This window comes from Streptomyces lucensis JCM 4490 (assembly GCF_014650035.1).
Classification (GTDB): Bacteria; Actinomycetota; Actinomycetes; order Streptomycetales; family Streptomycetaceae; genus Streptomyces; species Streptomyces lucensis.
In genome coordinates this window covers 114246-169812 of the sequence record NZ_BMUE01000009.1, presented here as the reverse complement: position 1 = coordinate 169812, position 55567 = coordinate 114246, and the positions used below count along the sequence as shown (strand labels likewise).

54 protein-coding genes, 1 tRNA gene and 3 pseudogenes (2 of these 58 only partly in view) are annotated in these 55567 nt (G+C 70.7%); 28 read left to right on the top strand and 30 right to left on the bottom strand.

Features of this window, described 5'->3' with window-relative positions; translation table 11 throughout:
* Nucleotides 1-107, top strand: the 3' portion of a protein-coding gene (locus IE177_RS21625; RefSeq protein WP_190017014.1) for an aldo/keto reductase. The gene continues 751 nt to the left of window position 1, outside the view; the window shows 107 of its 858 coding nt (coding positions 752-858); its start codon lies off the left edge, out of view; the stop codon is at nt 105-107.
* Here IE177_RS21625 and IE177_RS21620 read toward each other — a convergent pair.
* Nucleotides 95-952, bottom strand: coding sequence for a hypothetical protein (locus tag IE177_RS21620; protein ID WP_190017013.1), 858 nt, complete (start codon nt 950-952; stop codon nt 95-97). The two genes, IE177_RS21625 and IE177_RS21620, sit on opposite strands and share 13 nt — an antisense overlap.
* Nucleotides 953-1049: 97 nt before the next feature.
* Here IE177_RS21620 and IE177_RS21615 point away from each other — a divergent pair, with 97 nt between their 5' ends.
* Nucleotides 1050-1847, top strand: a complete 798-nt coding sequence (locus tag IE177_RS21615) for a class I SAM-dependent methyltransferase (protein ID WP_190017012.1) — start codon at nt 1050-1052, stop codon at nt 1845-1847.
* A 93-nt stretch (nt 1848-1940) separates the two neighbouring features.
* A pseudogene (locus IE177_RS21610) lies at nt 1941-2893 on the top strand (FAD-dependent oxidoreductase).
* Between the two features lie 48 nt (nt 2894-2941).
* Here IE177_RS21610 and IE177_RS21605 read toward each other — a convergent pair.
* Nucleotides 2942-3602 (bottom strand): annotated as a pseudogene (locus IE177_RS21605) (nucleotidyltransferase domain-containing protein).
* Nucleotides 3603-3794: 192 nt separating this feature from the next.
* Between IE177_RS21605 and IE177_RS21600 the strand changes: the two are divergent.
* Nucleotides 3795-4148 (top strand): SPDY domain-containing protein, encoded by a 354-nt coding sequence (locus IE177_RS21600; protein WP_190017011.1) that lies wholly within the window; start codon nt 3795-3797, stop codon nt 4146-4148.
* A gap of 159 nt (nt 4149-4307) precedes the next feature.
* Nucleotides 4308-5129: an SPDY domain-containing protein gene (locus tag IE177_RS21595; protein ID WP_190017010.1), complete on the top strand. Its 822-nt coding sequence runs from the start codon at nt 4308-4310 to the stop codon at nt 5127-5129.
* 255 nt (nt 5130-5384) lie between these two features.
* On the opposite strand, the gene IE177_RS21590 is transcribed toward IE177_RS21595, so the two are convergent.
* The 6 genes from IE177_RS21590 to IE177_RS21565 form a co-directional block, all read right to left on the bottom strand.
* The gene (locus tag IE177_RS21590) at nt 5385-5780 is read right to left on the bottom strand and encodes a hypothetical protein (protein ID WP_190017009.1); all 396 of its coding nucleotides are present in this window, start codon (nt 5778-5780) and stop codon (nt 5385-5387) included.
* Between the two features lie 93 nt (nt 5781-5873).
* On the bottom strand, nt 5874-7610 hold the full coding sequence (locus tag IE177_RS21585) for a relaxase/mobilization nuclease domain-containing protein (protein WP_190017008.1): 1737 nt from the start codon (nt 7608-7610) through the stop codon (nt 5874-5876).
* On the bottom strand, nt 7607-7960 hold the full coding sequence (locus IE177_RS21580) for a plasmid mobilization protein (RefSeq protein WP_229816198.1): 354 nt from the start codon (nt 7958-7960) through the stop codon (nt 7607-7609). The genes IE177_RS21585 and IE177_RS21580 overlap by 4 nt, the downstream gene beginning before the upstream one ends.
* A gap of 357 nt (nt 7961-8317) precedes the next feature.
* Complete coding sequence (locus IE177_RS21575; protein WP_190017006.1) at nt 8318-9640, bottom strand: hypothetical protein; 1323 nt, start codon at nt 9638-9640, stop codon at nt 8318-8320.
* Between the two features lie 196 nt (nt 9641-9836).
* Nucleotides 9837-10538: an ATP-binding protein gene (locus IE177_RS21570; RefSeq protein WP_190017119.1), complete on the bottom strand. Its 702-nt coding sequence runs from the start codon at nt 10536-10538 to the stop codon at nt 9837-9839.
* Nucleotides 10535-11467, bottom strand: coding sequence for a hypothetical protein (locus IE177_RS21565; RefSeq protein ID WP_190017005.1), 933 nt, complete (start codon nt 11465-11467; stop codon nt 10535-10537). Before IE177_RS21565 ends, IE177_RS21570 begins: the two co-directional genes overlap by 4 nt.
* A 510-nt stretch (nt 11468-11977) precedes the next feature.
* Between IE177_RS21565 and IE177_RS21560 the strand changes: the two genes are divergently transcribed.
* The 3 genes and pseudogenes from IE177_RS21560 to IE177_RS21550 all read left to right on the top strand — a co-directional run bounded on the left by IE177_RS21560 (nt 11978) and on the right by IE177_RS21550 (nt 14288).
* Nucleotides 11978-12235 (top strand): helix-turn-helix domain-containing protein, encoded by a 258-nt coding sequence (locus IE177_RS21560; protein ID WP_190017004.1) that lies wholly within the window; start codon nt 11978-11980, stop codon nt 12233-12235.
* A gap of 44 nt (nt 12236-12279) precedes the next feature.
* The gene (locus IE177_RS21555; RefSeq protein ID WP_190017003.1) at nt 12280-12660 is read left to right on the top strand and encodes a helix-turn-helix domain-containing protein; all 381 of its coding nucleotides are present in this window, start codon (nt 12280-12282) and stop codon (nt 12658-12660) included.
* A 51-nt stretch (nt 12661-12711) separates the two neighbouring features.
* A pseudogene (locus IE177_RS21550) lies at nt 12712-14288 on the top strand (LacI family DNA-binding transcriptional regulator).
* Nucleotides 14289-14311: 23 nt separating this feature from the next.
* Here IE177_RS21550 and IE177_RS21545 read toward each other — a convergent pair.
* From IE177_RS21545 to IE177_RS21525, 5 genes are read right to left on the bottom strand one after another with little or no spacing between them, the layout of a single operon-like run.
* Nucleotides 14312-15235 carry an S-4TM family putative pore-forming effector gene (locus IE177_RS21545; protein WP_190017002.1) on the bottom strand — a complete coding sequence of 308 codons (924 nt, stop codon included), beginning with the start codon at nt 15233-15235 and terminating at the stop codon, nt 14312-14314.
* The gene (locus IE177_RS21540) at nt 15232-16116 is read right to left on the bottom strand and encodes a CBASS oligonucleotide cyclase (protein WP_190017001.1); all 885 of its coding nucleotides are present in this window, start codon (nt 16114-16116) and stop codon (nt 15232-15234) included. The genes IE177_RS21545 and IE177_RS21540 overlap by 4 nt, the downstream gene beginning before the upstream one ends.
* Nucleotides 16113-16634 carry an HORMA domain containing protein gene (locus IE177_RS21535; protein ID WP_190017000.1) on the bottom strand — a complete coding sequence of 174 codons (522 nt, stop codon included), beginning with the start codon at nt 16632-16634 and terminating at the stop codon, nt 16113-16115. Before IE177_RS21535 ends, IE177_RS21540 begins: the two co-directional genes overlap by 4 nt.
* Nucleotides 16631-17098, bottom strand: coding sequence for a CBASS system Cap8 protein (locus tag IE177_RS21530; RefSeq protein ID WP_190016999.1), 468 nt, complete (start codon nt 17096-17098; stop codon nt 16631-16633). The genes IE177_RS21535 and IE177_RS21530 overlap by 4 nt, the downstream gene beginning before the upstream one ends.
* The gene (locus IE177_RS21525; protein WP_229816197.1) at nt 17095-17949 is read right to left on the bottom strand and encodes an AAA family ATPase; all 855 of its coding nucleotides are present in this window, start codon (nt 17947-17949) and stop codon (nt 17095-17097) included. Before IE177_RS21525 ends, IE177_RS21530 begins: the two co-directional genes overlap by 4 nt.
* Before the next feature lie 301 nt (nt 17950-18250).
* Between IE177_RS21525 and IE177_RS21520 the strand changes: the two genes are divergently transcribed.
* Together IE177_RS21520 and IE177_RS21515 are read left to right on the top strand one after the other, a co-directional pair.
* Nucleotides 18251-18733: a helix-turn-helix domain-containing protein gene (locus tag IE177_RS21520; RefSeq protein ID WP_190016997.1), complete on the top strand. Its 483-nt coding sequence runs from the start codon at nt 18251-18253 to the stop codon at nt 18731-18733.
* 1 nt (nt 18734) lies between these two features.
* Nucleotides 18735-19301, top strand: coding sequence for an ImmA/IrrE family metallo-endopeptidase (locus tag IE177_RS21515; protein ID WP_190016996.1), 567 nt, complete (start codon nt 18735-18737; stop codon nt 19299-19301).
* A 163-nt stretch (nt 19302-19464) separates the two neighbouring features.
* Here IE177_RS21515 and IE177_RS21510 read toward each other — a convergent pair whose 3' ends face one another.
* The 4 genes from IE177_RS21510 to IE177_RS21495 form a co-directional block, all read right to left on the bottom strand.
* Entirely contained in the window at nt 19465-19968 is a 504-nt protein-coding gene (locus IE177_RS21510; RefSeq protein WP_190016995.1) for a hypothetical protein, read from the bottom strand.
* A gap of 233 nt (nt 19969-20201) precedes the next feature.
* A tRNA-Pro gene (locus IE177_RS21505) sits at nt 20202-20275 on the bottom strand.
* Complete coding sequence (locus tag IE177_RS35115; RefSeq protein WP_229816196.1) at nt 20266-20469, bottom strand: hypothetical protein; 204 nt, start codon at nt 20467-20469, stop codon at nt 20266-20268. Before IE177_RS35115 ends, IE177_RS21505 begins: the two co-directional genes overlap by 10 nt.
* 45 nt (nt 20470-20514) lie before the next feature.
* The gene (locus IE177_RS21495) at nt 20515-21441 is read right to left on the bottom strand and encodes a metallophosphoesterase (protein ID WP_190016994.1); all 927 of its coding nucleotides are present in this window, start codon (nt 21439-21441) and stop codon (nt 20515-20517) included.
* A gap of 92 nt (nt 21442-21533) precedes the next feature.
* On the opposite strand from IE177_RS21495, the gene IE177_RS21490 reads away from it, so the two are divergent.
* Nucleotides 21534-22007, top strand: coding sequence for a GatB/YqeY domain-containing protein (locus tag IE177_RS21490; RefSeq protein ID WP_190016993.1), 474 nt, complete (start codon nt 21534-21536; stop codon nt 22005-22007).
* A 156-nt stretch (nt 22008-22163) separates the two neighbouring features.
* On the opposite strand, the gene IE177_RS21485 is transcribed toward IE177_RS21490, so the two are convergent.
* Complete coding sequence (locus IE177_RS21485; protein WP_190016992.1) at nt 22164-24491, bottom strand: transglycosylase domain-containing protein; 2328 nt, start codon at nt 24489-24491, stop codon at nt 22164-22166.
* Nucleotides 24492-25026: 535 nt separating this feature from the next.
* Between IE177_RS21485 and wblA the strand changes: the two genes are divergently transcribed.
* Entirely contained in the window at nt 25027-25365 is a 339-nt protein-coding gene (wblA, locus tag IE177_RS21480; protein ID WP_018547931.1) for a transcriptional regulator WblA, read from the top strand.
* 116 nt (nt 25366-25481) lie between these two features.
* Here the strand turns inward: wblA and bagB are convergent, their stop codons facing one another.
* Together bagB and bagA are read right to left on the bottom strand one after the other, a co-directional pair.
* On the bottom strand, nt 25482-26906 hold the full coding sequence (gene bagB, locus IE177_RS21475) for an ATPase BagB (protein WP_190016991.1): 1425 nt from the start codon (nt 26904-26906) through the stop codon (nt 25482-25484).
* Nucleotides 26903-27880, bottom strand: a complete 978-nt coding sequence (bagA, locus tag IE177_RS21470; protein ID WP_190016990.1) for an ATPase BagA — start codon at nt 27878-27880, stop codon at nt 26903-26905. Before bagA ends, bagB begins: the two co-directional genes overlap by 4 nt.
* A 142-nt stretch (nt 27881-28022) precedes the next feature.
* Between bagA and sp36 the strand changes: the two genes are divergently transcribed.
* The 4 genes from sp36 (at nt 28023) to IE177_RS21450 (ending at nt 30575) form a co-directional block, all read left to right on the top strand.
* Nucleotides 28023-28184, top strand: a complete 162-nt coding sequence (gene sp36, locus IE177_RS21465) for a Sp36 family protein (RefSeq protein ID WP_190016989.1) — start codon at nt 28023-28025, stop codon at nt 28182-28184.
* Nucleotides 28181-28645, top strand: coding sequence for a RidA family protein (locus IE177_RS21460; RefSeq protein ID WP_190016988.1), 465 nt, complete (start codon nt 28181-28183; stop codon nt 28643-28645). Before sp36 ends, IE177_RS21460 begins: the two co-directional genes overlap by 4 nt.
* Before the next feature lie 71 nt (nt 28646-28716).
* Nucleotides 28717-29748, top strand: a complete 1032-nt coding sequence (locus IE177_RS21455; RefSeq protein ID WP_229816195.1) for an NUDIX hydrolase — start codon at nt 28717-28719, stop codon at nt 29746-29748.
* On the top strand, nt 29745-30575 hold the full coding sequence (locus IE177_RS21450; protein WP_190016987.1) for an MBL fold metallo-hydrolase: 831 nt from the start codon (nt 29745-29747) through the stop codon (nt 30573-30575). The genes IE177_RS21455 and IE177_RS21450 overlap by 4 nt, the downstream gene beginning before the upstream one ends.
* Nucleotides 30576-30817: 242 nt before the next feature.
* Here IE177_RS21450 and IE177_RS21445 read toward each other — a convergent pair whose 3' ends face one another.
* Complete coding sequence (locus tag IE177_RS21445; protein WP_023547771.1) at nt 30818-31492, bottom strand: Crp/Fnr family transcriptional regulator; 675 nt, start codon at nt 31490-31492, stop codon at nt 30818-30820.
* A 275-nt stretch (nt 31493-31767) separates the two neighbouring features.
* Between IE177_RS21445 and nth the strand changes: the two genes are divergently transcribed.
* The 3 genes from nth (at nt 31768) to IE177_RS21430 (ending at nt 34985) form a co-directional block, all read left to right on the top strand.
* A complete protein-coding gene (gene nth / locus IE177_RS21440) occupies nt 31768-32919 on the top strand; it encodes an endonuclease III (RefSeq protein ID WP_190016986.1) in 1152 nt (383 codons plus the stop codon).
* A 54-nt stretch (nt 32920-32973) separates the two neighbouring features.
* A complete protein-coding gene (locus IE177_RS21435; protein ID WP_190016985.1) occupies nt 32974-33669 on the top strand; it encodes an NUDIX hydrolase in 696 nt (231 codons plus the stop codon).
* Nucleotides 33670-33785: 116 nt separating this feature from the next.
* The gene (locus IE177_RS21430) at nt 33786-34985 is read left to right on the top strand and encodes a MarP family serine protease (RefSeq protein WP_190016984.1); all 1200 of its coding nucleotides are present in this window, start codon (nt 33786-33788) and stop codon (nt 34983-34985) included.
* An 88-nt stretch (nt 34986-35073) separates the two neighbouring features.
* Here the strand turns inward: IE177_RS21430 and IE177_RS35110 are convergent, their stop codons facing one another.
* The 6 genes from IE177_RS35110 to IE177_RS21405 all read right to left on the bottom strand — a co-directional run bounded on the left by IE177_RS35110 (nt 35074) and on the right by IE177_RS21405 (nt 43013).
* On the bottom strand, nt 35074-35253 hold the full coding sequence (locus IE177_RS35110) for a hypothetical protein (protein WP_078611785.1): 180 nt from the start codon (nt 35251-35253) through the stop codon (nt 35074-35076).
* Nucleotides 35254-35393: 140 nt separating this feature from the next.
* Entirely contained in the window at nt 35394-36326 is a 933-nt protein-coding gene (locus IE177_RS21425) for an alpha/beta fold hydrolase (protein ID WP_190016983.1), read from the bottom strand.
* Nucleotides 36323-36811 (bottom strand): phage holin family protein, encoded by a 489-nt coding sequence (locus IE177_RS21420; protein WP_190016982.1) that lies wholly within the window; start codon nt 36809-36811, stop codon nt 36323-36325. The genes IE177_RS21425 and IE177_RS21420 overlap by 4 nt, the downstream gene beginning before the upstream one ends.
* A gap of 55 nt (nt 36812-36866) precedes the next feature.
* Nucleotides 36867-38261 carry a Na+/H+ antiporter NhaA gene (nhaA, locus tag IE177_RS21415; protein ID WP_229816211.1) on the bottom strand — a complete coding sequence of 465 codons (1395 nt, stop codon included), beginning with the start codon at nt 38259-38261 and terminating at the stop codon, nt 36867-36869.
* A 254-nt stretch (nt 38262-38515) separates the two neighbouring features.
* On the bottom strand, nt 38516-40471 hold the full coding sequence (gene acs, locus IE177_RS21410) for an acetate--CoA ligase (protein WP_190016980.1): 1956 nt from the start codon (nt 40469-40471) through the stop codon (nt 38516-38518).
* A 127-nt stretch (nt 40472-40598) separates the two neighbouring features.
* Nucleotides 40599-43013, bottom strand: a complete 2415-nt coding sequence (locus IE177_RS21405) for a bifunctional SulP family inorganic anion transporter/carbonic anhydrase (protein WP_190016979.1) — start codon at nt 43011-43013, stop codon at nt 40599-40601.
* A 338-nt stretch (nt 43014-43351) separates the two neighbouring features.
* On the opposite strand from IE177_RS21405, the gene IE177_RS21400 reads away from it, so the two are divergent.
* Nucleotides 43352-44617: a polysaccharide deacetylase family protein gene (locus IE177_RS21400; RefSeq protein WP_190016978.1), complete on the top strand. Its 1266-nt coding sequence runs from the start codon at nt 43352-43354 to the stop codon at nt 44615-44617.
* A gap of 3 nt (nt 44618-44620) precedes the next feature.
* Here the strand turns inward: IE177_RS21400 and IE177_RS21395 are convergent, their stop codons facing one another.
* Nucleotides 44621-45601, bottom strand: coding sequence for an ATP-binding protein (locus IE177_RS21395; protein WP_190016977.1), 981 nt, complete (start codon nt 45599-45601; stop codon nt 44621-44623).
* A 101-nt stretch (nt 45602-45702) separates the two neighbouring features.
* Here IE177_RS21395 and IE177_RS21390 point away from each other — a divergent pair, with 101 nt between their 5' ends.
* A complete protein-coding gene (locus IE177_RS21390; protein ID WP_190016976.1) occupies nt 45703-46527 on the top strand; it encodes a Fic family protein in 825 nt (274 codons plus the stop codon).
* A 334-nt stretch (nt 46528-46861) separates the two neighbouring features.
* Here the strand turns inward: IE177_RS21390 and IE177_RS21385 are convergent, their stop codons facing one another.
* On the bottom strand, nt 46862-47692 hold the full coding sequence (locus IE177_RS21385) for an HAD-IB family hydrolase (RefSeq protein WP_190016975.1): 831 nt from the start codon (nt 47690-47692) through the stop codon (nt 46862-46864).
* Between the two features lie 601 nt (nt 47693-48293).
* On the opposite strand from IE177_RS21385, the gene ssd reads away from it, so the two are divergent.
* The 7 genes from ssd (at nt 48294) to IE177_RS21350 (ending at nt 53787) form a co-directional block, all read left to right on the top strand.
* Nucleotides 48294-49400, top strand: a complete 1107-nt coding sequence (gene ssd / locus IE177_RS21380) for a septum site-determining protein Ssd (RefSeq protein ID WP_190016974.1) — start codon at nt 48294-48296, stop codon at nt 49398-49400.
* Nucleotides 49397-50620, top strand: a complete 1224-nt coding sequence (locus IE177_RS21375; protein ID WP_190016973.1) for a TadA family conjugal transfer-associated ATPase — start codon at nt 49397-49399, stop codon at nt 50618-50620. Before ssd ends, IE177_RS21375 begins: the two co-directional genes overlap by 4 nt.
* A gap of 8 nt (nt 50621-50628) precedes the next feature.
* The gene (locus IE177_RS21370) at nt 50629-51510 is read left to right on the top strand and encodes a type II secretion system F family protein (protein WP_190016972.1); all 882 of its coding nucleotides are present in this window, start codon (nt 50629-50631) and stop codon (nt 51508-51510) included.
* The gene (locus tag IE177_RS21365; protein WP_190016971.1) at nt 51507-52283 is read left to right on the top strand and encodes a type II secretion system F family protein; all 777 of its coding nucleotides are present in this window, start codon (nt 51507-51509) and stop codon (nt 52281-52283) included. Before IE177_RS21370 ends, IE177_RS21365 begins: the two co-directional genes overlap by 4 nt.
* Nucleotides 52284-52359: 76 nt before the next feature.
* On the top strand, nt 52360-52581 hold the full coding sequence (locus tag IE177_RS21360; protein WP_190016970.1) for a DUF4244 domain-containing protein: 222 nt from the start codon (nt 52360-52362) through the stop codon (nt 52579-52581).
* Nucleotides 52582-52603: 22 nt separating this feature from the next.
* Entirely contained in the window at nt 52604-52954 is a 351-nt protein-coding gene (locus IE177_RS21355) for a TadE family type IV pilus minor pilin (protein WP_190016969.1), read from the top strand.
* Nucleotides 52955-53373: 419 nt separating this feature from the next.
* Nucleotides 53374-53787, top strand: a complete 414-nt coding sequence (locus IE177_RS21350; RefSeq protein WP_190017118.1) for an Rv3654c family TadE-like protein — start codon at nt 53374-53376, stop codon at nt 53785-53787.
* Nucleotides 53788-53822: 35 nt separating this feature from the next.
* Here IE177_RS21350 and sftH read toward each other — a convergent pair whose 3' ends face one another.
* Nucleotides 53823-55567, bottom strand: partial view of a DEAD/DEAH box helicase gene (sftH, locus tag IE177_RS21345; RefSeq protein ID WP_229816194.1) — the 3' portion only. 772 nt of this gene lie beyond the right edge of the window; the window shows 1745 of its 2517 coding nt (coding positions 773-2517); the start codon falls outside the window, past its right edge; its stop codon occupies nt 53823-53825.

Below are 55567 nucleotides of genomic sequence, written 5' to 3'. Positions count from 1 at the left end.
CCCACTTGGGGGAACTCGTCGGAGCTCTGGCAGGCCAGGTGGAGGAGCGGACCGTCCAGGAGTATCGGAAGCTCCTCCGCGACCGCTCGCCTCATCACTCTGCTTGAAGTTCCTCGATGACTTGCTCGGCCGTGCGCTGTGCAGGCTCCAACCGAGGATCCTCAGGGTGCGCGTATGGCCCAAGGATCTTCGAGCAGACGAACAGCGTCATCAGCTTGCCGTCCCGGCTCTCGAAGTCCCGCCGACGCTCCTGCCGTACACGATCGGCCAGAGACGGGACGGCAAGCGAGCTCGCCCACAGTGAGGCTGAGTCCAGTCCCTGTGGGGCGTTCCCCCAGTCCTCCCAGTCGAAGAGGCTGAACACCGGCGCCGTGACGTTGGCCCAGTTCAGGTCGGCGTGGGCGGGGACCCAACGCTGGACGGTCGTATCGAAATCGCCGGGAAAGACAGCCCGAATGGCCTCGGTGACTGACGTCTGGTTGATGGTCTCGGTGTCGGGTGTGGCGACTCGCCTTGTCTGGTGCGCTGCGAGCGCGTCCAGAGAGGCGTTCAACCTGTCCCACCACTCGTCCGAAAGTTCCGGGGCCTCACTCAGAATGGCGTTTCCGACTGGAGCGGCGGGCAGAAGGTCAGTTTCGTCGGCCCGCCACATCACCTGTTCGTTCGTGTCCCGCCAGACCATGCATCCCCGCCATGCCGGCTGGGCGACGCCGTCCAAGCGGGCGGCGCACTCCGCGCCGTTCCATCCTTGATCGCTGATCTTGTCAAGCAGGCGTCGCTCGATGCGGACCCAGGTCTCGCGGTCGGTCCGTGCTCCCACAGACCGACGCTTGCGTACCACCGTTTCCGGTAGGAAACGCACCTGCAGAGACTGGGCCACGCGATCCAAAACCTCGTCAACTGGCCGCACGCGTAGGTCAACAGTCTGACTCGTGGAGACCGAGAGCGTCATACAGGCGACCGTAGCAGCGGGGCAGCGCGAGGTAGTCAAACACGAGAAACCAACCGCTACGTTCGGTTACACCCAGTACCTCAGGGGAGGAGATCACATGAGCCTGTTCGCTGGAACCGCCAGCTACTACCGTCAGTTCCGCCCTGGTATCCCGGAAGACGTCGCCGAGACCCTGGACCAGGCTGCTCCGCACCGGTCCCGCGGCCAGCGTCGCCTGCTGGACATCGGCACCGGCACCGGACTGGTGGCTGAGGCGCTGCTCGGCCACTTCGACGACATCATCGCCATCGACAGCGACGCCGACATGCTGGCTACGGCCGAGTCGGCGCTGCGTCCGAAGCTGCCCGAAGGGACGCGCCTGCCGCTCGTCGAGAGCACCGCCGAGGATTTCGTGCCGCCTGCCGGCTGGAAGGCCGACCTGGTCACGATCTGCCGCGCGTTCCACTGGCTCGACCAGACCGCCGTCCTGGCCCCACTGGACGACCAGGTTGCACCCGACGGTGTCGTGGCCATCCTCGGGGACAGCAGCTTCTGGACCGCGACCAACCCCTGGAAGGAGGCAGTGCGGGATGTCATCAAGACGTTCCTCGGCGAGGAACGGCGTGCCGGTTCCGGCACCTTTCAGCACCACAGCCGCCCGTACAGCGAGATCATGGAGGAGTCGCCCTTCGGCCGGGTCGAGGAGGCGCGGATTCCCGTGCACCGCACCTGGACCGCTGAGAGCATCCTCGGCTACCTCTACTCCACCTCTTTCGCCGCACCCCACCTTTTCGGCGATCGACTGCCGCAATTTGAGATCGCGGTCAAGGAGCGGCTCGCGGACTTCAGCGAGGGCGACACCTTTCCGGAGGAGAACGAGTTTCTGATCCGCTTCGGGCGGCGGAGCGGGAGGTGAGTGCGACGGCACGAGAGGTGTTTTGGGACAGGGGCAATCACGGACTTGCGCAACATGCCCTGTCGAAGTTACCCGGTGCATAGGGTCGGCCTCGTGACCGCAGGGAAGCACGTTGTCGTTGTCGGGGCTGGGTTGGCTGGGCTCACCACGGCCGTCGTTCTCGCCGAGGCCGGGGCTTCGGTGCACGTGATCGCCGAACAGGTGCCTGGTGTCACGTCGCTGGCGGCCGGGGCGATGTGGGGGCCTTACCTGGTCGAGCCGAAGGACAAGGTCGAACAGTGGGGACAACGGTCCCTCAAGATCTTCCGGGAGCTGGCCCAGGACCCGGCGACGGGCGTCCGGCTCACCAGTGGCATCGAGGCATCCCGCACGGCCGAAGCCGCGCCGGAGTGGGCCACCACTTTGCCGGGTTTCCGACCGTGCGAGCGGGCCGAACTTCCGGCCGGGTTCACGGCGGGTTACCGGTTCACCGTGCCACTGATCGACATGCCCACCCACCTCGACTACCTCCTGCGCCGGCTCCGCGATGCCGGGGTGTGGTCGAGCAGCGACGGCTGACCTCGCTCTCGGACGCCGGTCCCGCTTCGGCGATCATCAACTGCGCGGGCCTTGGCGCAAGCAACCTGGTTCCGGACCCTGACCTCCGGCCCATCCGCGGCCAGCACGTCGTCGCTACCAACCCGGGGCTGACCGAGTTCTTCTCCGAGGACACCGGCCTCTCCCCGGACCTCCTGTGCTTCTACCCCCACGGCGACACCGTCGTCCTGGGCGGCACAGCGATCGACGGCGAGGGCGATCTGGCCTCCGACGACAAGGGGGCTGTCGGCATCCTCGCCCGCTGCGCCGAGGTCGAGCCCCGACTCGCCCAGACCCGTGTGCTGGAGCACCGGATCGGCGCTCGACCGACCCGCGCCACGGTCCGTGTGGAGGAAGAGGTGCGGGAGGACGGCACCGTGGTCGTGCACAACTACGGGCACGGCGGTGCTGGCGTCACGCTGTCGTGGGGGTGCGCCGAGGAGACTCGGGCGTTGCTCTCCGTCAAGTGATCTGCATCTGGAGGAACAGCCGTTGCGACGTCCGCAGCGTGGGATCGTTCAGGGATCTCCAGCACGTTCGTAGCCGACCCACAATCGGCCGCCGGCCTGCCCGAGCACCTCGTCCACGACGGCCACGAGGTGCTCGACCCTCCCGCTCAGCACCTCCTGCAGGCCGTGGTGGAGGCGTGTGCTGAGCCCTGGCGCGGTCGTCTCAAGACGGCGTGCCAGCCACTTCCCACCGCCACTCCACGACCCGCCAACGGCCAGCGCCAGCTCACCGGTGCGTCGGACCAGTTCGGTCGCGATGAACAGGCACTCGCTCTGGTCGTTGCTTCCTGCGAGGTCGTCCAGGAGGTCCGTGATCGCGTAGCGGCGGTCGTCGATCTCTTCCGTCGACACCGGGGGTAGTCCTGCGGCGGTCAGTTTCCGGGCCTGTGCGGCGAGGCGCGCTCCGAAGCAGCGGTGACCGGCGCTTCCGTAGTTCCCGTTCGACGTAGGCGTGCCATGTCGCCTCGGTGTGCACGAACATCTCCACCGGCCACTCGGCGTAATGGAGGCTGGTCCGGTACGGGGCTGGGGCTCCGTGGAGCAGGACGACGATGTCGAGGTCCGACGTGGCCGTTCGGCGGCCCGTCACGATGCTGCCGCCCAGGAACGCGGCGCGTGCTTCGGGGTGCCGTTCGTCTACGACGGCGCGTGCGGCCTCGATCGCGTCCATGCGGCAACTATCAGCACTGGCCCCACCGCGCGCACGCCGTTTTTCGCAGTTGGACAGCGAGGTCTCGCGCTCTGCGTATCAGTTCGCCGGGGGCAGACAGCAAAGATCCACGAATGACTGGCCAGCGCCGCAAGGGCATGTGAACCTAGACGACCTTCTTGTAAAAAGACCAGGTCAAAGAGGTGATTGCCCGTGACTGCGGCGCCCCAGGGGCCCGGATTCTCCACCACCGTCGAGGCCCTGCGGCTGCGTGAGTGGCTGCTCGGCCCGGCTCAGGCCACGCTCGTGATGGATCAGTTCTCCGCCGACGACTTCCACCTCGTCGTGGACGACCGCGCGGACGTACACGTCAACTCGAAGGACGGGCGCTTCTACCTTGGATGGTTCCCGCTCGGGCGCCCTGGCACCGACGGCGAGGGGTGGAAAATCGCCGTAACCGGAACGGCCAAGGTGCGCGGCTACCAGATTTCCTTCGACACCGAGACGCCGGCGGAAGTCGTCGCCGCCGCAGTGACTCGTGTACTGGAGACTTCCCAGCAGCTGTGACAGTAGAGGCCCGACTCGGACGGCCCGCCGCCTACCTGGCGCAGGGGAGACGTGGGGACACGGGATTGGTCCAACCCGTCACCCAGAACGCCGCACAGCCAGCCTGGCACGCCCATCCAGCTTCGCGTACCAGCTGGCAGCACAAAGACTCCCAAGCCCTTGGAGGCATACCTGCACCCCGACTTCCCGTTCGGCCCACCCAGCCCGACGAACGTCCCGTCCGCGTACTGGGTCGGTCCCCGGCACCTGGCTGGTGACGACGGACGCCTGTACGACTCCGTCGCCGAAACACTCGGCAGATTGGGTTGGACCAGCCTGACGATCGTCCGCGGGCGCCAGGAGCCGGAAGAGGCGCCGGACGACCGTCAGGTCCTGCGCAGCACCGTTTTGCACATCAGCCCAGACTCCCTGCGGTGGGCGCAGTGGGTCCTGCCGGACGAGCCGTTCCACTTGGGGAACCTGCCGATCGCCTGGCAGGTGTCCGCTCGTACGGACATGAGCAGCCCGCTCGCCCAGTGGTCGGCCTACTTCACCCCCGATGTCCCGGGGGAGGTCCTCGCCGGCTTCCTTGCCGCGCTCGACGCCCGCGATCAGCCTGCCCTGTCGCTCGGTGGTCCCGAGCTGGTCCTCGACGCGGTTACGGCGCGCGGTTGGCTGCTTGACGTCGACCAGCCCGGCACGGGCGCGGTGGATCCGACGTTCGCCTCCCACGTCCGCCTCGGTGAGGTGCCGCCCCTCATCCAGGATGGCGACCCACTGGCACTGTTGGCTGAGGCTGACGAGGCGGTCCTGGCCGGGTGGCAGGCGTGGGCCGAACCGGTGTTCGGCGCTGGCTACCTGTGGGCCGCGTCGTTCAGCAGCAGCGTGCCGCACGACCTCGTCGCCGCCTTCGCCGACTCCCTCAGCTCCAGCGCACCGGTCCTGCGCCGGGTGCTGCCGGAGAGCACACGCGACCGGCTCCTGCGCGCTCCAGCCAGCTAAGGGCCATCCAACGCCTGGAAGCCGGACCTCCCCTGGGGGAGGCCCGGCTTCGTGCTGCCTGCCTTGGTCGGCGTCTGCGTGACATCACAGTCCGCGGTTACAGGGAGCGGTCCGTCCCCACGCCCGGTGTTTCGTTCAGCGCGACGAGTCCTACCGGTTATCGCTTGGAACGCACACGCCTCTGTGTCAGATGCCGACTCGGTCTTGGGAGCCACTCACCAGCGCGTTGGGGAAGCGCCGGCGCGGGGCCCAGGCTCAGAGGGCGTACGGGGCGAAGGGACGGACTGGTTCGACGATGAGCCCGAGGAGGTGATCGAGCTCGGCTCGCTCCTCCTCGTTCATGAGCTCGACGGCGTTGCCAAGCTTCTTCTCGGCGAGCCGCTCCATGAACGGGGCCAGGAAGCGCTCCAGAGCATCCGGAGCTTCGTCCACCGTGCGCCGGTACTCACGGTATCGCTTGAACTGCTCCTGTATCTCTTCGAACTCGACGCGGGTGGCACTGAGGACCAGGGCCCGTTCCTCCTTGCTGAACGGGCGCCCGTCGAGGTGGTTCCACGTGTTGGTCTCGCGCTTGCGCTTGATGTCCGCGTCGCAGAGCAGGACGACGATCTCGGGCCGGGCTTGGGTTGTGGGCGTACAGGTGCTCCTCACAGGAGTGGGGTGGGTGGAGGCATAAATGATCCGGAGAATCGGCGTTTTGCCCAACCGCCGATCGTCGGCTATATTCCGCCGGCTTTTCGCTGGTCAGCGCCGACGGCTGGGGTCGTTCAGGCCGCCCTGCTTCGGCAGCGCGCGGGGCGCCGCCGACCCTTGGCGTCGGCTACCTCGCGCGGGTGTGTCGTGAGGGCGCTCGGGCAGGGCAGGCAGGTGGGCGCTGCGGCGCAGCCGCCAGACGAGGACATCGCTGATCGAGGTCGCGGTGTCGAGCTCGCGCCGCCGGGCAGCGTCAGCCAGCAGAGCCGTCGGGTCATGGCCGGCTCTGCGGGCGTCGTCGAGGGTGGCGGCCAGGGCGGGCCAGCCAGGTTCGGTCTGGATCCGTGCGGCCAGGTCCGGCAGCACCTCGTGCAGGAGGTCGGCTTGCCGCTGCCGGGCACGCAGGGCCAGGCGTTGGCCTCGCTGGCGGAGGACGGCCATGGGCTCACCTGCGGCGGCTTGGTAGGCGGCGCGCAGGTGTTCGGCTGCTTGCCGGGCTGCTGCGGCCTGCTGGCTGTGGTGCTTCTTCGCGTGCCAGTTCGCCGCGGCGATGGCGAGGAAGAAGGCCATGTCGATGAGCATGGCGGTGGTGGCGCCGTCTTCGCCGCGGCCCAGGGCGGGTCCGCTGTGGACGAGGTCGCGGGCGGCCTGGCGCAGGGCGCGGTCGTGCCCGCGTACAACCTTCACGTGGGAGCGGCTGGCCCGCTCGAACACGAAGGCCGCCTCGCGGAGTTCAGCGCGGGTGTGGGCGGCGGAGGTCTTGGCCAGCGCGTCCAGGACCTCACCCGCCGCAGCGATCTGGGCCGCTGCCGTGCCGTCGTCACCGTGGTCGATGATCAGAAGGGCCTGCCAGGTAGCGGCGGCGGCCCGGCGCCGTGCGAACGCGGGACCTGTCACGTCCGGCAGAGCGGGCTGCTCCGGCCCGGAGCCGTCCGCCGAAGTGGGCTCCGCGGGAAGGGCCCAGCGTTCGCGGATGCGGGGCAGGGACAGATCGGGTGCGAGTTTCGAACCGGAGTAGAAGACCGGCTCCCCGTCCTTGTTGCGGTCATCGGGCAGCGCGACCTTGTAGCCGAGCAGATCACCGGAGGGCGCGACGCGTTTGCGGATCAGCAGACCGGCGGCGGCCAGGCGGTCGAAGAACTCCTCCGTGGAGGCCGTGCCAGCAACGGCGCGGCGCACGGTCTCCCGCAGCTCCTCCCGCGCGGTGCGCTCGCGGCCTTCCCGTTGGGCTTTGTGGTGTTCGGCGCTGGTGGGCCGCCGGGCGGCGGTGCCGTCGCCGGTGTGGAGGCGGCGGAGCCCGTAGTCGATCTCGATCTTGCGGGCCTCGGCCTGGGAGCGTTTGCCGTCCTGGCGGAGGCGGGCCTGGCGGCCGTCCTCGCGGACGATGGTGGCGATGATGTGGATGTGGTCGTCGGCGTGCCGGACGGCCGCCCAGCGGCAGGCGGCGTCGTCGCCGTCGGGGGCGATACCGGTGGCGGCGACCATCCTGCGGGCTATCTCGCCCCACTGCTCGTCCGACAGGATCGGGTCTTCGGGGGCAGCGCGTACCGACAGGTGCCACACGTGCTCGGCGGGCCGCCGGCTCTCGGGCAGGGCCATGACCGGCTGGTCGAGCAGCCGCTGGAGATCACCGTACGTGGCGCCGGGGTCTCGGCCGGGATCGGGGGCAAGGCCGTCCCAGGCTGCCACCAGGTGCGGGTCGACGTGCTCCTCATGCGTGCCGGGTCCGTACAGGTAGTGGAGCAGGCCGATGGTGCGCGTGCCCCTGGCGTGGACGCGTGGGATCACGCAGCCATCCTGTGGTCCAGGTGCTGCTGGGTGAAGGCGTCGACGCGCTTGGCGGCGCGCTGGACAGCGGCGAGGACCGCCTCGGCCTGCGGGGCGTCGGCTCCGGAGTTCAGTGCTTTGGCCACCTGGTTGAGGTTGTTGCCGATCTGCCCGAGGTGTCGCCGCAGCGCGAACAGCTCCTGCAGCATCTCTTTCTCGCCCGCGATGTCCGCGGCGGTGCGGTCGAGGTCGCGGGCAGCGTTGAGAGCCGAGCGGGCAAGGAACCCGGCCACGCTCATGTGGCACACGGCGGCTGCCCGGAGGAGGAGTTGGTACTCGTCGTCGTTCATGCGGCAGCTGGGCTGGTGCATACGCTTCTTCTCATCACGCAGACGTTCACGTTGTTGCACACGGGGCTTCGACGGGGCAGCGTGAGCGCAGTCGGTGCTGTGGCAGGGACGCGGTTCTTCCCATTCAGGATGCGATCCGCCCTCGGTCGCATCCTGACGGGTCGGCGCCTCCCGGTGCCGATCCGCTCCCGCCGCTGCCGACGCGGGAGAGGCAGGAGCATTGCTCCCGACGGGAGCAATGCTCCTGCACCAACTTGCTCCGTCTGGGGCAGGATTGGACGGCAGGCATTCTTCGGGGGCCATGGGGTCTTCGTGGTGCGGGGTCTGCATGGGGCCTTTCAGGTCGGGGTGTGGTCGGGAGTGCTGGTGCTGCGGGGATCAGCGGGGTGGATGGCCGGCTGCGGCTTTGAGCTGGGCCTTGAACTCGCGGACGACTCGTCCGACGCCGTCGCTGGAGACGGTGTAGCCGGCGGCGCGCAGGGCGTCCTCGACCCGGTTGCGTCCGACGCTGCCGGTCTCCTCGTGGATGCGGCGAGCGTGCTTGAGGATGTCCTCGTCGGAGGCACGGGCTTTGCCAGCGTCGCGTTTCTTCCGGGCAGCCGGTTTCCGCTCGCACCTGCCCGAAGGGCTGCCCGAGGTCTTGCCCGTGAGCGCCCGGCTGTCTTCAGTTTCTGCCCGTGCGGGCGGCCCGGGCTCCGGGCGGGCAGGCTGCGGGCGGGCAGCCGGAGGGACCTCGTCGTCACCCGGATCTGACGGGTGTGGGCGGGCAGTTTCCTCTGCCCGGGGCAGTTGTGCGGTGCGGCCGGCGCGCGGGCTGCTGTGCCCGGATTCCCGGGCGGGGTTGGAGGCCGGGACCTCCCATCGCGGCGGCAGCGTGATGGAAGCGAGGCCGAGGGCCTGCTTGCGGGTGGCGAGCTTGCGCAGCAGCAGCTCGTCCTGGAGCGGATGCCCGTCCACGCCGGCCCGCTCCAGAGCCTCGTGCAGGCGTTCCGCCAGGCGTCGTTGCCGCCGCTTACCGCGCCGGCGGTCGGTCATCGACTCGGCGCGCAGGATCAGGGCGACAGCTTCGCTCAGCGCGCGGTCGCGGATGAGGCGGGCGGCATCGGCGTCCTGGTCGGCGATGCCGAGCCGAGCCAGGAGGCGTTCGCGTGCCTGGCGGACGAGGACGGCGGCCAGGCCGCGTGAGGCCGCGTCGGGGGCGCGGTGGCGCAGCTCGATGCCCATGGCCAGGTGCCACAGCATCGCGGCCATGACCGGGCCGACGAAGGCTCGCACGGTGCCGCCGACCGGCCCGGATTCGGCGTAGGCGGGCAGAGCCTGGACTGCGGTGATGACCCAGGTGAGGGTGCCGGGCAGGCCAGGTGCCTGCCTCGGGCCGTTGAGGTTCTGCCGGGCCATCAGGGCGGTGGCAAACAAGGCCAGCTCGGCGGCGGCGAACATCGCGACGCGCTCGGCGGTGCCGCCCATGTCGAGGTAGTCGGCGGCGAACCGCCAGCTGGTGTCCGCGCTGTACGCGGTGCAGCCGAGGGCGGCCACGGCCGCGACCGGCACCGCGGCGGTTCCATGCCAGCGGTGGGTGTGATGCCGCCGGCGGCGCTGCTGGCGGATCAGCCATCCGGCGAGCAGGCCGAGCACCACGGGCGGGATGAGGAGCGCCACGGTCATCACCGGGGAGGTGGCCCAGTCAGGGAGAAGCGGCATGCCGCTGATCCGTATGGCGAGGGGGACGGGGCTGAGAGGAAGCAGGAGGAGGCTCCAAGGCGTCGAGGATTGAGGGCGAAGGGCGATTCGACGGAGCGCTGAGCAACCGCCTACGCGAGTGGCTGGCGCGGGCAGGGCTGATGTGAGCGCAGGTGATGCGGCGGGGTCGGCCAGGAGAGGGCGCTGAGGCGGCCAGTCAGGCGGCGGGCGCTGTGCGGCGTCGTCGGTCGGGGCCGTCGAGGATGACGCGCTCCGTCATCTCGGCGAGGCGGGAGGCGACGCGGTCACCGAGGGTGACGCGCAGCTGCTCCATCGGAAGGTTGGTGGTGATGAGGGTTGGGAGCATGTGCTCGTACCGGTGGTTGATGAGCCGGTAGGTCAGCTCCTCGGTCCATTCGCTGGTCTTGGCCGCGCCGAGGTCGTCCAGGAACAGCAGCGGGCAGCGCACCAGGGTCTGCAGCTCCCGTTCGCCGTCGTGGCCGGCGCGGGGGCGCAGGCGCGCGTGGAAGTCGGCGGTGGTGGTCGCTTCCCAGCGCAGACGGACCCCTCGGGCGAGCAGGGTGCGGATGGCGCCGTACGCCTGGTACGACTTGCCCGTGCCCGTGGGGCCGGCGATCAGCAGCGACGGGCCCTCAGCGATGCCCGGCCCACCGGGGCCGGGGCGTCCGGCGCGCGCGATCTCGTCGGCCCAGGCGGTGACCTTCGGGTGGTCGGCCAGGGCGCGGCGGTAGCGGGCGGGGATCCTGGCGTCGGCGAGTTCCAGCGCGGTGACGGGCTCGGCGCGCCCGTCCTCGACGGCAGCGGTGGCGAGGTCGATGCCGCGACTGGCAAGGATGCCGTTGAGCCGGTCGGCGAGCGGGCCGACCCGGTGGGGCTCGCGGGTCAGGGTGGCGGTCAGAGGTCACCTCCGTAGGCGGCTTCGACATCGGCGGGGTTTGTCCACGCCCTGTGGACAACCGGCGTGGCGGGGGCCGCGTTCATGGCCTCGTGCACGAGGCTCGGCAGAGTGCTGGGGTGCAGGCCCTTGGCGCGGTGCCGTTCCAGGCCGGCCCGGATGTGGGCGGGGGCGATGCCCTCGCCGAGCAGCTTGCGCACCTCGCGAGCGAGATGGCCCAGGACGTCCTTGGGCGGACGGTGTGTACAAGCGGCGGCGTACTCGGCGATGAGCTCGTTGGCCGAGACGGCGTGGGGTGCGGGGGCGCTCGCGCCCCCCGAAGGGGTATTTCCTAGATCCATGATCCTAGGTCCTAGATCCGGACGCTGAGGCGTCACCGCTCCCTCACTGAGCCCTCCCCGCTGCCTCACGGAGAGCTCACTGAAATCGCTCTGACCTGCTGTTTCGCCATCGGTGACCGGATTCACCGCAGACTCGCGTATTCGCCCGGAGTCCTCACGGAGGGCTCCGTGAGGCTGCGGTGCGGGCTCCGTGATGCCGACTCCCGCAGCCGGCGCATCAACGCCGGGCGCGGTGCGAGCCTGCGTGTCGTGGTGCGGGCAGGCGGGAAGACGGCTCGCGCTGGGGCGGTTGATCTTCTGATGCTGCCGCCAGGTGACGATGTGCAGGTAGCGCTTGTCGCCCGGGCCCTTGTAGCGGCATATCAGCCCGGCGTCGGCAAGCTGGGCGAGGTCCTGCTCGACAGCGCCAGGCGTGTGTTCCGGGCGCAGGACCCACAGCTGCCCGGCGATGATCGCGGCGTGGTCGCGGTGGCGCCCCTGGTCGTCAGCCTGAGTGAGCAGGCCGAAGAAGGTGCGCTCGGCGGTCAGGGAGACGGCTGCCAGGGACTCGGAGACGAAGGCTTCCGGCTTGATGGTGCGGATTCGTGCCAAGAGGGGCGGTCCTCACTCGGTGGCCGGTGGGCTGGGCGCCCACGGTTCACCGTCGGTCGGGGGCGGAGACGGGTGTGAAGAGCGGGGATGTCCGGCCGTTGACGCGGGAGCGTTGATGGCCGCTCGCGCTTTCCGGGGTGTCGTCAACATAGCCACACCCACGGCGCGCAAGTCCAGCCCTATCCGGCGCAATCTCTCACGGCAGAAATGCCGCTGGAAATCGAGACGGAGAGGGCGGTGCGAAAACGGTAGGGCACGATTGGCGGTTGACCAAATAGTTGCCCTGCATCCCGAGCCATAAGGATCACATCGGCAAGCCGTTGACGTCCTGCGAGCGACGAAGCTACAACACAACACCCCACGTCAGAGAGGCTCTCTGGTGTCGGGGCCCGTTCGGGGATCCGGCCTTGCGCAGCACCCCGACCGCCTCGCTCACCGATTGAGCGCGGCGTAACATAGCCGACGATCACCGGTTAACCAAACCGGCGAATGCACGCTACAACTGGAGCCATGGCAGCACGATCTTTGGAAATCGGGCCCGCAGGAATGCTGGCGGCTCGCACCATCGAAATCCTCCGCACGGAACGCGGCCTTGGGCAGCGCCAACTCGCCGCGCGGTGTACCGCTTTGGGCCGTCCTATGTCCAACACGATGCTGTCCCGCATCGAACTCGCCAAGCGGCGATGCGATATCGACGACCTCGTCGCCATCGCCGAAGCCCTGCAGGTATCACCCGTCGCCCTCCTCCAGCGCCCGGGCGCCACCTGAGCCGCCCACGCATCCCTCCCGCCTCGCGACCAGGAGCCGCCCCCTTGCACCGACCCACGCCCGCGCCCGTCCCCCACAGGCCGTCCGACGCCCCTCCACCCCGCCTCTACCGCCCCGAGGAGATCGCCGACACCCTCGGCTGCTCGGCCTGGTGGGTCAAGGACCGAGCGCGACGGCGCCTGATACCGCACACCCGGGTCGGCCGCGCCTACCGCTTCACCGCCGAGCACCTCGCCGAGATCATCCGTCTCTACGAGGAGCGGCCGGCACAGCCTGCGCAGACAGCCGCCCGGGCGACCGAGCCGCTCTCCGAGCCCGGTACGCAGACCGGCTCGACGCAACGTCGCCGCCCTGTCGTTGCGCCGGCGACCCACCTGCGGGCCCGCCCGCCGCGTCGACAGCAGCAGTACGGCACTGTCGCGTGACCCGATCCAATCTGCCGTAGACGAAGACAAGGAAGAGGGGGACAGCGGGACTTGGGTTTCGCGGAGAAGCGCGGAAACTACTGGCGCGGCCGGTACAAGGTCGCGCCTGGCAAGCACAACACGGTCGTGGACGAGAACGGCAAGGCGATCAGGTTCGCCACCAAAGGCGAGGCCCAACGGGCAGCGGCCGAGGCCGAGAACAAGTACCGTCGCGGCGACTGGCGCGACCCGGCCCTCGGCCAGGAGACCTTCGGCGAGTACGCGAACCGCTGGTACGAGGCCCAGGACCTGGCCGCCTCCACCATGCAGAACTACAAGCGCCACATTGAGGAGCACCTGCTCCCCGACTTTGAGGACAAGGCGCTCGCCGGCATCCTGCGCACGGACGTCGACCTGTGGGAGAAGAAGGAGAAGGCCCTTTACGCGGCCTCCAGCGTCAAGACCTGGCGCTCAACGCTCCACCTGATCTTCGAGGACGCGATCGACGAGGGCCTCATCACGTCCAACCCAGCCGCTAGGCGACGCGGACGCGGCAAACGCGCTGGCCGCTCCCGAGACCGTGGCCCGGAGAAGGTGGTCACCGACGCGCTCGGCATCCTGCTGACCGCCGAGCGCGCCGCCCTGCTCTCCGGCCGCGACGATGAGTTCGTCGCCGTGGTCCTCAAGGGGTACACCGCCATGCGCTGGGGCGAGATCGTCGGCCTGGAGACCGCGTTCGTCCGTCCTGGAGCCGTCCGGGTCGAGTGGCAGCTGTACGAACTCGACACAGGGGAGTTGGTGCGCTGCCCGCCGAAGGACGACAGCTACCGCACCATCGACCGATGGACTGGCTGTCCGCGCTGGTCGCCGACCACATCGCCCGCACGAAGCCCAAGCCATGCCCCTGCCACGGCAAGACCTACGTCTTCCAAGGGCAGGGCGCGGCCCGCACAGGCGGCCACCAGGGCGCGAAGCTCGTCGACGTCGCCCGTCGTGCCGGCGTCTCGACCGGCACGGTGTCCAACGCGCTCAACCACCCCGAACGCGTCACCGAGGCCACGCGAGCGAAGGTCGAGCAGGCCATCGCGGACCTCCGGTTCGTGCGGGGCGGTGTCGTGCCAGAGCATGCCGCCCACTGGCGTAGGAACGGTTTCGCGACCTGGCTGTTCACGCCGGCGGTCTCCGGCTGGTACCCGAAGAAGGCACCACAGGAGCCCCGGCCGGTGCCCCTACTCGGCGAGCCGTGGCCCGGTGTCCCGGCACGGGGACGGGGTGCCAGCGATCGGGCCGACGCCTGCTGGCTCCCGATAGCCAAGGGACTCACGCCCCACGGCCTTCGCCACACCCACCGGACGATGATGGAGGACCTGGGCACCGAGAAGGTACTCATGGACGAACGCATGGGCCACATCGACGGCTCGGTCTCAGCGCGCTATGCCCACGTCACCCCAGGCATGCGCAAGCGCCTCATGCTGGGGCTGACCGAGCAGTGGGAGACGGCACTTGACGCCCGCCTCGCGATGAGCCCCAAGTCACCGGTACGCATCCTCGATGGACTTCTGCGAGCGCGCCGGGAGCGCTTCAGTAGCACAGGACGAGCGGTTTCAAGGGGTATACCGGCATGCGCAGGAGTGAGGACAGATGTGTGAGGAGCCACCGGGCCTGACTGGGTTCAGGTGGGGTCAGAGGAGGACCGCAGCGTCGCAGTGCCGTCGTTTGTGACGGCGGCGGTCTCCCGGCGGCGCAGGCCATAGAACCAGTTGGGTACGGGTGGCCCGTCGCGGCGCAAGAGGTAGGTGGCGTCCTGGAGACGCCGACATTCCTGGACGGGAACATCTCCGGGCCTGTCCTGGTGCTCGTCCCATACGTCGTGGATATCGTCTTCGACTTGTCGGCGCTTAGTGGACTGCTGCCAATGGCTTTGCGCGAGTTCGATGGTGTCGAGGAGCGCAGGGGTGCTTGGGAGGAACAGCGCCACGAGGAAGGTGAGCAGCGTCATGTCGCGTACGAGGGCGAAGATGACGATCGAGAGGGCCCACGCACTGCCGCTGATCGCAAGAAAGGTACCGTAAGCATGGTGGTCTCGGCGGCTCCAGACGGCGCTCTGACGCTGGCACAGGAGGACATCGCCCGGCCAGGGGGTGTCTCCCAGTTCAATGCTGTACCAGTCAAGATAGGGCCCGCGGTTACGGATGTGGCGGGCGGCTGAAGAGACGTCGTCCGGTACTGGTGGGCGCCCCGCGACTGCTTGGTTCCACGGCAGGTGGAAGAGCTTGGTGTCGTACAACTCCTGGATGTCCAAAGCGCTTTGGGTGGCGTTCCGCTCAAGCCCTGACAGTACGGTTCTGCCCAGAACCAGCCAGACAGCAGCGACCGCTCCGCGGGTGCCCGTGCTTCCGGGGAGGAAGACCGCGAACAAGGGCGCAGTCAGGGCCAGAAGGACGTTTCCCCAGGTCTTGACGCGACGCCATCGCAGTGCCGTCTTGTACAGGTGGGAGTAAGCCAGCAGCCTGTTTAGGTGCTCGGGTTGGTCCTGGCGCTCCTTGATCCGACCGGAGGCACCGGGCGGTACTGGCCACTGCTGCCCCTGGGTCATGACTTGACGAAGAGAGGGCCGAAGAGTTCCTGCCACTTCGCCAGTGCCTCGCCGGTGCGGCCCGAGCGCTCCAACCGGATCGCCTCGGTGCACACGGCTTCCGCCGCGCGTAGGGCACGCTGGGCGGCTTCAAGCTTGCCGGGCTCGCCGTCGAACATGTCGGAGACGTCCGGGCCGAGGCGTGCCGGGTCCGGCCACCGCTGAGTAATGGCGCTGATGGCCGTGGTGAAGAACTGGCGCAGTTCCAGGGGATACGGCCCCACCCAGGCACCTGTGAGGAGCTTCAAGGCCATGACTTCGATGAGGAAGGACGCCTCGATGGGATGATCGTGGTTGCGGTTCCACGTCTTGACCATCTTGACAACGGGCTTCCATCGCTCGGAGAAAGCCTTGTTCGCCTCGGTCGTGAGTTCCGCGTGCACCTTGGGGTTGGTGGGGATCCACTCGGCGAGTACGTCGTCGGGGATCAGGTAGTGGGCGTCTTCGGCAAAGCCTGGCACGACGTCGAAAGAGACCACATCGCCAGTGAGGTCGTCGACGAGCTTCACTCCGAAGTCGACGCGTACGGCGCGCCGGTCGCAGCACACGCGATCCTCACCGTAGATAGGGGCCAGGACCTTGCGTACGGCCTCAAGAACCTCGTGGGGATGCAGGTCGAGGTAAGCCGTGTCCTCAAGGACGACCATGATGTCGACGTCCGCCAACGGCTTGGTCTTGGTGTTGCGCCGGTAGGCACCGGTGAGGAAGGTGTCTTCGACATCGAGAGCGGTCTCAAGTTCCCTGCGGATGCTCTGCTGTCGGTGGCTGGCCTTCTGGGACTCCGTCTCGGTGATCTCCAGATTCCGGCGGAACTTCTCGAAGGCTACGGGGATGCTCATCATGATGCCGTCCGGGTGTAGTAGGAGAGTCCGGCGCCCAGACTTCCGCCGCCGATGGCAGTGCCGACATCGTTACGGGCGAATCCGTTGGTGGACCGCAGGTTGGTCGTGGACCACCCGGGGACGTCCGGGCGTCCTGCGCTGGTGGTGGCGATGAAGCGGTAGTCACACTGCGAGGGGAAACTGCCTGCCTTGCGCACTGTGTAGTGGACGGTCTCGGGATCCAGCCACAAGTCACCGTCGCCGTTGGGGTAGTACCCGTAGTCGATGGTGAAGTCGAACCGCCCGACGAGATCGTCCCCGTACCCCAGGCGAGGGTCGTAGATCTCCATGACGAGGGCTCGCAGGTGCTGGGACTCGAGCCAAGCGGCGATACCGGCCTCCAGGACGGTCCACTGACCGGTCAACCTAGCTGGGTCGAGGCCGCTCGATTTGACGATCTTGCGAAGGCTGTTGATGAGGCCGGTGGCCACGTGTGTGGCCGCGTAGGCATGCGTGTTGACGCGGACGGCGGTGCTCATGGCGCCTCCAGCTCGGCGGCATTGATCACGATCCGAACCCCGTGCGCCTGGCCGCTCGCGGTGTCGTCGACGTCGTCGTCCAAAGACCGGACCGTGATGTGCGAGTGTCCAGTCAGGGCCGCGCGCAGTTCGTCGAGGTCATCCGCAGCGCAGGGCAGCGACAGCGTCCAACCCGGCTGGTCCAGAGGGCGGGACATCAACGGGGTTTCGTCCTCGGCGGCGTCGAAAGCATCGGCACCGTGGACCGTACGGATCCGGATGCGTGGCCCTGTCACGGGCAGCACCACGATCGGGGCACTGCTTGTGTATTCCTCGGCGATGATCACAGCACTAGGACCGCCGGCCGACAGCAGCGTGGGTCGGGCCGGGCTCCCCTCTGGCGCGAGAAGATCGACGATGGCTTGCCAGGTTTGGGACGAAGTGCGGTACGGCACGGACGCGATGCGACGGGCAGTGACGCTCATGAGGTCTCCCGAGCATGGCCGATGGCGTCCAGGAGGTCCTGAGCGGTGACGCGGTTCGGGTCGCCTTGTGCCTCCGGATTGCGGGAGCACGCGGCGGCGACTGCCTTACGGAGTCGCCGACCGTCGAGTCCCTCGGCGTGATCGGCCGCCACGTCGAGGGAGTCGGCCGTCAACAGGGAACGAGCACCGGGAAAGGCGGCGACGATCGCCGTGACGGTGTGCTCCAGGATCCAGCGGCGGGCTGTCCGGTCGGGGAGCGGAACACGGATGACGGTGTCCGCGCGGGAGGTCAGGGCCGGGTCGATCGCGTCGGGAAAGTTGCTCGTGGCGAGGACGAAGACGTGGGGGTGCCGACGCGCGAGGCGATCGAGTCCGACCAGGGCCGCGTCTACCGCACGGTGTACGTCCACCGGGTTGGCGTCCATGGACAGGGCTGCGCGGTCGGTCAGCAGGGTCTCGACCTCATCGACGAGCACAACGAGAGGGCCGACGCTCGCCGTTTCGTCGAGAACAGTGCCGAAGAGATTTTCCACGCTGCGCTGGCTTCGGCCCAGCGAGGCACTGGCCAGGGCATGAGGGTCCACCTCGACGAACACCCAGGGGGGATCAGAAGGAAGACCTCGGGTGATCTTGTCGGCGAGTCCGCGGGCGACGGTGGTCTTGCCCACGCCCGGCTCGCCGGTGAGGAGGGTGATGCCGTGCAGGGGTACGGCATCGAAGGGGACGGCCTGACGGAGCTGGATGCCGGCCACAGCGCCGCGGAGCATCCGGTCCTTCATGTCAGTGGGCAGTGCGATGCTCGCCCATGCCTCTTGAAACTCCGTGTCAGGGAGGAGCCGGGCGTCCGCCACTCCAGGAAGCGAGGCGTCAGGGAGGGCGCGGTGGCCGATAGAGAGAAGTGCGGTGTCGCTCATCAGGCGGTCCTTTCCGGATCCACGACCAAGACGAACAGAAGTGCACAGCGGTACTGGAGATCCGGAATACAGCTAGGGGGACCAGCAGTGACTCAGACTGTACGGCATGTACCGAACGAGGTACAACCAGGTTCTGGGGCGCATAGTGGAGGGGTGGAGTGATCGGCCCCAGGTGATCGTCTTAGAGTCGCCACGCTACGGTGCGCTGGAAGGGATCCAGCGGAGGGAGGTGGCCGGGATGGACGAGCCCATCGATATCGACGCACTGCAGACGCTCGTGCAGCAACATCGTGCACATCTGGGTTTGAGCCTGCGCGCGGCGGCGGAACAAGCCGATGTGCCGTTCAACACTCTCGCCAGGGTCGAGAAGGGGCACCTGCCCGACCTCGCTAACTTCACCAGGATCGTCGACTGGCTGGGACTACCGCCTGAGCGTTTCTTCCAACCGACGCGGCTTCGCACGGAGAGCACGCCGGACGTCATCGCCTATCACCTGTCGCGTGACCCCAACCTGACCGAGGCCGCCGCCGAGAAGATCGCTGGGCTGGTAAAGGAGCTCTACGGGAGCCTGGCTGTGCGTGAGACCGAGGTGAAGGTGCACCTGAGGGCGGCGTCGACCTTCACCCCTCAGGCCAGCCGTATGCTCACAGATCTGCTCAGCGCCATGCAGACCAAGCTGATGGCCTCCGGAGCGGGCGAATCCGCTCGGGAAGGTGGCTAGAGTGCGACGAGGATTCAAGTCGGAAGCGGAACGGCTTGCGGAGCGGGTGCGCGCCCAGATCGGTTTGCGCCCCGACGTGCCCCCAGACATCTTCCAACTCGCCGATCATCTGCGTGTCGAGGTTATTGATGCGCAGGAACTGGTCGGTATGGACAGCCTGCAGGAGCTGGAGCTGCTGCAGCCTGGGGCCTTTTCCGCCGCCACCTTTCATCTGCCGGGTGGTCGCACTGTCGCTGTCTACAACCCCTGCAATGAGCCCGCACGTACGAAGAGCGACATCGCTCACGAGCTGGCCCATGTGCTGCTCGGCCACGAGGTACGGGAAGTGCAACAGATCGGCGGGCATGCATTTTTTACGTGCAACCCGGAGCAGGAAGAGGAGGCGAACTGGCTGGCCGGCTGCCTGCTCTTGCCCCGTCAGCTTTTGCTCCGGCATGCGTATGCGGGAACCGATGCTCAGGCACTTGCGGCCGCTGCCGGGGTCAGCGTGCCTATGGCGCGTTTCCGCTTGAACACCAGCGGTGTCCTGCTCCAGGCGCGGCGTAGCCGAGCAGCCCGGGGCCGGTGAAACGGACTTGGCGAAGTCGGCCTGTTCGGCTTCCTAAAGGGGGCGGGCTCCGGCTGTCGCGCCGACAGCAGTACGTACAACTGCGAGGAGCTGATGCGGCAGTACACCGCACGTTCGGCTGTTCCGCTTGAGGTAGCTTCCCGCGGTTCGGAGCCCAAATGCCTCACCGGCCGCGACGACCTCTCCACGCCTGCGGCACGTCCGGCTGTGGGGCCTCAGGCGCGGTGATGATGCGGCGTACGGTCCACCGCCTCTCGTGACCACCCTCTTCGACGCACTCAAGCGTCACCTCAAGCTCGAACGGTGAAGGGCCCTCGTGCTCCATCTGGGCGATGAGGTCGATCCGCTTCCCCGGCGCCACGGCGGTGAACCGCTTCTCGCGTCCTTCCGACTCATAGCTGCCCGTGTCTGGCGCCAAGTGGCGGACGTCAGGTCCGTCGATGCGCAGGGTGAGGCTGGACAGAGGCGGCGCCTGCTCCACCGTGATGGTCGCGGTGACGAAGCGCTCCCCGATGCTGCCCCAGACCCACTGCGCGTCGCTCACTTGGAAGACCGGAGTGGCTGCTTCGTCCCGGGCCTGCCGAGCATCGTTGAGGGCCTCCTGCGCGACACGCGACTGCTCGCGCGCGGACCAGCCCTGCCAGACCGCGACGGCGGCTGCTCCCACAGCGATCCCGGCGCCGACCCATGAACTCAGGTCTCCGACTCCCACTCGTGTCCCCTCCCCGTGCCATGCCACTCTGAGGCGAGCTCCCAAGCTCCGGTCTACCCATAAGCGCGGGAGCCGCCCGGGAGCCAGACCCCGAACTCGGCTCCCAAATGGCTCCCAAAATGGCCCTCAAAACCACTCAGGGGCCCGACCCGCTAAGCGGATCAGGCCCCTGACCTGGTACTACGGCGTCGGGGTGGCGGGATTTGAACCCACGACCTCTTCGTCCCGAACGAAGCGCGCTGCCAAGCTGCGCTACACCCCGATGTCACTGCTTCTCGCGGCGACGACGTTTACTTTAGCCCACCGGTGGCTGTAGGCGAAATCCGGTTTGGACGCGGTGGCGGACCGGGTCGGGCGGGTGTGGTCGAGGGCCACCAGGAGGACGCCCGAGGCGTAGGCCGCGAGGGCCGGGAGGAGGACGTTGGCGAGGCACGGGTGGGCCCGTGACCTCGCCATGCCGCGGGGAGACGCTGTCGCCGCCTCCCCTGCGCCCCGCGGACTCTACTGCCTCTCCACCAGCGTCAGCAGCGTCGCCTCCGGCGGGCAGGCGAAGCGGACCGGGGTGTAGCGGTTGGTGCCGCAGCCCGCCGAGACGTGCAGGAACGACGTACGGCCCTCCGCCGTGTGCCGGGACAGGCCCTTCACCCGGTCCGTGTCCAGGTCGCAGTTGGTGACCAGGGCGCCGTAGAAGGGGATGCACAGCTGGCCGCCGTGCGTGTGGCCGGCCAGGATCAGGGGGTAGCGGTCGGCGGTGAAGGCGTCGAGGACGCGCAGGTAGGGGGCGTGGACCACGCCCATCGAGAAGTCGTACGTCCCGGACGGGCCGCCCGCCACCTGCGCGTACCGGTCGCGCTTGATGTGGGGGTCGTCCAGGCCGGTCAGCTCGATCGACACGCCCTCGACCTTCAGGACGCCCCGCGTGTTCGTCAGGTTCAGCCAGCCGGCCTCGTCGAAGCCGTCCCGGATGTCCTCCCAGGGGTTGCGGGGCACTCCCACGACCGGCGCGTTGCCGTTCAGGCCGTGGCGGCCGCTCACCTTCTCCAGCAGGTAGCGGGCGGGGTTGCGCAGTCTGGGGCCGTAGTAGTCGTTGGAGCCGAAGACGTACGCACCCGGGAACTCCATCAGCGGGCCGAGCGCGTCCATCACCTCCGGCACGCCCCCGGTGTCCGAGAGGTTGTCGCCCGTGTTGATCACGAAGTCCGGGCGCAGTCCGGCCAGTGACTGCAGCCAGCGCTGCTTCTTGCGCTGGCCGCTCACCATGTGGATGTCGGAGACCTGGAGCACGCGCAGCGGGCGCATGCCCGGCGGCAGGACCGGGACCGTCACTCGCCGTAGGCGGAAGGAGCGGGCTTCGAAGCCCGCCGAATACGCCAGCCCGGCGGCACCTGCCGCCATGATTCCCAGGGGTACTCCGTATCGCGCGCGCATATGACCATCGTGTCAGAACGCGACGGCGCGACGAGACGGCCGCCCCCTTAATCAGGGGCGTTCGGGGTGACGCACCTGCGACAATCGTCCCCATGACCACCACGCTCAAGTCGAAGCTGCAGGACGACCTCAACGCCGCGATCAAGGAGCGCGACGAGCTCCGCTCCTCGACGCTGCGGCTGACGCTCACCGCGATCACCAAGGAGGAGGTCGCGGGCACGGAGAAGCGTGAGCTCTCCGACGACGAGGTCCTCAAGGTGATCACCCGCGAGGCGAAGAAGCGCCGCGAGGCCGCGGACGCGTTCGCGCAGGGCGGCCGCGCCGAGCAGGCCGAGCGGGAGAAGGCGGAGGGCGAGGTGCTCGCCACCTACCTGCCCAAGCAGCTGTCCGACGACGAGCTGAACGTGATCGTCGCCGAGGCCGTGGAAGAGGCGAAGGCGGCTGGTGCCGAGGGGCCGCGGGCCATGGGCGCCGTCATGAAGATCGTGAACCCGAAGGTGGCCGGCCTGGCCGAGGGCGGCCGCGTCGCCGCCGCGGTCAAGAAGCTCCTCCAGGGCCAGGGCTGAGCGCGACGCGCCCCCGGCTCTTCACGGCTGAGGGGCGCCCACCACGCGGCGGCGGGGCCGCACCCTTCTTGTCAGGGTGCGGCCCCGCCGCAGTACTCGCGTCGCTCTCGTCCGGTGCCAGGGCCCGCGAGCCCGGCGTGATCCGAACGAGAGGCCCTAACCCCGCCGGCCCCCGTTGCCGTTCCCGTTGATGCCCCCGTTGCCCTGCCCCTGGATGAAGTTGTCGGGGAAGGAGAAGGTCGGCGTCGGGAGGGGGCCGCCGATGGTGCCGCCGGTCGTGTCCCCCGTCGCGCCGCCGTCAGCCGTGCCCCCGTCGGTCAGGCCGCCGATCAGTCCGCCGATCTCCTGGCCCGTCGTGTCCCCGTTGCCGTCGTCCGTCCCCCCTGGTCCTTTTCCCTTACCACCCCCCTTGTTGTCGTCGGGGATGTCGACCAGCTGGAATCCCGGCGCGTCCTTGCCCGCCAGGGCGCCGGCCATGGCGTCCCGCCAGATCGGGCCCGGGACCTTCCCACCGAAGACCAGGTCGTTGTACCGGCCGCCGATGGTGATGCCGGTCATCTGCACGTTCTGCTTGGCGCTGCCGACCCACACCGCGCCGGACATGTTGGGCGTGTAGCCGACGAACCAGGCGTTCTTGCGCTCGTCCGTCGTGCCCGTCTTGCCCGCGCTCTCGCGGTCGGTGAGACCCGCCTCCTGGCCGGTACCGGAGTCGACCACGCCGCGCAGCAGCGTGTTGACCGTGTCGGCGGTCTTCTCGCTCATCGCGCGCGAGCACGTCGACTTCGGCACCTCGAGCGACTTCTGCTCGTCGCCGATCTTCTGGACGACCGACTCGATGGCGACCGGGGTGCAGTACATCCCGCGCGAGGCGAAGGAGGCGTAGGCGCTGGCCATGGTCAGCGGTGAGAGGCCGATCGAGCCGAGGGCGATCGACGGCGTCTCGGGGAGCTTCGAGCCGTCGCCCTGCACCACGTGCAGCGCGTCGGTCATCTTCGCCACCGGGCACAGGCCGATGTCGGAGATCAGCTGCACGAAGTAGGTGTTGACGGACTTCGCCATCGCCTCCTTCATGCGGTACGGGCCCTTCTCGGACTCGTTCTCGTTCTCGACGGTCTCGCCCTTGGTGTTCACGTAAGGGTTGCTGCTGCACCGCTGGACCGGGCTCGGGTAGTTCATCTTGTACGGCGCCGAGTACTCCTGCGTCGCCGGCTTGCCGCCCTCGATCGCGGCCGCGGCCACGAACGGCTTGAACGTCGAACCCGTCGGGAAGCCGTAGTTGGAGCCGCCCATGTCCTTGTTGACGGAGAAGTTGTACTCCGTCTCGTCCTTGCCCGAGCCGAACGGCTTCGACTGGCCCATCGCCAGGATCTTGCCGGTGCCGGGTTCGACCAGGGTGGCGGCTGCGGCGACCCGGTCGGACTTGTACACGTGCTCCTTCAGCGAGGCCTGCACGGACTCCTGGGCCTGCGGGTCCAGCGTCGTGCGGATGGTCAGGCCGCCGTGGTTCCAGAGCCTGGCGCGCTCCTCACGGGTCTTCCCGAAGGCCGGGTCGTTCAGCATGACGTGCTCGACGTACTTGCAGAAGAACGCGCCGCCCTTGGTGGCAGTGATGCAGCCGTTCTTCGGACGGCTGATGTGCAGGCCGAGCGGCTTGTCCTTGGCCCGGTCGGCCTCCGCCTGGGACACGTCGCCGACCTCGGCCATGCGCTGCAGCACGGTGTTGCGCCGCTTGCGGGCCTCGGCCTCGTCGTTCACCGGGTCGTAGCGGCTCGGGGACTGCACGATGCCGGCCAGCAGCGCCGACTCCTGCAGGTTCAGGTCCTTCGCGTGCTTGGAGAAGTAGCGCTGGGCGGCGGCCTCGACGCCGTAGGCCTGCTCGCCGAAGAAGGTGATGTTCAGGTAGTTCTCGAGGATCTTCTTCTTGCCGAGCTTCTCCTCGATCTGGATCGCGTACTTCAGCTCGCGGATCTTGCGTCCGATGGTCTGCTGGGTGGCCTGGGCGACCTTCGTCGGGTCGTCGCCGGCCTCCTCGATGAAGTAGTTCTTCACCAGCTGCTGGGTGAGCGTGGAGGCGCCCTGGGCGACCCCGCCCTCCTGTGCGTTCTTGTTCAGGGCGCGCAGCACACCCTTGAGGTCGATCGCCCCGTGCTTGTAGAAGCGCGAGTCCTCGATCGCGACGATCGCCTTCTGCATGTACGGCGACATGTCCTTGAGCTCCACCACCGTGCGGTCACGGGAGTAGTCGGTCGCGATCAGGCGCCCCTGGTTGTCCAGGATCGTCGTGCGCTGACTGAGCTGGGGACTCTTGAGGTTGGCCGGGATCTCGTCGAAGGTCTTGACCGAGCCCTTGGCCGCGAGGCCCAGCGCGCCGGCCGCGGGCAGCGCGATGCCCGCCATCACGGCTCCGGCGAGCACACTGACACCGAGGAACTTGGCGGCCTGCTGCGTCGTCGACAGGCCACCGCCCGAGCGCTTCTTTGGCATGGGGGCAGCCTAATCCGTACTTATGAGCGTTCCGAGGGACCGGCTCCCCGTCGGGATGTTCGGGTGCGGGATCGTGATGTACGGCGGACGGCGCAGGCCCGCGCCGTGCCGTGCCGGGGCACGGCAGAGGAGGAGACCTACGTTCTCATTTCCCGGACACGCGCGCAGGCCTTGGCCTAAGCTGCTCACAACTGTCACAGCAGCGCGGCCACGTATCAATACGTCCGGAGACCCCGAATCGTTCCGGTCGTGCCCCGGATTTTTGAGGGGGGCGTGTCCGAATCCGTCAGGTGTGTCACCTGGCGCCCGGTGTGACGCACCACAGCCGTCCTGCATTGCCGGGATGGTCGCATATGTCGTCAGCTCACTCCCGCGGGTGATCTGCCGCTTACCCATAGTCCGTTCGGGCCATTCAAGATTGGGCCCGAAGGGGGTGTTGCGCTGTCCCCGCCTTCCGTAACGTCCTCAACTGGCGGCGGTGAATATGCCGCTGCCGCCGTGGGGGAGCCTCGATTCGGGAGAGGACGGCGCCGGTATGGGCTGGGTAACCGACTGGAGTGCGCAGGCCGCCTGCCGCACTACTGATCCGGATGAACTGTTCGTTCAGGGAGCAGCGCAGAACAGAGCCAAGGCGGTGTGCACCGGATGTCCGGTACGCACCGAGTGCCTGGCCGACGCGCTGGACAACCGCGTCGAATTCGGCGTGTGGGGAGGCATGACGGAGCGGGAGCGTCGCGCCCTGTTGCGTCGCCGGCCCACCGTGACGTCCTGGCGCAGGCTCCTGGAGACCGCACGCTCGGAGTACGAGCGGGGCGCCGGGATCGTGCCTCTCGACAACGACGAGGTGTACGAGAACTACGCCGCGGTGAGCTGAGCCTGGAGTATCACCGCGCGGGCATACCTCCATGGCACACCCCCATGGCACATCCCCGGTGCGTGTGCGACGTGCTCATGGCGCGCACGTCTTCTCGCAGCCACCGCAGCGGGGCGCTACGACGCGTCTGTCCGTTCCGCCGTGCCCGTCGCGCCCGCCGCGCCCGTCATGTCCGTCGCGCCCGCCGCCAGCCGGGCGCCGATGTCCCGCAGGCCCGCGAGGTCATGGACGTCGCCGGGCAGCGCGGGTACGTCTACCACCGCCACCTCGGGGTGGCGGGCGGTGAACCGGTCACGCGTGCGCTGCTCGCGCGAGAGCAGCTGCATGCGCTCGGCGTGCAGTCTCAGCAGGCCTGCGGCGAGCCGGTCGACGGTGTGCTCCGGATGGGTGGGGGAGCCATCTTCGGAAACAGGGTCACCGGCCGCGCCCTCGGATGCGGCAGTTCGTGAACTGCCTTCTGTGTCGGGAGAGTTACGAAGTCCAGCTTTCCCGTCCCCCTGATCCACAATGCGGGGGTCCTCAAGATTTTCCGCGGCGGCGAGGGCACGCTCGGCCGACAGGCGGCCCGCGCCGCTGCCGTGGACCCGGTTCAGCACGAGACCCACCAGCGGCATCCTCTCGGCGGCCAGGCGCTCCACGAAGTACGCGGCCTCGCGCAGCGCGTCCCGCTCCGGCGCCGCCACCACCAGGAACGCCGTACCGGGCGCCTGGAGCAGCTTGTACGTGGCGTCCGCACGCGTACGGAAACCGCCGAAGGTGGTGTCCATCGCGGCCACGAAGGTCTGCACGTCCTTCAGCAGCTGACCGCCCAGCAGCTTGCCCAGCGTGCCGGTCATCATCGACATGCCGACGTTGAGGAAGGCCATCCCGGCCCGGCCGCCCAGCTTGGCGGGCGCGGTGAGCAGGCGGATCAGCCGGCCGTCCAGGAACGAGCCGAGCCGCTTGGGGGCGTCCAGGAAGTCCAGCGCCGACCGGGACGGCGGCGTGTCGACCACGATCAGGTCCCACTCGTCCTTCGCCCGCAGCTGGCCCAGCTTCTCCATCGCCATGTACTCCTGCGTGCCCGCGAAGCCCGCCGAAAGCGACTGGTAGAAGGGGTTCGCCAGGATCGTGGCCGCCCGCTCGGGGTCCGCGTGCGCCTCCACGACCTCGTCGAAGGTGCGCTTCATGTCGAGCATCATGGCGTGCAGTTCGCCGCCCGTCCGGCCCTCTCCGGCACCCTCCGCCGCGTCGCCGCGCGCCGCCCCCGCCGCCTGGTCCTCGATGCCCTTCACCCGGCGCGGCACGTTGTCCAGGGAGTCGATGCCCATCGACTGGGCCAGCCGCCTGGCCGGGTCGATGGTCAGGACGACGACCTTGCGGCCCCGCTCGGCGGCCCGCAGCCCGAGGGCCGCGGCCGTCGTCGTCTTGCCGACTCCGCCCGAGCCGCAGCACACCACGATCCGGGTCCCGGGGTCGTCCAGCAGCCGGTCGACGTCGAGCCGGCGCGCGGGGGAGAGACGACGGGCAGTGTCCTGTGGATCGGCCGGGTCCGGGCTCATGACAACCCCTGCTTCCGCAGCTCGGTGGCGAGTTCGTACAGGCCCGCGAGGTCCATGCCCTCGGCGAGCAACGGCAGCTCGTGCAGCGGCAGGCCCAGCTCGCCGAGGACCGCCCGCTGCTCCTGCTCCAGCGCGTGCCGCTCGGCGTACTCGGCCGCCTGCTCCAGCAGCGGGCCGACCAGCTTCTCCGCGTTCCCGCCGCGCCGGGCCCCGCCGAGCCCCGCGGTCGCGAGGGACCGTGCGACGGAAGAACGCTCCACGGTCCGTACGAGTTCCAGGTCGTCCGCGTCCAGCACCTGCGGCCGGACCATGTTCACGACGACCCGGCCCACCGGCAGCCGGGCCGCTCGGAGTTCGGCGATGCCGTCCGCGGTCTCCTGGACGGGCATCTCCTCCAGCAGCGTCACCAGGTGCACCGCCGTCTGCGGCGACTTGAGCACCCCCATCACCGCCTGGGCCTGATTGTGTATCGGGCCGATCTTCGCCAGGCCCGCCACCTCGTCGTTGACGTTCAGGAAGCGGGTGATGCGGCCGGTCGGCGGGGCGTCCATGACGACGTAGTCGTACACGAACCGTCCCGACTTCTCCTTGCGGCGGGCCGCCTCGCACGCCTTGCCGGTCAGCAGGACGTCGCGGATGCCGGGCGCGATGGTGGTGGCGAAGTCTATGGCGCCGAGCTTCTTCAGCGCTCTGCCCGCACCGCCCAGTTTGTAGAACATCTGGAGGTAGTCCAGAAGGGCGAGTTCGGGGTCGATGGCGAGGGCGAACACCTCCCCGCCGCCGGGCGCCACCGCGATCTTCCGCTCCTCGTACGGCAACGCCTCCGTCTCGAAGAGCTGTGCGATGCCCTGCCGGCCCTCGACCTCTACGAGAAGCGTCCGCTTCCCCTCGGTCGCGAGGGCCAGCGCGAGGGCGGCGGCGACCGTCGTCTTTCCGGTCCCGCCCTTGCCGCTGACGACCTGGAGCCTGCTCACGCCTTCGAGACTAACCAGTCCGGCCGAGACTCACGCGGGAGGCTGTGGATAACGGTGGTCACACTCGGGCGTGCGTTCGGCGGACGAGGGCCCTCGTGGTCGGCCGTCCGGCCCCGCGGACACAGCGGCTACAGTCGCCCTCATGACCAAGAAGTGGGAATACGCGACCGTGCCGCTGCTCGTCCACGCCACGAAGCAGATCCTGGACACCTGGGGCGAGGACGGCTGGGAGCTCGTCCAGGTCGTGCCCGGGCCCAACCCGGAGCAGCTCGTCGCCTACCTGAAGCGGGAGAAGCTGGCATGAGCGCGGTCGAGGCCAAGCTGGCCGAACTGGGCCTGACCCTGCCGGAGGTCGTACCGCCGCTGGCCTCGTACCAGCCGGCCGTGCGATCCGGCGCGTACGTCTACACCGCCGGCCAGCTGCCGATGGTGCAGGGCAAGCTGCCGATCACCGGCAAGGTGGGCGCCGAGGTCACGCCCGAGGAGGCCAAGGACCTGGCCCGCACCTGCGCGCTGAACGCGCTGGCCGCCGTGAAGTCCGTCACCGGCGACCTGGACCGCATCGCGCGCGTGGTGAAGGTCGTCGGCTTCGTCGCCTCGGCCAGCGACTTCACCGGGCAGCCCGGCGTCGTCAACGGTGCCAGCGAACTGCTCGGCGAGGTCCTCGGCGACAAGGGCGTGCACGCCCGCAGCGCGGTCGGTGTCGCGGTCCTGCCGCTGGACGCGCCCGTCGAGATCGAGATCCAGGTCGAGCTGGTCCCGTGACCACCGCCCCGTAACCCCGCTGACCTCGGGCACCTCTCGAACATTCGCCCTATACGGGATAGCCTCCGGCCATGGCGAACGGTCAGTGGTACCCCCCGGAGTGGCCCGACCGTATCCGCGCGCTGGCGGACGGCACCCTCACCCCGGTGACCCCCAGGCGCGCGGCCACGGTGCTGCTGCTGAAGGACACCCCGGACGGCCCGGTCGTCCACATGCTGCGCAGACGCGCCTCCATGGCCTTCGCCGGGGGCGCGTACGCGTATCCCGGCGGCGGTGTCGACCCCCGCGACGACGACCGTCAGGTCCGCTGGGCGGGCCCCACGCGCGCGTGGTGGGCCGAACGGCTGGGCGTCGACGAGAGCGGCGCCCAGGCCATCGTCTGCGCGGCCGTACGGGAGACGTACGAGGAGGCGGGCGTGCTGCTCGCCGGACCCGACGCCGACTCGGTCGTCGGTGACACCACCGGCGAGGACTGGGAGGCCGACCGGGCCGCCCTGGTCGCCCGCGAGCTGTCGTTCGCCGAGTTCCTGGACCGGCGCGGCCTGGTGCTGCGCTCCGACCTGCTGGGCGCCTGGACCCGCTGGATCACCCCGGAGTTCGAGTCCCGCCGCTACGACACCTGGTTCTTCGTGGCGACCCTCCCCGAGGGGCAGCGCACCCGCAACGCCTCCACGGAGGCCGACCGCACGGTGTGGATCCGCCCCGAGGAGGCCGCCGCCGGCTACGACAGGGGCGAGCTGCTGATGATGCCGCCCACCATCGCCACGCTGCGCCAGCTGCTCCCGCACGGCACCGCCGCCCAGGCGCTGGCGGCGGCTCCCGCACGCGACATGACACCGGTGCTGGCGACCGCCCGCCTCGAGGACGGCGAGATCGTCCTGTCCTGGCCGGGCCACGACGAGTTCACCAAGCGCGTCACGAAGTCCGGTCCGGCCGGGGCGCCAGGCGCGGGTCCGGCTGACGAGGCGGCCGCGGGCACGGCCGGAGCGACGCCCGCCGGCACCGGCGCCCCGACGGCCGGCACCGGCGCCCCGACGGCCGGGACCGGCGCCCCGACGGCCGGGACCGCCGCTCCGACGGCCGGCGCTGGAGGCCCCGCATGACCGACGCAGCGGCCCTGCCGGGCCAGCCCCGCGGCGGGGTCCTCTCCGGGCCGGCCACCGAACGGGCCGTCAACGTCCTCGCGCCCAACGCCTCCGCGATGACCCTGGACGGCACCAACACCTGGATCGTCGCCGAGCCCGACTCCGACCTGGCCGTCGTGATCGACCCGGGCCCACTGGACGACGGCCACCTGGGCAACGTCATGGACACGGCCGAGCGGGCCGGCAAACGCGTCGCCCTGACCCTGCTCACCCACGGCCACCCGGACCACGCCGAGGGCGCCGCCCGTTTCGCCGAGCTGACCGGCACGCGCGTGCGTGCCCTCGACCCGGCGCTGCGGCTCGGCGAGGAGGGCCTGGCCGCCGGCGACGTGATCGCCCTAGGCGGCCTGGAGCTGAGGGTCGTACCGACCCCCGGGCACACCGCGGACTCGCTGTGCTTCCACCTCCCGGCCGACCGGGCGGTGCTCACCGGCGACACCGTCCTCGGGCGCGGTACGACGGTCGTGGCGCACCCCGACGGCCGTCTCGGGGACTACCTGGACTCCCTGCGGCGGCTGAGGTCCCTCACGGTGGACGACGGCGTACACACCGTCCTGCCGGGCCACGGGCCGGTCCTGGAGGACGCCCAGGGCGCCGTCGAGTTCTACCTGGCCCACCGCGCCCACCGGCTCGCCCAGGTGGAGACGGCGGTCGAGGACGGCTACCGCACCCCCGCCGAGGTCGTCGCCCACGTGTACGCCGACGTGGACCGCTCGCTGTGGCCGGCCGCGGAACTGTCGGTACGGGCCCAGATGGAGTACCTGAGCGAGCACGGGCTGATCTAGCGCCTGGCGCCGCGTCTCGCCGCGCTGTCCGGGCGAGTGGGCCCGGCCGCCCACTCCCGGGCGGGGCCCGCGCACCGACAGCCCGTCCGGCGTTTGAGGACGAGGCCGTACAGGACGAAAGCGGGGGGCTGGGGGTGCGGCCGCCGCCCGGGAGTGGGCGGCAGTCCCGAGGACGGCGACCCACGACAAGGGGGCCCCGCCCAGGAAGCGGGACCCCCGATGCCGTACGGCCGAGACCGGCGTCAGCGCGACCGCTTGGCCAGGCGCTCCACGTCCAGCAGGATCACGGCCCGCGCCTCCAGGCGGAGCCAGCCGCGCTGGGCGAAGTCCGCGAGCGCCTTGTTCACGGTCTCCCGGGAGGCGCCGACCAGCTGGGCCAGCTCCTCCTGGGTGAGGTCGTGGACGACGTGGATGCCTTCCTCGGACTGCACGCCGAAGCGGCGGGAGAGGTCCAGAAGGGCGCGTGCCACGCGGCCGGGGACGTCGGAGAAGACCAGGTCGGACATGGCGTCGTTGGTCTTGCGCAGCCGGCGTGCGACGGCGCGCAGCAGGGCGCCGGCGACCTCGGGGCGGGCGTTGAGCCAGGGCTGGAGGTCGCCGTGGCCGAGACCGAGCAGCTTGACCTCGGTCAGCGCGGTGGCGGTCGCCGTGCGCGGGCCCGGGTCGAACAGCGACAGCTCGCCGATCAGCTCGCTGGGGCCCACGACGGCGAGCATGTTCTCGCGGCCGTCGGGCGAGGTGCGGTGCAGCTTGACCTTGCCCTCGGTGACGACGTACAGGCGGTCGCCGGGGTCGCCCTCGTGGAACAGGGAGTCGCCGCGTGCCAGGGTCACCTCACTCATGGAGGCGCGAAGCTCCGCGGCCTGCTCGTCGTCGAGAGCCGCGAAGAGCGGGTTGCGCCGCAGAACGTCGTCCACGAGTTCTCTCCTTGTCGACCTGCTCAGGGGATCTTGCTCCCCCGTGTGCCAGGGGACCGTGTTCCCCATTTTGCCGGACGGTCCAAACAGTGTGATCTGTCACAAGGATGCCGCACAGGTGTCCCGGGGTAAGCGGCAGGGGTCCAATCGGGGGCCGATCCTCCGGGTCCGGGGCGGATGCGGGTGCCGGGCTTTAGGCTGGCCGGGTGTCCAAAACGCCGGTGAGAGCACAGGCCAAGGGGGCTGCGCGGGTGGTTGTACGTCGCGATTCCGCTGTGGGCGAACAAGACCCCGGCGGTAGTAATAAAACAGGCAAAACGGATGAAAAGGCCGCTCCTGTCAAGAAGCCTACGCTCGCCGAGAGGGCCGCGTACGCCGCGGAGGCGGTCGCCGCCAGAAAGCCCGCGTCCGCCAGGAAGCCCGCGCCGGCGAAGAAGGCCGCGTCGGCCAAGAAGGCCGCGCCCACGAAGAGGGCCGCGCCGGCCAAGAAGGCTGCCGCCGGTGAAGCCGTACCGGCCGAGACGGCCGTCTCCGCCGACAGGGCCGTCTCCGCCAAGAAGGCCGTACCGGTGAAGAAGGCCCTGGCCGCCGCGAAGCCGGTCACGGCCAAGAAGGCCGCAACCGTGAGGAAGACCGCCCCGAAGCCTCCGGCGGGCGAGTCCCGCACCGCCCTGGTCCGCCGCGCCCGCCGGATCAACCGCGAGCTCGCCGAGGTGTACCCGTACGCCCACCCCGAGCTGGACTTCGCGGGCCCCTTCCAGCTGCTGGTCGCCACCGTGCTGTCCGCCCAGACCACCGACCTGCGCGTCAACCAGACGACCCCGGCCCTCTTCGCCAAGTACCCCACCCCCGAGGACCTCGCGGCCGCGAATCCCGAGGAGGTCGAGGAGATCCTGCGCCCCTGCGGCTTCTTCCGGGCCAAGACCAGGTCGGTGATAGGGCTCTCCAAGGCCCTCGCCGAGGACTTCGGCGGCGAGGTGCCCGGCAGGCTGGAGGACCTCGTCAAACTGCCCGGCGTCGGCCGCAAGACCGCCTTCGTCGTGCTCGGCAACGCCTTCGGCCGGCCGGGAATCACCGTGGACACGCACTTCCAGCGGCTGGTGCGGCGCTGGCGGTGGACCGAGGAGACCGACCCCGACAAGATCGAGGCGGCCGTCGGCGCCCTGTTCCCCAAGAGCGACTGGACCGACCTCTCCCACCACGTGATCTGGCACGGCCGCCGCATCTGCCACGCCCGCAAGCCCGCCTGCGGCGCCTGCCCCATCGCCCCGCTCTGCCCGGCGTACGGCGAGGGGGAGACCGACGCGGACAAGGCGAAGAAGCTGCTGAAGTACGAGAAGGGCGGCTTCCCCGGCCAGCGGCTCAACCCCCCGCAGGCGTACCTCGACGCGGGCGGCAGGCCGGCGCCCCCACTGGGGGCCGCGTGACGGAACGATGCAGGAGGCCCCGGGCGTTGGACAGGCGAGGCGACGGGGGTGGCGATGACCAGGGCCAGTGAGACGCGGGGCGGTGCGGTGACGCTCAGCACGGAAGGGCTGCCGGACTGGCTGGCGCCCGTCGCACGGGCCGCCGAGACGGTCGAGCCGCTCCAGCTCAGCCGCTTTCTGCCGCCGGAGAACGGCTCGGGACGGCAGTCCGCGGTGCTGATCCTCTTCGGCGAGGGCGAGCGCGGCCCCGAGCTGCTCCTGATGGAGCGCGCCGGCTCCCTGCGCTCCCACGCCGGGCAGCCGTCCTTCCCGGGCGGCGCCCTCGATCCCGAGGACGGCGATCCGCGCGGCGACGGACCGCTGCGGGCCGCGCTGCGCGAGGCCGAGGAGGAGACCGGCCTCGACCCGTCCGGCGTCCAGCTCTTCGGTGTCCTGCCCGCCCTCTACATCCCGGTCAGCCGCTTCGTCGTCACGCCCGTGCTCGGCTGGTGGCGCGAGCCCAGTCCGGTCGGCGTCGTCGACCCGAACGAGACCGCCCGGGTCTTCACCGTCCCCGTGGCGGATCTCACGGACCCCGCCAACCGCGCCACCACCGTCCACCCCAGCGGCCACCGAGGTCCGGCGTTCCTGGTCGAATCGGCTCTGGTCTGGGGTTTCACGGCCGGAGTGATCGACCGGTTGCTGCACTACGCGGGCTGGGAGCGCCCCTGGGACCGGGGGAAGCAGGTCCCGCTCGACTGGCGCTCATGACAGGGTGAACCCGTGCTGTGTTTCCCCGGGGGCGCCAGGTCCCTCTGCCACGGCGTGGCGGGCCGGGTCCCCGGCCGGGCTGTGGGGACCGGAGTGAGTAGGCGAGGCCTGAAGCGGTGAACGTGCTGGACATCCTGTTGCTGGTCGCGGCCGTGTGGTTCGCGGTCGTCGGCTACCGCCAGGGCTTCGTCGTCGGCATCCTGTCGGTGATCGGGTTCCTCGGCGGCGGACTCGTCGCCGTGTACACGCTGCCCGTCGTCTGGGACGCCGCGACCGACCGGGCGGACGTCGGCACCACGGCGTCCGTCATCGCCGTGGTCGTCGTCATCGTCTGCGCCTCCGTCGGCCAGGCACTCACCACCCACCTCGGCAACAAACTCCGCCGTCACATCACATGGTCGCCGGCCCGCGCCCTGGACGCCACCGGCGGCGCGCTGGTCAACGTCGTGGCGATGCTCCTGGTCGCCTGGCTGATCGGCTCCGCCCTCGCCGGTACGACGCTGCCGACGCTCGGCAAGGAGGTGCGCGGCTCCAAGGTGCTCCTCGGGGTCTCCAGAGCACTTCCCGCGCAGGCCGACACCTGGTTCGCCGACTTCTCCTCCGTCCTGGCGCAGAACGGCTTCCCGCAGGTCTTCAGCCCGTTCGCCAACGAGCCGATCAAGGACGTCCGGCCGCCCGACCCGGCCCTGGCGAGCAGCCCGGTGGCCGGGCGGGCCCAGCGCTCCATCGTCAAGGTCACCGGCACCGCCCAGAGTTGCGGCAAGGTCCTTGAGGGCACCGGCTTCGTCTTCGCCGACCGCCGGGTCATGACCAACGCGCACGTCGTCGGCGGGGTCGACGAGCCGACCGTGCAGATCGGCGGCGAGGGCCGCAAGTACGACGCGAAGGTCGTCCTGTACGACTGGAAGCGCGACATCGCCGTCCTGGACGTACCCGACCTGAGGGCGAAGGCCCTGAGGTTCACCGGCCGGGACGCGGCCGGCGGTGACGGCGCGATCGTCGCGGGCTTCCCGGAGAACGGCTCGTACGACGTGCGTGCCGCGCGCGTACGCGGGCGCATCACGGCCAACGGCCCCGACATCTACCACCGCGGCACGGTCCGCCGTGACGTCTACTCGCTGTACACGACCGTCCGCCAGGGCAACTCCGGCGGACCCCTGCTCACCCCTGACGGCAAGGTGTACGGCGTGGTCTTCGCCAAGTCCCTCGACGACGCCGACACCGGCTACGCCCTGACGGCGGACGAGATCCAGCACGACATCGCCCGGGGACGAACGGCGAACGAGCAGGTGGGGACCGACAGCTGCGCCCTTTGAACCCGCGGCAGGCCCTGTGAACCCGCGGCGGGGCCCCGTGAACCCCCGGCGGGGCCCCGTGAACCCGCGGCGGGGTCAGCCGCGGCCGTCAGCCGCGCGGGTGACGCAGACGCACCGAGACCCAGCGGGCCCGGCGGCGCAGGATGCGCGGGATCCCCACCCGCAGCTCCGCTTCCGCGAGTTGCGGGGTGCCTCGTTGAGGCGTGCTCAGACCCGTGGCCGAGCGGCGGTTGCGGGGTGCGTCACTGTAGTCGTGCGTCCAGCCCATACCCGGACGTGTGCCCCCGCCCGAAGGTCGATAACCGCCTGGGCGCCCCCCAATTGGCCTATGCGGAAGGCATGTGGCCGTTCGGGGGACAAGTGTTCAGCAAATCGGACACTCAACGCATCGAAACCGTCACCGTGCGATCACCGGTCGGGCTCGGGGTCCTTCAGCCAGCTGATCAGCTCGGAGGAGAACACCGCCGGGTCCTCCTCGTGCGGGAAGTGCCCCAGACCGTCGAACAGACGCCAGCGGTAGGGAGCTTCGACGTACTCGCCGGAACCGGCCGCGCTGCGCGTACGGGTCACCGGGTCCAGCGAGCCGTGCAGATGCAGCGTGGGCACCCGCACCGGCCGCTTCATCCGGCGGTAGAACTGGACGCCGTCCGGCCGGGCCAGCGAGCGCACCAGCCAGCGGTACGGCTCGATGGAGCAGTGCGCCGTGGACGGGATGCACATGGCCCGCTGGTACGTCTCCACGGTCTCGTCCTCCCGCAGCCGCGGCCCGGACCAGTCCCGGATCAGACGGCCCACCAGAGCGCCGCCGTCCGCGACGAGTTGACGCTCCGGCAGCCATGGCCGCTGGAAGCCCCAGATGTAGGAGCTGGCGGCCGTCTGCCGGGCGTCCCGCAGCATCGCCGCGCGCCAGCGCCGCGGGTGCGGCATCGAGACCACGACGAGGCGGCGCACGAGCTTGGGCCGCATCGCGGCCGCCGTCCACGCCAGATAGCCGCCCAGGTCGTGGCCGACCAGCGCGGCGTCCGGCTCGCCGAGCGAGCGGATCACGCCGGTGACGTCGAGGGCGAGGTTGGCCGGGTCGTACCCGCGGGGGGTGCGGTCGCTGCCGCCGACGCCCCGCAGGTCCATCGCCACCGCCCGGTAGCCGGCGTCCGCGAGCGCGGCCAGCTGGTGCCGCCAGGTCCACCAGAACTGCGGGAAGCCGTGCAGGAGCAGCACCAGGGGGCCGTCGCCGACTTCGGCGATGTGGAAGCGGGCGCCGTTGGCGGCGACGTCCCGGTGCGTCACCTTCCGGCCGTCGGGCAGATCGATCCGTACGGCCGAGGGGGCGGGTTCGGTCATGAGGACGAGCGTGCCACAGCTTCGATGGCCGCGGGGGTCCGGTCCTCGGGCAGCTCCGGCCGGGGGTGCGGCTTGGCGTTCTGCAGGACGCCGGCCGTCTCCTTCATCGAGGCGGCGACCTTCTGCGGGCCCTTGCTCTTCTTGGCCTTCTTCGCGAACAGAACGCCGATCAGGGCGAGACCGCCGGCGATCAGCACGTTCGCCGCGAAGGACAGCAGGAAGCAGACGCCCAGGTTCCAGTGGCTCCAGGTGCGGATGCCGTAGGCGAGGGCGAAGTTGAGCATCGGCAGCGAGAAGACCAGGACCGCGCCCGCCATCGAGAAGGCGCCGCCGCTCACCGCGCCGCGCTTCACGTCCTGCTTGAGCTGGGCCTTGGCCAGCGCGATCTCGTCGTGCACCAGCGCCGACAATTCGGTCGTCGCCGAGGCGAACAGCTGGCCGATGCTGCGTTCGGCGCCGACCGGGCTGCCGTCGGGTGCGCTCATCGCGTTCTCCCTCTGAGGTCTCTTCTGGCGTCTTGATTTGTACTGTCTCGTCAGATCATGCCGGACGGCCGCCCTCCTCGCCTGCCCCGCCCGGCACTTCCGCAAGCCCGTGGCGCGCCGCGGCGGCCCGCTCCGCGGCGATCCGCCGGTGCTCGGCCGCCTTGCGTTCCAGGATCTCGGCCATGCGCAGGTGGTACGCCGGGTCGTCCTGCTCGTAGACGTCCGGGATGCCGTCGAGGTCGTCGTCGCGCTCCTCTTCCTCCCACAGTCTGCGGTACTCGGCGTTGCGGATCTTCAGCAGTGCCGTCGCGCACACGGCCGCGATCAGTGATCCGGTGAGCACCGCCGCCTTCACCTCGTCGGTGAGGACCGGGTCGCCGCCGAAGGCCAGTTCGCCGATGAGCAGCGAGACCGTGAAGCCGATCCCGCCGAGGGCGGCCACCGCGAAGACGTCCCCCCAGGCGAGGCCGTCGCCGAGCGAGGCCCGGGTGAAGCGGACGGTCAGCCAGGTGCCACCGAAGATGCCGAGGGCCTTGCCGACGAACAGGCCGAGCACGACGCCGAGCGTCTCCGGCTTGGTGAACACGTCCCCGAGCGCCCCGCCCGAGACCGACACCCCGGCGCTGAACAGCGCGAACAGCGGGACGGCCAGCCCGGCCGACAAGGGCCGCACGAGGTGCTCGACACGTTCGCCGGGCGAGCGCTCCTGGTCCTCGGCCGGGGTGCAGCGCAGCATCAGGCCCATCGCCACGCCGGCGATGGTGGCGTGGACGCCGCTGTTGTACATCAGCGCCCAGATCGCCACGGCCAGCGGCACGTACACGTACCAGCCGCGAACGCCCCTGCGCAGCAGCAGCCAGAAGACCACCAGGCCGCCGACGGCCCCGCCGAGCGCGGCGAAGTCCAGCCGGTCGGTGAAGAAGACGGCGATGATCAGGATCGCGAAGAGGTCGTCGACGACCGCCAGGGTCAGCAGGAAGGCCCGCAGGGAGCTGGGCAGCGCGGTGCCGATCACTGCGAGGACGGCGAGCGCGAAGGCGATGTCGGTGGCGGTGGGCACCGCCCAGCCCTGCGTGGAGCCGTGCCCGGCCAGGGCGGTCACGGTGTAGACGAGCGCGGGTACGGCCATGCCGCACAGCGCGGCCACCACGGGCAGCACGGCCGCCTTGGGGTCCCGCAGGTCCCCGGCGACCAGCTCGCGTTTGAGCTCGATGCCGGCCACGAAGAAGAACACCGCGAGGAGGCCGTCGGCGGCCCAGTGGGCGACGGAGAGGTGCAGACCGAGCGCGCCGGGACCGAAGTGCAGATCGCTGACCGTCTCGTAGCTGTGGCGCAGGGCGGGGACGTTCGCCCAGACCAGCGCCGCCACGGCGGCCAGGAGCAGCAGGACACCGCCGACGGTCTCGGTGCGCAGCGCGTCCGTGACGAAGGTCCGCTCGGGCAGCGACATGCGTCCGAGGACCTTGCGGGGGGATTTCGGGGTGCGGGTCGCGGTCACGGCGGGACCTCCGGTGGGTGGGCAGGACGGCTCACATGCCGACCAGACTTCCCGGCGCACCTGTGCTTCTCTTCGCGTCTTGACGCTTTTGTTTACTTTACCTAACGGCACTGGCGACCGGAACCGGTGAGCCTCACGTTAGACGCGCAAGGGGGCACCCGGCGCGTCGTCGCCGGGTGCCCCCTTGCGGTGGCTCACCGCACCGGTCAGTCCTCGCTCGGCGTCGCCGGGAGCTTGGTCTGGATGAGGTCCATGACCGTGGAATCCGTCAGCGTGGTGACGTCGCCGAGCTGGCGGTTCTCGGCCACGTCCCGCAGCAGGCGGCGCATGATCTTCCCGGAGCGGGTCTTCGGCAGCTCCGCCACCGGCAGGATCCGCTTGGGCTTGGCGATCGGGCCGAGCGTGGCGCCCACGTGGTCGCGCAGCTCGCCGACGAGTGCCTCGTTCTCCGATGCCGTGCCGCGCAGGATCACGAAGGCGACGATCGCCTGGCCCGTGGTCTCGTCGGCGGCGCCCACGACGGCCGCCTCGGCGACCGACGGGTGCGAGACCAGCGCCGACTCCACCTCGGTGGTGGAGATGTTGTGCCCGGACACGAGCATGACGTCGTCCACCCGGCCCAGCAGCCAGATGTCCCCGTCGTCGTCCTTCTTCGCGCCGTCACCGGCGAAGTACTTGCCCTCGAAGCGGGACCAGTAGGTGTCGATGAACCGCTGGTCGTCGCCCCAGATGGTGCGCAGCATGGACGGCCACGGCTCGGTCAGCACCAGGTAGCCGCCACCGCCGTCGGGCACCTCGCTCGCCTCGTCGTCCACGACCGTCGCGCTGATGCCGGGCAGCGGGCGCTGCGCCGAGCCGGGCTTGGCCTCGGTGACGCCCGGCAGCGGCGAGATCATCATGGCGCCGGTCTCGGTCTGCCACCAGGTGTCCACGACGGGTGTGGAGTCGGCGCCGATGTGCCGCCGGTACCAGATCCACGCCTCGGGGTTGATGGGCTCGCCGACCGAGCCCAGGACCCGGAGGCTGCCGAGGTCGAACTTGGCGGGGATGTCGTCGCCCCACTTCATGAACGTGCGGATGGCGGTCGGCGCCGTGTAGAGGATCGTGACCTTGTACTTCTGCACGATCTCCCAGAACCGGCCCTGGTGCGGGGTGTCCGGCGTGCCCTCGTACATGACCTGGGTCGCGCCGTTGGCCAGCGGCCCGTAGACGATGTAGGAGTGCCCGGTGACCCAGCCGACGTCGGCCGTGCACCAGTACACGTCCGTCTCCGGCTTGAGGTCGAAGACCGCCCAGTGGGTGTACGCCGTCTGCGTGAGGTAGCCGCCGGAGGTGTGCAGGATGCCCTTCGGCTTCCCGGTCGTCCCCGAGGTGTAGAGGATGAAGAGCGGGTGCTCCGCCTCGAACGCCTCCGGGGTGTGCTCGGCCGACTGGCGTCCGACCAGGTCGTGCCACCAGACGTCGCGCTCGCCGCTCCAGGCCACGTCCTGCCCGGTGCGGCGCACCACCAGCACGTGCTCGACGTTGTCGACCTTGGTGATCGCCTCGTCCACGGCCGGCTTGAGAGCGGACGGCTTGCCGCGCCGGTAACCGCCGTCGGCGGTGATGACGACCTTGGCGTCCGCGTCCTTGATGCGGGTCGCGAGCGCGTCCGCCGAGAAGCCGCCGAAGACGACCGAGTGCGCGGCGCCGATCCGGGCGGAGGCGAGCATCGCGATCGCGGTCTCCGGGATCATCGGCATGTAGATGGCGACCCGGTCGCCCTTGCGGACACCCAGTTCCAGCAGGGCGTTGGCGGCGCGGGAGACCTCGTCCTTCAGCTCCGTGTAGGTGATCGAGCGGCTGTCGCCGGGCTCGCCCTCGAAGTGGATGGCGACGCGGTCCCCGTGCCCGGCCTCCACGTGCCGGTCCACGCAGTTGTACGCGACGTTCAGCTCGCCGTCCTTGAACCACTTGGCGAACGGCGGGTTCGACCAGTCCAGCGTCTCGGTCGGTTCCTTGGCCCAGGTCAGCCGGCGGGCCTGCTCGGCCCAGAAGCCGAGCCTGTCAGCCTTGGCCTGTTCGTACGCCTCCGCGGTGACGTTGGCGTGCGCGGCCAGGTCGGCGGGGGGCGCGAACCTGCGTTCTTCCTTGAGCAGGTTGGCCAGGCTTTCGTTGCTCACGACATCTCCCTTTCCAAGGGTGTCCGTTGTGTCCCAGGCCACAGCTCATCAGACGCGGGGGGCGATGACAAGGGCCGACCCCAAAATTGGTGTAGACCTGTCGTGGGGGTGGTCGGTCAGTGGCCGGTCACGCCGGGCTGCGGGCCTCCTCTCCTGCGGTGACGCCCGCGGCCAGGCCTTTCGCGCCTTCCGCAGGGGCCCCGTGCGAGCGGCCCCTGGTGACGTCTGCGACGACGCCCTCCGCGGCGACGCCCTCCGCGACGTCCTGGAACAGGCTCTCTCCTTCCGCTTCCGTGAGCAGATACGCCTGCGCCTCGCCGACGTGGAAGTACATGCCGTGCAGCTCCAGGAGTCCCTCGGCCAGCGCCCGGGCGACCGGGGCGTGCGCCCGCAGGTGGTCCAGCTGCTGGACCACGTGGGTCAGGCACAACTGCTCCGCCGCGTCCGCGCATTCCCGCCCGGCCAGCCGGGGCCGGGCGTGGCGCTCACCGGCCATCCGGTCGAGGCTCGGCTGCCCGTGTCGCAGCCACCGGCGCAGCGGGGTGCCGCCGCCGGCGCCCTCCGTGGCCAGCAGGGCCTGGATCGCCCCGCACCCGGAGTGCCCGCACACCGTGATCGAGCGCACCCCGAGCACGTCCACCGCGTACTCGATGGCGGCGGCGACCGAGTCGTCACCGTGTTCCTCGCCCGGTGGCGGCACCAGGTTGCCGACGTTGCGGACGACGAACAGGTCGCCCGGACCACTGGAGGTGATCATCGACGTGACGAGCCGGGAGTCGGCGCAGGTGAGGAAGAGCTGTGAGGGCCGCTGGCCCTCCCGGGCGAGCCGCGCCAGTTCCTTTCGCACCAGCGGCGCCGTGTTCCGCTGGAACGTGCTGATGCCGCGGGCCAGTTCGTGCGCCGCTTCCTGCCCTGCCGGGGCGGTGGGAGCTCCCGCGAAGCAGGACTGGTGGTTGCGCCACGGTGTCCAGGGCCGGCACCGGCACTCGGCGGCCGCGGCCGGCCCGGCGGTCCGGATTCCATCGCGCCGGCCCGACAGCTCTGCCGTGCCGCCCCGCGCGGTGTGGGAGCTGCGCCAGTCCTGCAGTGACTCATAGGCCGCGTGGTCCATGAACGACCCGTCCAACTGCACGACCGCGTGGGCGCCTTGGGGTACGAGGTGCAGGGCTCTGCTCAGCCGGGGCACCGCGAGGAACGTCAGCTGGCCGCGAACGTGCAGGTGGTGGACTCCTTCCCTCTCGTGATGCGTGATGCGGGTGCGGGCGAGGCGGTGCAGGGCGACGGCGACCGCCGCGGTGACCCCGAGGAGCACGCCCTCCAGGACGTTGAGGAGCACCACACCGAGCGTGGTCACGACGTAGACCGGCACTTCGCGGTGGCGTGTCACCGTGCGGATGTGGTGCAGGGACACCATCTGGATGCCGACGGCCATCACCAGGGCTGCGAGGGAGGCGAGCGGGATCCCCTCCAGGACCGGGACCATCAGCAGCGCGGCGACCACTACGAGAACGCCGTGCAGCATCGTGGAGTTCCGGCTCACGGCGCCCGATCTCACATTGGCGGTACTGCGCACCGCCACCCCGGCGACCGGCAGTCCGCCGAGTGCCCCGGAGACGATGTTGGCGGCGCCCTGGCCCAGTAGCTCCCGGTCAAGGTCCGAGCGGCCGGCATGGGGCTGCGGTCCGGGCCGGGCCGCGACCAGCTTGTCGACGGCCACCGCGCCGAGCAGCGACTGCACGCTGCACACCAGGGTCGTCGTGAGCACGGCTGCCGCGATGCCGAGCGCCGGGCCCTCGGGCAGGCCGGCCAGCGCGTGGCTGCTCCAGGAAGGCAGGTCGACCCGGGGGAGGGTCAGCCCGGTGAGGGCGGCCACCGAGGTGGCGCCGGCGACGGCGACGAGTGCGGCCGGTACCTTGCGCAGGCTCCGGCCGGCGCGGCCGGGCAGGCGCGGCCAGGCCAGCAGCAGTGCCAGGGTCAGCGCACTCGTGATCACGGCAGCCGGGTGCAGATGGGCCAACTGGGCGGGCAGTGCGCGCACATTGGCGAGGACGGAGCTGTCCGGGCTGCCGCCGAGGACGATGTGCAACTGGGCCACGGCGATGGTGATGCCGATGCCGGCGAGCATGCCGTGCACCACGGCCGGGCTGACGGCGAGCGCTCCGCGGGCCACCCGCAGGCAGCCGAGCCCGAGCTGGGCGAGACCGGCGAGGACGGTGATGCCGCAAGTGGTCCGCCAGCCGTAACGGTGGATCAGGTCGGCGGTGACGACGGTGAGTCCGGCCGCGGGGCCGCTGACCTGCAGCGGGCAGCCGCCCAGTCGGCCCGCGACGATCCCGCCGACCGCGGCGGCGACGAGTCCGGCCTGCAGCGGTGCGCCGGTGGCCAGGGCGATGCCGAGGGAGAGCGGCAGGGCGATCAGGAAGACCGCGACGGCCGCGGACACGTCGGCGCCGTCGACGAGGCGCCGACGGCGGCGGCCCGGTGGGGGGCTGTGCGGCGGGTGGGGGTGCTGGGCGTGAGGTGGTGCGCAGGCTGAGGGCATGGTCCCGTCTCCTCCGGGGCGGCGCGGTCGCGGTCTGAGTGGGGCCCGCGTCGATGGCGGGGTCGGTCGCGGCCGTGAGTCACGGCGTACAGCGGCGGGATGAGGTGACGCTTGGTAAATGAACCGTAATGCAGAGTAAAGACAATGCATAGCTTTCCGAGGCAAACGGCACAGAGGATCACACCCTCGGGTGAACCAAATGCATTTGATCGGTTTGTCGTACTAATTCCCTCCCGGTCCCGTGCGACCTTGGCGGCGCCGTCGGCGTAAGCCCGGCACATCACCAGCAAAGGCCCTCGTCAGCGCGTGTCCGAGAGAAGGAAGAAGGTGGGCGGAACATGGCCGCCACCCAGAGGATCGCCGTCGGTGCCGTGGTCACCGCGGCCTGTGCCGCGTCGCTCGCCGGCTGTGCGACCGGCTCCAGTGGCTCGAAGGAAGGGGTCTCCGGCCCGCAGCAGGGAGCACCGGCGCCGGGGAGCGTGGTCCGGCTGATCGGCGACGGCTCCACCGCGTACACCGGCTCGCAGCCGCACCTGCCGAGTCCCGAGCGGCTCAAGCCGGGTGAGAAGCCCCCGCAGTTCGTCGTGTTCTCCTGGGACGGCGCGGGCGAGGACAGTCAGAAGCTGTTCTCGCACTTCCGCAAGGTCTCCAAGGAGAACCACGCCACCATGACGTACTTCCTCAGCGGCGTGTACCTGCTGCCCGAGGAGAAGCGCGACCTGTACAAGCCGCCGCAGCACTCGCCTGGCAGCTCCGACATCGGATTCAACGACGAGCGGGGCATCGCCGACACCCTGAGGCAGGTCCGGCTGGCCTGGCTGGAGGGCAACGAGATCGGCACCCACTTCAACGGCCACTTCTGCGGGCCTGACGGCGGCGTCGGCACCTGGTCGGTGGAGGAGTGGAAGAGCGAGATCGCCCAGGCCAAGCAGTTCGTGAAGAACTGGAAGACCAACACCGGCATGAAGCGGTCCTCGCCGCTGCCCTTCGACTACGACAAGGAGCTGATCGGCGGCCGCACCCCCTGCCTGGAAGGGCAGAAGAACTTCCGCAAGGCCGCCCGCCAGCTGGGCCTGCGCTACGACTCCAGCGGTGTCGACGACCAGGTCTGGCCCGAGAAGAAGGACGGGCTGTGGGACCTGTCGATGCAGCTGGTGCCCTTCCCCGGCCACACCTACGAACAGCTGACCATGGACTACAACTTCATGGTCAACCAGTCGGGCACGCAGACCCAGGGCGACCCCGACATGTTCGACTACTGGGGCGACCAGATGCGCGACGGCCTGATCAAGGGCTTCTACCGGGCCTACGACGGCAACCGCGCGCCCTTGGTCATCGGCAACCACTTCGAGTCCTGGAACGGCGGCACCTACATGCGCGCCATTGACGAGGTGGTGCGGGAGGTGTGCAACAAGCCCGAGGTGCGCTGCGTCTCGTTCCGTCAGCTGGCCGACTGGCTGGACGCCCAGAACCCGGAGACCCTGCGCAGGCTGCGCACCCTGGAGGTGGGTGAGGCGCCCCGGCAGGGCTGGGCGTCCTTCCTCTCCGGCCGCCCGGCCCCGGCGCCCAAGGGCGTGCCCGGGGCGCCGGCCGTCAAGCAGTAGGCGTCAGGCGGGAGCCGCCAGCCCCTCGCCGAGGACGAATCCGGGGTCGACCTGCGCCGCCAGGTCGGCCCCGGTGCGCTCGTTGCCCCACGCCTCGGCGTTCTTCAGGTGGAAGTGCACCATCTGACGGGTGTACCGGTCCCAGTCGCGCTGTGCGTACGTGGCGTCCGCGGTGGCCCGGAGGGTCTGCAGGGCGCGGGAGCAGCCCTCCTCGAGGAGCTCGAACCGCGGCGGGCGGCCCTTCTCCATGGCGCGCACCCAGTCCGAGCGCCCGACCGTCACCAGCAGGTCGTCCCCGACCTCCGCGCGCAGGAAGTCGATGTCGTCCTGCTCCTGGACCTTGTTGCCGACGACCTTGAGGGCGACGTCGAAGTCGCGGGCGTAGTCCTTGTACTGGCGGTAGACGGACACCCCCTTGCGGGTCGGCTCGGCGACGAGGAACGTGACGTCGAAGCGGGTGAACATGCCGGAGGCGAAGGAGTCCGAACCCGCCGTCATGTCGACCACGACGTACTCGTCGGGGCCGTCGACGAGGTGGTTCAGGAACAGCTCCACCGCTCCGGTCTTGGAGTGGTAGCAGGCGACCCCCAGGTCGGCGTCGCTGAAGGGGCCGGTGACCATCAGACGGACGGCGCCGCCGTCGAGTTCCACCGGACGCGCGCAGGCGTCGTAGACCGGGTTGGGCTCCCGCACCTGGACCAGCCGCGAGCCCTCACCGGGCGGGGTGGTCTTGATCATCGTCGCGGCGGATGGGATGCGCGGATTGTGCCCCCGCAGATAGTCCTTGATCAGTGGCAGCCGTTCACCCATCGCGGGCAGTGCGGCCGCCTCCGCCTCGTCGAGGCCGAGCGCCGGGCCCAGGTGCTGGTTGATGTCGGCGTCGATGGCGAGCACCGGCGCTCCGGCGGCCACGAGGTGACGGACGAAGAGGGAGGAGAGCGTGGTCTTTCCGCTGCCGCCCTTCCCGACGAAAGCAATTTTCATGTTCACGAAGAGTAGTCGACTTGTAGCTGTGCGTACCTTGGCGAAGTGAAGAAGACCACTCCTTCGTGGGGTCGGCCGATGGGGTGCGTAGTGTCGTACTCATGAGTACGACAGGCGCGACCGCCGATCCGCTCGCGGCCCTGGGCGCACTGCCCGGTGTGGCCGAGTCCGTGGAGTCCGTGCGCAAGGCCGTGGACCGGGTCTACGGGCACCGGATCATGCGGCGCCGCAGTAATGCGATCACCTCCGAGGCGGCTCTGCGCGGTGCCCGGGGCTCGGCTGCGCTGTCCGGCGCGGACTGGGCGCTGGAGGAGGTGCGCAGGCGTACCGACTTCAGCGCCGACACCGAGGCGCGCGTGGTGGGCGCGGCCCTTCGGCTGTCGGCCGAGGCCGGGCAGCTGCTGTCCATCTGGCGGCAGTCGCCCCTGCGGGTGCTGGCCCGGCTGCATCTGGTGGCCGCGGCGGGCCAGGACGAGCGGGTCGGGAGGCCGCGCCAGGCCGGCGAGCCGGTGGACGAGCCGCTGGTCGAGCTGCCGCTGCCGGACGCCCAGGAGGTGTCCGGCCGCCTGGAGGGGCTGGCCGACCTCATCGTCGCCGGAACGTCCGCACCCGCGCTGGTGACGGCCGCCGTGGTGCACGGCGAGCTGCTCGCGCTGCGCCCGTTCGTGTCCCACAACGGGCTCGTCGCGCGCGCGGCGGAGCGGATCGTGCTGATCGGCAGCGGCCTGGACCCGAAGTCGGTCTGCCCGGCCGAGGTCGGCCACGCGGAACAGGGCCGCGCCTCCTACCTGGCCGCGCTGGACGGATACGTCTCCGGCACGCCCGAGGGCGTGGCCGCCTGGGTCGCCCACTGCGGCAGGGCTGTCGAGCTGGGTGTGCGCGAGTCGACGGCGGTGTGCGAGGCGCTGCAGCGCGGCGCGGCCTGAGAAGAACGCCCCGGACACGGGTTGCGGCGGTACGAGAAGTCGTACCGCCGCTGGCATGCACGCCCGGTTACCAAGCGTCCTCGATATTCGCCCATCAGGTCGGGGTGCTTTGCCCGTCACCTGGTGCGGCTGGCCCGTAATCGACGGGTCGACGTCGCGTGGGTGCCCGGTGTACATGCGGGGTCCGTGGGCCAAGTGCGTAGTGTCAGGTGATCCTCTCGGATGTCCTTTGGTCTCGCGGGCCTGACTTCTTTGTACCGCGAGCCGCGAGGAAGTGGAAGCCCTGCCCGCACTTCTTTGCCTTGAGGTGCGAACAGGGACGAAAAGGACCTCTTCAGGCGGTGCTGCGGCGCTTGCTGGCGTACCAGACGAGTCCTGCGGTGGCGGCGGCGGCTCCGATCGCCGCCGCCGCGACCAGGGCGGGGCGCGGCGGGACGGAGAGCGTGGGCAGCCGCTTCTTCAGCCGGACGGGGCGGCGGAACTCCAGTACCGGCCATCCGCGCGCGGCCGCCTCGCGGCGCAGGGCGCGGTCCGGGTTCACCGCGTGGGGGTGGCCGACCGCCTGGAGCATCGGCAGGTCGGTCGCGGAGTCGCTGTAGGCGTAGCAGCGGTCGAGGTCGTAGCCCTCGGAGGCGGCCAGTTCCCGGATGGCCTCGGCCTTGGTCGGGCCGTAGGCGTAGTACTCCACCTCCCCGGTGAAGCAGCCGTCCTCGCCGACGACCATGCGGGTGGCCACCACCCGGTCCGCGCCCAGCAGCTCCCCGACCGGTTCGACCACCTCGGCGCCGGAGGTGGACACGATGACCACGTCCCGCCCGGCTGTGTGGTGCTCCTCGATGAGGGAGGCGGCCTCGTCGTAGATGATCGGGTCGATCAGGTCGTGCAGGGTCTCGGCGACGATCTCCCTGACCTGCTGGACGTTCCAGCCGCGGCACAGGTCGGACAGATACTCGCGCATGCGCTCCATCTGGTCGTGGTCGAGGCCGCCGGCCAGGAAGACGAACTGGGCGTATGCGGTACGCAGCGCGGCCCTGCGGTTGATCAGCCCGCCTTGGTAGAAGGACTTGCTGAAGGTGAGCGTGCTCGACTTCGCAATGACCGTCTTGTCCAGGTCAAAGAAGGCCGCGGCGCGGGGCAAGGAGTGGTTTTCCACATCCCTGAGCATAGGGGCCCACCATTCGGCGTAAGGTGTGGCGTGTGGGTTTGCCTGAGAAGGCTCTCGGGTACACCATGGAAGTCACGGATCGTTCGCGACCGTGCTAACCCGGCCCGACTCCTCCCCCCCCGAGTCGGCCGTGGGGACGACCCCCGCTCTCCCCCCCGGCGGGGGTCGTCGCATGTCCGGGTACGTTTTCCCACCTCCCCTCTCTGTTTCAAGGCCCCTGCGGCCGGCGCTGTGACCGCTCCGGGCGCCGCTTTGCCATGCTCATGATTCATTACTCGCCGTAATCGCCGGATTGCTCTGTGAATGCCGCACAACGGCCGGTGCGGGGGCCGCCGGCAGGTCACCGGTACGGGTGACGGCGATATTCACAGCTTCGGAGTTGTCCACGGTTTTCGACCAAGATCCACACGATTTCGGAGATCGCGGCACCGTGATTCCAGCGCGCTCGGCACGGCGAGTTCATGGCCGGTTCTGATTGCCGCGGCGCCTATGGCCGGTTCCTTTCGGCCGCTCATATGGAGGCCGCTCGCCGGTTCTTCACATCCACGGGAATCGCACGACCGCCATGGCCGCGCGCCCATGCAGCGAAGGGGGAACACACGTGACCGGAACCGTCACCCACGACCCGCCGCCCACGGCGGAAGGCCGGCCCGGACGGCCGCTCATCGTCACCGAGGACGCCGGTCTCCTGGACGATCTGCTGCGTCTGTGCGCGGCAGCCGGCGCCACGCCCGAAGTCCGCCACGGCGTACCGGAGCACGGCGACGGCTGGGAGGACGCCCCGCTCGTCCTCGTCGGCGACGACGCCGCCCGCCGCGTCCGCGGGGCCGCGCGCCGCCGCGGAGTGGTGCTGGTCGGCCGCGACCAGGACGACCCGGGAGTGTGGAAACGAGCCGTGCGGATCGGCGCCGACCACGTCCTCATGCTGCCCGACGGTGAGCAGTGGCTGGTCGACCGCATCGCCGACGTGGCCGAGGGCGTCGGCCGCCCCGCCCTGACCGTCGGGGTGATCGGCGGCCGGGGCGGAGCCGGCGCGTCCACGCTCGCCTGCGCACTCGCCGTCACCTCGGCACGCGAGGGACTGCGCACCCTCCTCGTGGACGCCGATCCGCTCGGCGGCGGACTCGACGTGCTCCTGGGCGGCGAGAGCGCCGACGGACTGCGCTGGCCCGCCTTCGCCGCATCCCGCGGCCGGGTCGGCGGCGGCGCCCTGGAGGAGTCGCTGCCCGAGCTGCACGCCCTGCGGGTGCTCAGCTGGGACCGCGGCGACTGCGTCGCCGTCCCGCCCCCGGCCGTGCGCGCGGTCCTCGCCGCCGCCCGCCGACGCGGCGGCACCGTCGTGGTCGACCTGCCCCGCCGTCTGGACGACGGGGTCGCCGAGGCCCTCGCCCAGCTCGACTTGGCTCTGCTCGTCGTCCCCGCCGAACTGCGGGCGGTCGCCGCCGCGGGCCGGGTCGCGTCCGCCCTCGGGATGGTCGTGCGCGACGTGCGGGTCGCGGTGCGCGGCCCCTACGCGCCGGGCCTGGACGACCAGGCGGTGGCCCGGCTGCTCGACCTGCCCCTGGCCGGCGAGCTGCCCGTCGAACCGGCACTGCTGCGCCCCCGGACAGGCGCCAAACCCCCGGGCGCCGGCGCGCACAGTCCCCTCGCCCGCTTCTGCGCGGACTTCTGGGAGCGAGCGCTCGTCGAGGCCGGAGGCACCCGATGACGTTCCCCGGACTCGACCGGGCCGACTGCGCGGCCCTGCTCGACGGCGTACGGCGCCGGCTGGCCGAGAGCGGTGCCGAACCAACACCCGCGCGCGTGGCCCAGGCGCTGCGCGAACAGGGCCGGGTGCTCGGCGACGCCGAGGTCCTCGGCGCGGCACGGCACCTGAGGTCGGAACTCGTCGGCACCGGCCCGCTGGAGCCGCTGCTCGCCGACGCGGACGTCACCGACGTCCTGGTGTCCGCGCCGGATCGCGTGTGGGTGGACCGTGGTGGCGGCCTGGAACTGACACCGGTGACCTTCCCGGACGCGGCAGCCGTACGACGCCTCGCGCAGCGGCTCGCCGCCGTGGCCGGACGCCGGCTGGACGACGCCCGGCCCTGGGCGGACGCCCGGCTGCCCGACGGAACACGGCTGCACGCGGTGCTGCCCCCGGTCGCCGTCGGCTGCACCTGCCTTTCCCTGCGGGTCGTACGGCCCCGGGCGTTCACACTGCGGGAACTGGTGGAGGCGGGCACCGTGCCGCCCGGCGGCGACCGGATCCTGCGGGCACTGCTGGACGCCCGGCTGTCCTTCCTCGTCAGCGGAGGCACCGGAACCGGGAAGACGACCCTGCTCAGCGCACTGCTGGGCCTGACCGGGCCGGACGAGCGGATCGTGCTCGCCGAGGACTCGGCCGAGCTCAGACCGGATCACCCCCACGTGGTGCGGCTGGAGACCCGGCCCGCCAACCAGGAGGGTGCCGGCCTGGTCACGCTGGAGGACCTCGTCCGGCAGGCGCTGCGGATGCGGCCCGACCGGCTGGTCGTCGGCGAGGTGCGCGGACCCGAGGTCGTGCATCTGCTCGCGGCACTCAACACGGGCCATGAAGGCGGTTCGTGCACGATCCACGCCAATGCCGCCGCGGACGTACCGGCGCGCCTGGAGGCGCTCGCCACGGCCGCCGGGCTGGACCGAGCCGCCCTGCACAGCCAGCTGGCGGCCGCCCTCTCCGTTGTGCTGCACCTCGTACGGGACCGCTCCGGACGGCGCCGGATCGCCGAAGTGCACGTGCTGGAGCGGGATACCACCGGGCTGGTGCGGACGGTGCCGGCGCTGCGCTGGGGCGACCGCGCCTTCACACGGGAGCGCGGGTGGGAGCGGCTGGAGCGGCTGCTCGACGGCTCCGCGGCACGAACGGGTCCGGGGCCGGCAGCGCGAACAGGTTCGGAGGACGAGTGAGTGAGGCGATGGAAGTGACGGAAGCGATCCGCGGGGCATCGTCCACGGGGGCCGCGCTGGTCTGCCTGGGCGCGCTGGTCTGGCTGCTCGGCGGACGGCACCACGGGATGCGACGGGCGCGGCTGCTGCTCGCGGACGGGGGAACGGTGGCCACCGGGCCACCCTCCTGGGACAGGACCCTCGGGACACTGCGCCGCCTGCGCGGCCGGTTCGGTGCCGAATGGTGGGCGCTCGCGGCAGGAGCGCTGCTCGCGCTGCTGGGCACCTCGGTGATTCCGGTCGTCGCGGGGGCGGCCGGGGTTCCGGCGCTGCGCCGGGTGCGGCTGGCCCGGCAGGCCGGACTCATCAGGGACCGGCGGGCCGACGCGGTGATCACCCTGTGCGGGGCACTCGCCGGCGAGGTGCGCGCGGGACGCCAGCCCGGCGAGGCGCTGCCGCGGGCCGCGCGGGACTCGGGCGGTCTGGGCGACGCACAGGCGGCCGTGGTCGCGGCCGCCCGGTTCGGCGGCGACGTGCCCGGCGCGCTCGCCGCGGCGGCCCGGCGACCGGGCGCCGAGGGCCTGCTCGGGCTGGCCGCGTGCTGGCGGGTGGCCGTGGACCAGGGCGCGGGCCTGGCGGCCGGCCTGGACCGGCTGGACGCGGCCCTGCGAGCCGAACGAGCCCAGCGCTCCGACCTGCGCGCCCAGATGTCGGGCGCCCGCGCCACCGCGGTGCTGCTCGCCGCCCTCCCCGTCCTCGGCCTGCTCCTCGGCACGGCCATGGGCGCCGACCCGTTGCACGTCCTCCTGCACACCGGTGCCGGACTCGGCTGCCTGGTCGCCGGAGCGGTGTTCGAGACGGCCGGGATGTGGTGGGCGGTGCGGATCGTGCGGGGAGCGGAGGCGGTATGAGCGCGGAGTTCGTCCACAGGCTGGGGATGCCCGGGGGGACGGCGCTGGCTCTCGGCTGGGTCGTGTGGCGGTTGGACACGGTCCGGCGACGGCGGCAGGCGCGGCACCGGGTGGCCGAACTGCTGGGACACGAGATGCCCGTCAGAACGTCCTTCGAGGTGCCGGACACCGTACGGCGGCTGATGCTGCCGGCCGGCGCGGCCTGTGGCGCCTGGATGCTGGCCGGCGGAGCGGGAGGTGTCCTGCTGGGGCTCGGTACCGGCGCGGTGCTGTGGCGGTGGCGGGACCGTCAGGCGGCCGCCGGCCGTGCGGAGACGGTCGACACGGCGGAAGCCGCGCGTCGGCTTCCGCTCGCCGCCGATCTGCTGGCCGCCTGCATCACGGCCGGCGCCGGCCCGGTCGTCGCCGCCCAGGCGGTGGGGGAGGCCCTCGGCGGACCGGTCGGAGAAGCGCTGGCGCGGGGTGCGGCCGAGGTGCGGCTCGGAGGTGAACCGGCGGTCGCCTGGCGGCGGCTGGCCGCGCTGCCCGGGGCGGCGGTCCTGGCACGGCTGCTGGAGCGGGCCGGCGAGTCCGGACTGCCCGCGGCCGGCCCGGTCGCCCGTATCGCCGCTGACGCGCGGGCGGAGTGGGCCCGAACCGCGACCACGCGGGCGCGCCGTGCAGCCGTCCTGATCTCCGCGCCCGTCGGCCTGTGCTTCCTGCCCGCGTTCATCGCGACCGGTGTGCTGCCCGTCGTGATCGGGCTGGCGGGCGGGGTCGTCGGAGGGAGGTGAGGCGCACGGGAGCGGCCGGATGCAGTGCGCGAAGCGCGGAGAACGAGGAAACGAACTGGATCTCACGGGAGTCGAGATGAACAGGAAGACCAGGAAAGCGGTCGGGAAAGCGGTGGCGGGGCTGCGGGGAACGTACCGCCGGTGCCGCCAGGACGCCGGCATGGTGACGTCCGAGTACGCGATGGGAATCATCGCGGCCGTCGGGTTCGCGCTGCTGCTCTACGAGGTCGTCACCAGCGGCCAGGTCAAGGCGGAACTGCAGGGCATCGTGAAGAAGGCGCTCAGTGCGCGGATGTGAACGGGCGGGGGACCGCGGTTTCGTGACCGCTGAGGCGGCCGTGGTGCTGTCCGTGCTGGTGGCGTTCACCATGGCACTGGTCTGGGGGCTGCTGGCGGTGGCCGCGCAGATCCAGTGCGTGGACGCGGCCCGCGCGGGCGCCCGCGCCGCCGCCCGTCAGGACCGAGCCGACGCGGTGGTCATGGTGGCCCGCGACGCGGCGCCTCGCGGGGCGCGCGTGACGGTGCGGCGCGAGGACGACAAGGTCCGGGTGACGGTGGTCGCCAGACCGCCGGTGCTCAGCGGGTTGCCGTTCGAGGTGCACGAGGAGGCGGTCGCCCTGGCGGAGGAGACGGTGGGGACGGTAGGGACGGCGAAGGGGGAGGCACCGTGAGAGCCGTGCAAGGGGACCACGGCTCCGGGCACCCGGAACGGCGGCGCTCGGTGCGGCGGCCCTTCGAGCGGGATGTCTCCGAGCGGGGCGCCTTCGAGCGGGGCGTCTCCCATCGGGAGCGGCTGTACGACCGGCAGCACGCGGACCGGCAGCACGTTGACTGGCAGTACGCGGACCGGCAGCACGTTGACTGGCAGCGCTCCGACCGGCAGCACGCGGACCGGCAGCACGTTGACTGGCAGCGCTCCGACCGGCAGCACGCGGACCGGCAGCACGCCGACCGGCAGCGCCCCGAGCGGCGGCCTTCCGGGGGCGGGGCCTCCGGCCAGGGGCACACCGACGGGGTGTCCTCCAACCGGGTGTCCTCCGATCGAAGGTTTCCCCACCGCGAGACCCGCGATCGCGGGTCGGGTGGCCGGGTGTCCGCCGATCAGGGGTCCGCCACCGTCTGGAGCTTGGGGGCGATTGCCGTGCTGTGCGTGGTGTTCGGTGCCGTGCTCGCTCTCGGGCAGGCCGTCGTCGTCCGGCACCGTGCGGCCGGCGGTGCTGACCTGGCGGCGCTCGCGGCGGCGGACCACTGGGCCGAGGGCAGCGCCGCGGCCTGCGCCCGGGCCGAGCGGCTGGCGGCGGCCCAGCGGGTACGGCTGGTGCGCTGCGCCGTCACGGGCCAGATCTCCGAGGTGACGGCGGCCTCGGGAAAGGGGCCGTTCGCGGCGGAGGCGAGGGCCAGAGCGGGCCCGGCGGGGCCGGTGCCATCCGAGCCGCCGGCGGCACCGGGAGCGCTGCGGAACCCGGTTGCCGGGCGGCATGCGGAGCCGTCCAGTCCTCCCTGAGCCCCCCTACGGCCCCCCGGCCCTTCCACGGGCGCCTAGCCGTCCGAAGCCCTCTTCGCGACCTCATTCGCGACCTCATTGCCGGCCCCGTTCGCCGGCACCTCCTCCGGTGCCCCCCGCAGCAGCACCGTGAGGAGTCGTACCGCCCCCCTCTTGTGCAGTGGGTCGTTGCCGTTGCCGCACTTGGGGGACTGGATGCAGGACGGGCAGCCCGCCTCACACTCGCAGGACGCGATGGCTTCGCGGGTGGCGGCGAGCCAGGCACGGGCGGTGTGGAAGGCGCGCTCGGCGAAGCCCGCGCCGCCGGGGTGGCCGTCGTAGACGAAGACGGTCGGCAGGAGCGTGTCGGGGTGGAGGGGGATCGAGACGCCGCCGATGTCCCAGCGGTCGCAGGTCGCGAAGAGGGGAAGCATGCCGATCGAGGCGTGTTCGGCGGCGTGCAGGGAGCCACCGAGGATCTCCGGGGGGATCCGGGCCTCGTCCAACTGGTCCTCGGTGACCGTCCACCACACCGCGCGCGTGCGCAACGTGCGGGGTGGGAGGTCGAGTTTCGTCTCGCCCAGCACTTCACCCGTGATCAGGCGCCTGCGGAGGAAGGAGACCACCTGGTTGGTGACCTCGACGGAGCCGTAGCACAGGCGGCCGTCGCCCCACGGGATCTCCGTGTCCGTCTCCAGGACGGAGATCGCGGTGGTGTCCCGGGCGACCGTCGAGTACGGCGGGTCGGCCTGCTCCACCAGGGCGACCGAGTCCTCCAGGTCCAGGGAGCGCACCAGGTAGGTACGGCCCTGGTGCAGGTGGACGGCGCCCTCGTGGACCGCGGAGTGCGCGGCTCCCGCGTCCACCGTGCCCAGCAGGCGCCCGGTGCCCTCCTCCACGACCTGCACCGGACGGCCGCCGGCGCCGCGGATGTCGGTCAGGTCGGCGGCCCGCTCGCGGCGAGTCCAGTGCCAGGCCTTCGTGCGCCGGCGCAACAGCTTCGCGGCCTCCAACTGCGGGAGCACGTCCGCGCATGCGGGACCGAAGAGGTCCAGGTCCTCCTCGGTCAGCGGGAGTTCCTCGGCGGCCGCGCACAGGTGTGGGGCGAGGACGTAGGGGTTGTCGGGGTCGAGAACCGTCGACTCCACGGGGCGGTCGAACAGCGCTTCGGGGTGGTGGACGAGAAAGGTGTCCAGCGGGTCGTCCCGGGCCACCAGGACCGCCAGGGCGCCCTGCCCGGAGCGGCCCGCGCGGCCCGCCTGCTGCCACAGGGACGCGCGCGTGCCCGGGTAACCGGCGATCACCACGGCGTCCAGGCCGGAGACGTCCACGCCCAGCTCCAGGGCCGTCGTGGCGGCGAGGCCGAGGAGTTCGCCGGAGTGCAGTGCGCGTTCCAGGGCGCGGCGCTCCTCGGGGAGGTAGCCGCCGCGGTAGGCCGCGACACGCCGGACGAGGGAGCGGTCGACCTCGGCCAGTTTCTCCTGGGCGATCACCGAGATCAGCTCGGCGCCGCGCCGGGACCGCACGAAGGCGACGGAGCGCACCCCCTGCACGGTGAGGTCGGTCAGCAGGTCGGCGGTCTCGGCGGTGGCGGAGCGCCGCACGGGTGCGCCTCGCTCGCCGTGCAGCTCGGTGAGCGGGGGCTCCCAGAGGGCGAAGACGAGTTCCCCGCGTGGGGAGGCGTCGTCGGCGACCTCGGTCACCGGCAGTCCGGTCAGCCTGCGGGCGGCGACGGCGGGCTCGGCCGCGGTCGCCGAAGCCAGCAGGAAGACGGGCGAGGAGCCGTAACGGGCACACAGCC

What these genes read in the sequence shown, in the direction of transcription:
- IE177_RS21620 (WP_190017013.1), bottom strand. Translation starts at nt 952, where the DNA reads ATGACGCTCTCGGTCTCCACGAGTCAGACTGTTGACCTACGCGTGCGG.
- IE177_RS21615 (WP_190017012.1), top strand. Translation starts at nt 1,050, where the DNA reads ATGAGCCTGTTCGCTGGAACCGCCAGCTACTACCGTCAGTTCCGCCCT.
- IE177_RS21580 (WP_229816198.1), bottom strand. Translation starts at nt 7,960, where the DNA reads ATGCACCAGCCCAGCTGCCGCATGAACGACGACGAGTACCAACTCCTC.
- IE177_RS21575 (WP_190017006.1), bottom strand. Translation starts at nt 9,640, where the DNA reads ATGCCGCTTCTCCCTGACTGGGCCACCTCCCCGGTGATGACCGTGGCG.
- IE177_RS21560 (WP_190017004.1), top strand. Translation starts at nt 11,978, where the DNA reads ATGGCAGCACGATCTTTGGAAATCGGGCCCGCAGGAATGCTGGCGGCT.
- IE177_RS21545 (WP_190017002.1), bottom strand. Translation starts at nt 15,235, where the DNA reads ATGACCCAGGGGCAGCAGTGGCCAGTACCGCCCGGTGCCTCCGGTCGG.
- IE177_RS21540 (WP_190017001.1), bottom strand. Translation starts at nt 16,116, where the DNA reads ATGATGAGCATCCCCGTAGCCTTCGAGAAGTTCCGCCGGAATCTGGAG.
- IE177_RS21535 (WP_190017000.1), bottom strand. Translation starts at nt 16,634, where the DNA reads ATGAGCACCGCCGTCCGCGTCAACACGCATGCCTACGCGGCCACACAC.
- IE177_RS21530 (WP_190016999.1), bottom strand. Translation starts at nt 17,098, where the DNA reads ATGAGCGTCACTGCCCGTCGCATCGCGTCCGTGCCGTACCGCACTTCG.
- IE177_RS21520 (WP_190016997.1), top strand. Translation starts at nt 18,251, where the DNA reads ATGGACGAGCCCATCGATATCGACGCACTGCAGACGCTCGTGCAGCAA.
- IE177_RS35115 (WP_229816196.1), bottom strand. Translation starts at nt 20,469, where the DNA reads ATGGCGAGGTCACGGGCCCACCCGTGCCTCGCCAACGTCCTCCTCCCG.
- IE177_RS21495 (WP_190016994.1), bottom strand. Translation starts at nt 21,441, where the DNA reads ATGCGCGCGCGATACGGAGTACCCCTGGGAATCATGGCGGCAGGTGCC.
- IE177_RS21490 (WP_190016993.1), top strand. Translation starts at nt 21,534, where the DNA reads ATGACCACCACGCTCAAGTCGAAGCTGCAGGACGACCTCAACGCCGCG.
- IE177_RS21485 (WP_190016992.1), bottom strand. Translation starts at nt 24,491, where the DNA reads ATGCCAAAGAAGCGCTCGGGCGGTGGCCTGTCGACGACGCAGCAGGCC.
- wblA (WP_018547931.1), top strand. Translation starts at nt 25,027, where the DNA reads ATGGGCTGGGTAACCGACTGGAGTGCGCAGGCCGCCTGCCGCACTACT.
- bagB (WP_190016991.1), bottom strand. Translation starts at nt 26,906, where the DNA reads ATGAGCCCGGACCCGGCCGATCCACAGGACACTGCCCGTCGTCTCTCC.
- sp36 (WP_190016989.1), top strand. Translation starts at nt 28,023, where the DNA reads ATGACCAAGAAGTGGGAATACGCGACCGTGCCGCTGCTCGTCCACGCC.
- IE177_RS21460 (WP_190016988.1), top strand. Translation starts at nt 28,181, where the DNA reads ATGAGCGCGGTCGAGGCCAAGCTGGCCGAACTGGGCCTGACCCTGCCG.
- IE177_RS21455 (WP_229816195.1), top strand. Translation starts at nt 28,717, where the DNA reads ATGGCGAACGGTCAGTGGTACCCCCCGGAGTGGCCCGACCGTATCCGC.
- IE177_RS21450 (WP_190016987.1), top strand. Translation starts at nt 29,745, where the DNA reads ATGACCGACGCAGCGGCCCTGCCGGGCCAGCCCCGCGGCGGGGTCCTC.
- IE177_RS21435 (WP_190016985.1), top strand. Translation starts at nt 32,974, where the DNA reads ATGACCAGGGCCAGTGAGACGCGGGGCGGTGCGGTGACGCTCAGCACG.
- IE177_RS35110 (WP_078611785.1), bottom strand. Translation starts at nt 35,253, where the DNA reads ATGGGCTGGACGCACGACTACAGTGACGCACCCCGCAACCGCCGCTCG.
- IE177_RS21425 (WP_190016983.1), bottom strand. Translation starts at nt 36,326, where the DNA reads ATGACCGAACCCGCCCCCTCGGCCGTACGGATCGATCTGCCCGACGGC.
- IE177_RS21420 (WP_190016982.1), bottom strand. Translation starts at nt 36,811, where the DNA reads ATGAGCGCACCCGACGGCAGCCCGGTCGGCGCCGAACGCAGCATCGGC.
- nhaA (WP_229816211.1), bottom strand. Translation starts at nt 38,261, where the DNA reads ATGTCGCTGCCCGAGCGGACCTTCGTCACGGACGCGCTGCGCACCGAG.
- IE177_RS21405 (WP_190016979.1), bottom strand. Translation starts at nt 43,013, where the DNA reads ATGCCCTCAGCCTGCGCACCACCTCACGCCCAGCACCCCCACCCGCCG.
- IE177_RS21400 (WP_190016978.1), top strand. Translation starts at nt 43,352, where the DNA reads ATGGCCGCCACCCAGAGGATCGCCGTCGGTGCCGTGGTCACCGCGGCC.
- IE177_RS21395 (WP_190016977.1), bottom strand. Translation starts at nt 45,601, where the DNA reads ATGAAAATTGCTTTCGTCGGGAAGGGCGGCAGCGGAAAGACCACGCTC.
- IE177_RS21390 (WP_190016976.1), top strand. Translation starts at nt 45,703, where the DNA reads ATGAGTACGACAGGCGCGACCGCCGATCCGCTCGCGGCCCTGGGCGCA.
- IE177_RS21385 (WP_190016975.1), bottom strand. Translation starts at nt 47,692, where the DNA reads ATGCTCAGGGATGTGGAAAACCACTCCTTGCCCCGCGCCGCGGCCTTC.
- IE177_RS21375 (WP_190016973.1), top strand. Translation starts at nt 49,397, where the DNA reads ATGACGTTCCCCGGACTCGACCGGGCCGACTGCGCGGCCCTGCTCGAC.
- IE177_RS21370 (WP_190016972.1), top strand. Translation starts at nt 50,629, where the DNA reads ATGGAAGTGACGGAAGCGATCCGCGGGGCATCGTCCACGGGGGCCGCG.
- IE177_RS21365 (WP_190016971.1), top strand. Translation starts at nt 51,507, where the DNA reads ATGAGCGCGGAGTTCGTCCACAGGCTGGGGATGCCCGGGGGGACGGCG.
- IE177_RS21360 (WP_190016970.1), top strand. Translation starts at nt 52,360, where the DNA reads ATGAACAGGAAGACCAGGAAAGCGGTCGGGAAAGCGGTGGCGGGGCTG.